The 47,575-nt window shown below is 65.4% G+C and carries 44 protein-coding genes and 1 pseudogene; 30 read left to right on the top strand and 15 right to left on the bottom strand.

Annotated features, from left to right (window positions below; translation table 11 throughout):
• The first annotated feature begins 222 nt into the window (after positions 1-222).
• From mpl to mtgA, 8 genes are all read left to right on the top strand, one after another.
• Positions 223-1,620: a UDP-N-acetylmuramate:L-alanyl-gamma-D-glutamyl-meso-diaminopimelate ligase gene (gene mpl / locus AC1RWI_RS12580; protein WP_043349602.1), complete on the top strand. Its 1,398-nt coding sequence runs from the start codon at positions 223-225 to the stop codon at positions 1,618-1,620.
• A gap of 12 nt (positions 1,621-1,632) precedes the next feature.
• A complete protein-coding gene (locus tag AC1RWI_RS12575) occupies positions 1,633-2,271 on the top strand; it encodes a YqiA/YcfP family alpha/beta fold hydrolase (protein ID WP_492866701.1) in 639 nt (212 codons plus the stop codon).
• A 7-nt stretch (positions 2,272-2,278) separates the two neighbouring features.
• Positions 2,279-2,920, top strand: a complete 642-nt coding sequence (locus AC1RWI_RS12570; protein ID WP_043349599.1) for a chorismate--pyruvate lyase family protein — start codon at positions 2,279-2,281, stop codon at positions 2,918-2,920.
• A 28-nt stretch (positions 2,921-2,948) separates the two neighbouring features.
• Positions 2,949-3,689, top strand: a complete 741-nt coding sequence (gene fabG / locus AC1RWI_RS12565) for a 3-oxoacyl-ACP reductase FabG (RefSeq protein ID WP_043349597.1) — start codon at positions 2,949-2,951, stop codon at positions 3,687-3,689.
• A gap of 183 nt (positions 3,690-3,872) precedes the next feature.
• A complete protein-coding gene (locus AC1RWI_RS12560; protein WP_043349596.1) occupies positions 3,873-6,029 on the top strand; it encodes a ribonuclease catalytic domain-containing protein in 2,157 nt (718 codons plus the stop codon).
• Between the two features lie 162 nt (positions 6,030-6,191).
• A complete protein-coding gene (locus tag AC1RWI_RS12555) occupies positions 6,192-7,061 on the top strand; it encodes an energy transducer TonB (protein ID WP_052494689.1) in 870 nt (289 codons plus the stop codon).
• Positions 7,062-7,078: 17 nt separating this feature from the next.
• Positions 7,079-7,954, top strand: coding sequence for a shikimate dehydrogenase (aroE, locus tag AC1RWI_RS12550; protein WP_492866698.1), 876 nt, complete (start codon positions 7,079-7,081; stop codon positions 7,952-7,954).
• Between the two features lie 92 nt (positions 7,955-8,046).
• Complete coding sequence (gene mtgA, locus AC1RWI_RS12545; protein WP_043352319.1) at positions 8,047-8,748, top strand: monofunctional biosynthetic peptidoglycan transglycosylase; 702 nt, start codon at positions 8,047-8,049, stop codon at positions 8,746-8,748.
• Positions 8,749-8,771: 23 nt separating this feature from the next.
• On the opposite strand, the gene corA is transcribed toward mtgA, so the two are convergent.
• The gene (gene corA, locus AC1RWI_RS12540) at positions 8,772-9,734 is read right to left on the bottom strand and encodes a magnesium/cobalt transporter CorA (protein WP_043349592.1); all 963 of its coding nucleotides are present in this window, start codon (positions 9,732-9,734) and stop codon (positions 8,772-8,774) included.
• Positions 9,735-10,517: 783 nt separating this feature from the next.
• Between corA and pyrF the strand changes: the two genes are divergently transcribed.
• Complete coding sequence (gene pyrF / locus AC1RWI_RS12535) at positions 10,518-11,336, top strand: orotidine-5'-phosphate decarboxylase (RefSeq protein WP_043349590.1); 819 nt, start codon at positions 10,518-10,520, stop codon at positions 11,334-11,336.
• Between the two features lie 47 nt (positions 11,337-11,383).
• Here the strand turns inward: pyrF and AC1RWI_RS12530 are convergent, their stop codons facing one another.
• The 3 genes from AC1RWI_RS12530 to thiL all read right to left on the bottom strand — a co-directional run bounded on the left by AC1RWI_RS12530 (position 11,384) and on the right by thiL (position 13,572).
• Entirely contained in the window at positions 11,384-11,881 is a 498-nt protein-coding gene (locus AC1RWI_RS12530; RefSeq protein ID WP_043352318.1) for a CinA family protein, read from the bottom strand.
• 38 nt (positions 11,882-11,919) lie between these two features.
• Positions 11,920-12,486, bottom strand: coding sequence for a phosphatidylglycerophosphatase A family protein (locus AC1RWI_RS12525; protein ID WP_492866696.1), 567 nt, complete (start codon positions 12,484-12,486; stop codon positions 11,920-11,922).
• A 105-nt stretch (positions 12,487-12,591) separates the two neighbouring features.
• Positions 12,592-13,572, bottom strand: a complete 981-nt coding sequence (gene thiL, locus AC1RWI_RS12520; protein ID WP_043349586.1) for a thiamine-phosphate kinase — start codon at positions 13,570-13,572, stop codon at positions 12,592-12,594.
• 274 nt (positions 13,573-13,846) lie between these two features.
• Here thiL and AC1RWI_RS12515 point away from each other — a divergent pair, with 274 nt between their 5' ends.
• The 3 genes from AC1RWI_RS12515 to AC1RWI_RS12505 all read left to right on the top strand — a co-directional run bounded on the left by AC1RWI_RS12515 (position 13,847) and on the right by AC1RWI_RS12505 (position 17,532).
• A complete protein-coding gene (locus tag AC1RWI_RS12515) occupies positions 13,847-16,171 on the top strand; it encodes an NADP-dependent malic enzyme (RefSeq protein ID WP_043349583.1) in 2,325 nt (774 codons plus the stop codon).
• Between the two features lie 408 nt (positions 16,172-16,579).
• Positions 16,580-16,936, top strand: coding sequence for a guanyl-specific ribonuclease (locus tag AC1RWI_RS12510; protein WP_318230911.1), 357 nt, complete (start codon positions 16,580-16,582; stop codon positions 16,934-16,936).
• Complete coding sequence (locus tag AC1RWI_RS12505) at positions 16,933-17,532, top strand: barstar family protein (RefSeq protein WP_043349577.1); 600 nt, start codon at positions 16,933-16,935, stop codon at positions 17,530-17,532. The genes AC1RWI_RS12510 and AC1RWI_RS12505 overlap by 4 nt, the downstream gene beginning before the upstream one ends.
• A gap of 83 nt (positions 17,533-17,615) precedes the next feature.
• Here AC1RWI_RS12505 and AC1RWI_RS12500 read toward each other — a convergent pair whose 3' ends face one another.
• The 4 genes from AC1RWI_RS12500 to AC1RWI_RS12485 form a co-directional block, all read right to left on the bottom strand.
• Positions 17,616-18,215, bottom strand: coding sequence for a YidB family protein (locus tag AC1RWI_RS12500; RefSeq protein ID WP_492866693.1), 600 nt, complete (start codon positions 18,213-18,215; stop codon positions 17,616-17,618).
• 54 nt (positions 18,216-18,269) lie between these two features.
• On the bottom strand, positions 18,270-19,028 hold the full coding sequence (locus AC1RWI_RS12495; RefSeq protein ID WP_492866691.1) for a 16S rRNA (uracil(1498)-N(3))-methyltransferase: 759 nt from the start codon (positions 19,026-19,028) through the stop codon (positions 18,270-18,272).
• Positions 19,028-19,468, bottom strand: a complete 441-nt coding sequence (locus tag AC1RWI_RS12490) for a VOC family protein (protein WP_043349570.1) — start codon at positions 19,466-19,468, stop codon at positions 19,028-19,030. The genes AC1RWI_RS12495 and AC1RWI_RS12490 overlap by 1 nt, the downstream gene beginning before the upstream one ends.
• Positions 19,469-19,540: 72 nt before the next feature.
• Positions 19,541-20,377: a spermine/spermidine synthase domain-containing protein gene (locus AC1RWI_RS12485; protein WP_492866689.1), complete on the bottom strand. Its 837-nt coding sequence runs from the start codon at positions 20,375-20,377 to the stop codon at positions 19,541-19,543.
• Positions 20,378-20,507: 130 nt separating this feature from the next.
• Between AC1RWI_RS12485 and tkt the strand changes: the two genes are divergently transcribed.
• From tkt to AC1RWI_RS12470, 3 genes are all read left to right on the top strand, one after another.
• Positions 20,508-22,544 carry a transketolase gene (gene tkt / locus AC1RWI_RS12480; RefSeq protein WP_492866687.1) on the top strand — a complete coding sequence of 679 codons (2,037 nt, stop codon included), beginning with the start codon at positions 20,508-20,510 and terminating at the stop codon, positions 22,542-22,544.
• A 97-nt stretch (positions 22,545-22,641) separates the two neighbouring features.
• On the top strand, positions 22,642-23,640 hold the full coding sequence (gap, locus tag AC1RWI_RS12475) for a type I glyceraldehyde-3-phosphate dehydrogenase (protein WP_043349563.1): 999 nt from the start codon (positions 22,642-22,644) through the stop codon (positions 23,638-23,640).
• Between the two features lie 283 nt (positions 23,641-23,923).
• The gene (locus AC1RWI_RS12470; protein WP_492866685.1) at positions 23,924-24,907 is read left to right on the top strand and encodes a LysR family transcriptional regulator; all 984 of its coding nucleotides are present in this window, start codon (positions 23,924-23,926) and stop codon (positions 24,905-24,907) included.
• 71 nt (positions 24,908-24,978) lie between these two features.
• Here the strand turns inward: AC1RWI_RS12470 and fur are convergent, their stop codons facing one another.
• Positions 24,979-25,410, bottom strand: a complete 432-nt coding sequence (fur, locus tag AC1RWI_RS12465) for a ferric iron uptake transcriptional regulator (RefSeq protein WP_043349559.1) — start codon at positions 25,408-25,410, stop codon at positions 24,979-24,981.
• Positions 25,411-25,609: 199 nt separating this feature from the next.
• On the opposite strand from fur, the gene AC1RWI_RS12460 reads away from it, so the two are divergent.
• The 10 genes from AC1RWI_RS12460 to AC1RWI_RS12415 all read left to right on the top strand — a co-directional run bounded on the left by AC1RWI_RS12460 (position 25,610) and on the right by AC1RWI_RS12415 (position 37,447).
• A complete protein-coding gene (locus AC1RWI_RS12460; RefSeq protein ID WP_043349556.1) occupies positions 25,610-26,173 on the top strand; it encodes an outer membrane protein assembly factor BamE in 564 nt (187 codons plus the stop codon).
• Between the two features lie 63 nt (positions 26,174-26,236).
• Positions 26,237-27,034, top strand: coding sequence for a 4-hydroxy-tetrahydrodipicolinate reductase (gene dapB / locus AC1RWI_RS12455; RefSeq protein ID WP_043349554.1), 798 nt, complete (start codon positions 26,237-26,239; stop codon positions 27,032-27,034).
• Between the two features lie 146 nt (positions 27,035-27,180).
• The gene (leuS, locus tag AC1RWI_RS12450) at positions 27,181-29,817 is read left to right on the top strand and encodes a leucine--tRNA ligase (protein ID WP_043352317.1); all 2,637 of its coding nucleotides are present in this window, start codon (positions 27,181-27,183) and stop codon (positions 29,815-29,817) included.
• Between the two features lie 49 nt (positions 29,818-29,866).
• Entirely contained in the window at positions 29,867-30,388 is a 522-nt protein-coding gene (locus tag AC1RWI_RS12445) for an LPS-assembly lipoprotein LptE (RefSeq protein WP_052494686.1), read from the top strand.
• Between the two features lie 64 nt (positions 30,389-30,452).
• Entirely contained in the window at positions 30,453-31,493 is a 1,041-nt protein-coding gene (gene holA / locus AC1RWI_RS12440; RefSeq protein ID WP_043349552.1) for a DNA polymerase III subunit delta, read from the top strand.
• Between the two features lie 116 nt (positions 31,494-31,609).
• Positions 31,610-32,890, top strand: a complete 1,281-nt coding sequence (locus AC1RWI_RS12435) for a glutamate-5-semialdehyde dehydrogenase (RefSeq protein ID WP_043349549.1) — start codon at positions 31,610-31,612, stop codon at positions 32,888-32,890.
• A gap of 12 nt (positions 32,891-32,902) precedes the next feature.
• Positions 32,903-34,306 (top strand): AAA family ATPase, encoded by a 1,404-nt coding sequence (locus AC1RWI_RS12430; protein WP_492866682.1) that lies wholly within the window; start codon positions 32,903-32,905, stop codon positions 34,304-34,306.
• 614 nt (positions 34,307-34,920) lie between these two features.
• On the top strand, positions 34,921-35,343 hold the full coding sequence (locus tag AC1RWI_RS12425; RefSeq protein WP_043349546.1) for a CopD family protein: 423 nt from the start codon (positions 34,921-34,923) through the stop codon (positions 35,341-35,343).
• A 142-nt stretch (positions 35,344-35,485) separates the two neighbouring features.
• Positions 35,486-36,091 (top strand): 2-hydroxychromene-2-carboxylate isomerase, encoded by a 606-nt coding sequence (locus AC1RWI_RS12420; RefSeq protein WP_043349543.1) that lies wholly within the window; start codon positions 35,486-35,488, stop codon positions 36,089-36,091.
• An 81-nt stretch (positions 36,092-36,172) separates the two neighbouring features.
• Positions 36,173-37,447 carry a THUMP domain-containing class I SAM-dependent RNA methyltransferase gene (locus AC1RWI_RS12415; RefSeq protein WP_043349540.1) on the top strand — a complete coding sequence of 425 codons (1,275 nt, stop codon included), beginning with the start codon at positions 36,173-36,175 and terminating at the stop codon, positions 37,445-37,447.
• A gap of 43 nt (positions 37,448-37,490) precedes the next feature.
• Here the strand turns inward: AC1RWI_RS12415 and AC1RWI_RS12410 are convergent, their stop codons facing one another.
• The 5 genes and pseudogenes from AC1RWI_RS12410 to AC1RWI_RS12390 all read right to left on the bottom strand — a co-directional run bounded on the left by AC1RWI_RS12410 (position 37,491) and on the right by AC1RWI_RS12390 (position 42,160).
• Entirely contained in the window at positions 37,491-38,537 is a 1,047-nt protein-coding gene (locus tag AC1RWI_RS12410) for a response regulator (RefSeq protein ID WP_043349537.1), read from the bottom strand.
• A gap of 294 nt (positions 38,538-38,831) precedes the next feature.
• On the bottom strand, positions 38,832-40,286 hold the full coding sequence (locus AC1RWI_RS12405) for an NAD(P)(+) transhydrogenase (Re/Si-specific) subunit beta (RefSeq protein ID WP_052494685.1): 1,455 nt from the start codon (positions 40,284-40,286) through the stop codon (positions 38,832-38,834).
• 2 nt (positions 40,287-40,288) lie between these two features.
• On the bottom strand, positions 40,289-40,621 hold the full coding sequence (locus AC1RWI_RS12400) for an NAD(P) transhydrogenase subunit alpha part 2 (RefSeq protein ID WP_043349532.1): 333 nt from the start codon (positions 40,619-40,621) through the stop codon (positions 40,289-40,291).
• A gap of 237 nt (positions 40,622-40,858) precedes the next feature.
• Positions 40,859-41,002, bottom strand: a pseudogene (locus AC1RWI_RS12395) (aspartate 1-decarboxylase); the annotation flags it as partial.
• A 36-nt stretch (positions 41,003-41,038) separates the two neighbouring features.
• Positions 41,039-42,160 (bottom strand): Re/Si-specific NAD(P)(+) transhydrogenase subunit alpha, encoded by a 1,122-nt coding sequence (locus AC1RWI_RS12390; RefSeq protein ID WP_043349527.1) that lies wholly within the window; start codon positions 42,158-42,160, stop codon positions 41,039-41,041.
• 534 nt (positions 42,161-42,694) lie between these two features.
• Here AC1RWI_RS12390 and AC1RWI_RS12385 point away from each other — a divergent pair.
• The 5 genes from AC1RWI_RS12385 (at position 42,695) to mnmA (ending at position 46,654) form a co-directional block, all read left to right on the top strand.
• Positions 42,695-43,507, top strand: a complete 813-nt coding sequence (locus AC1RWI_RS12385) for a TorF family putative porin (RefSeq protein WP_043349524.1) — start codon at positions 42,695-42,697, stop codon at positions 43,505-43,507.
• Between the two features lie 126 nt (positions 43,508-43,633).
• The gene (locus AC1RWI_RS12380; protein ID WP_492866678.1) at positions 43,634-44,032 is read left to right on the top strand and encodes a hypothetical protein; all 399 of its coding nucleotides are present in this window, start codon (positions 43,634-43,636) and stop codon (positions 44,030-44,032) included.
• Entirely contained in the window at positions 44,019-44,948 is a 930-nt protein-coding gene (dapA, locus tag AC1RWI_RS12375) for a 4-hydroxy-tetrahydrodipicolinate synthase (protein ID WP_492866676.1), read from the top strand. The genes AC1RWI_RS12380 and dapA overlap by 14 nt, the downstream gene beginning before the upstream one ends.
• A 105-nt stretch (positions 44,949-45,053) precedes the next feature.
• The gene (locus AC1RWI_RS12370; protein ID WP_173430690.1) at positions 45,054-45,557 is read left to right on the top strand and encodes an NUDIX hydrolase; all 504 of its coding nucleotides are present in this window, start codon (positions 45,054-45,056) and stop codon (positions 45,555-45,557) included.
• Positions 45,554-46,654, top strand: coding sequence for a tRNA 2-thiouridine(34) synthase MnmA (gene mnmA, locus AC1RWI_RS12365; protein WP_043349515.1), 1,101 nt, complete (start codon positions 45,554-45,556; stop codon positions 46,652-46,654). Before AC1RWI_RS12370 ends, mnmA begins: the two co-directional genes overlap by 4 nt.
• A gap of 86 nt (positions 46,655-46,740) precedes the next feature.
• Here the strand turns inward: mnmA and AC1RWI_RS12360 are convergent, their stop codons facing one another.
• The gene (locus AC1RWI_RS12360) at positions 46,741-47,355 is read right to left on the bottom strand and encodes a glutathione S-transferase family protein (RefSeq protein WP_492866673.1); all 615 of its coding nucleotides are present in this window, start codon (positions 47,353-47,355) and stop codon (positions 46,741-46,743) included.
• Positions 47,356-47,575: the final 220 nt, after the last annotated feature.

The following is a 47,575-nucleotide window of genomic DNA, read 5'->3' as shown; positions in this document are numbered from 1 at the left end:
TGATACCGGAGGGATCGCGGCCTGCGCGCTGGGGTTGGGTTTTGCTTTTTAGAGTGGCCGGTGACGGGGAGATTCCCCGGCGCGAACGCGCCTGCCCGGAAATCCGCCGCGCCCGGCCGCGGGCCTTTCCCACACGGCTTCGCCGTCACCCCCTCAGGTACAATTCTTTCCATCCAGAAGCAACCCGGCCCGGCCGCCCTGGCCCGCCCAATCCTAAATCCCATGCATATTCACATCCTCGGTATCTGCGGCACATTCATGGGCGGCCTGGCCGTGCTTGCCAAGCAGGCTGGCCACCGCGTCACCGGATGCGACGCCAATGTCTACCCGCCGATGAGCACGCAGCTCGAGGCGCAGGGCATTGAGCTGATCGAGGGCTTCGATCCCGGCCAGCTGGCGCTGGAGCCGGACCTGTTCGTCATCGGCAATGTGGTGTCGCGCGGCAATCCGCTGATGGAGGCCATCCTCAACCGCAACCTGCCTTATGTCTCCGGCCCGCAGTGGCTCGGCGAGCATGTGCTGCGCGGCAAATGGACGCTGGCGGTGGCGGGCACCCACGGCAAGACCACCACCACCTCCATGCTGGCCTGGATCCTGGAAGATGCCGGCTACCAGCCGGGCTTCCTGGTGGGCGGCGTGCCGCAGAACTTTGGCGTGTCGGCGCGGGTGACCGAGTCCGACTTCTTCGTGATCGAGGCCGATGAGTACGATACGGCGTTCTTCGACAAGCGCAGCAAGTTTGTCCACTACCGTCCGCGCACCGCCATCCTGAACAACCTGGAATACGATCACGCCGACATCTTCCCTGATCTTGCCGCCATCGAGACCCAGTTCCATCATCTGGTGCGCACCGTGCCGGAGCAAGGCCGGCTGATCGTCAACGGCTTCGAGGAAAGCCTGGCGCGCGTGCTGGAGCGGGGCTGCTGGAGCGAGACCGAGCAATTTGGCATCGGCGACTGGCGTGCGGGCGAGCCCGCCGAAGGCAATGCCATCGGCGACGGCATGACCCAGGACAGTTTCGATGTCTGGTTCGGCGACGTGCTGCAAGGTCGGCTCAGCTGGGCCTTGCAAGGCACGCATAACCGGATGAACGCGCTGGCTGCGATTGCGGCTGCCCGCCATGTGGGCGTGCCAGCGCCGCAGGCCATCGATTCCCTGTCGCGCTTCGCTAATGTGAAGCGCCGCATGGAGGTGCGTGGCGTGGTCAATGGCATCACGGTCTATGACGACTTTGCCCACCATCCCACGGCGATCCAGACCACGCTCGAAGGCCTGCGCAAGCGGGTTGGTGCGGCGCGCATCCTGGCGGTGCTGGAGCCGCGCTCCAACACCATGAAGCTGGGCGTGATGAAGGCGCAGCTCCCGGCCAGCCTCGAGGCGGCAGACCTGGTGTTCGGGTATGGCGCGGCCAGCGGCAAGGATGCCCTGGGCTGGGACCTGGCCGAATCGCTGGCGCCGCTGGGCGAGCGCGCGGCCGCCTTCAGCGACCTTCCCGAGCTGGTGCGCGCGGTGCGAGCCGCCGCGCGTCCGGGCGATCATGTGCTGGTCATGAGCAACGGCGGCTTCGGCGGCGTCCACCAGAAGCTGCTGGACGCCTTTGCCGCAGGTGCTTGCGCCTGAGCGGGGCCCGGCATGCTGCTATACCTGCACGGTTTTCGCTCATCTCCCCAGTCCTTCAAGGCGCGCCTGGTCCAGGAGCGGATGCGTGAATGGGGCGTGGGCCGCTATTACGCTTGCCCGGTGCTGAATGTGTCGCCGGCCCAGGCCATCGCCCAGGCCGAGGCGGCCATCGCGGCCTCGCAAGCCGGTGGCGCGCAGCCGCTCACCATCATTGGCTCCTCGCTGGGTGGCTTCTATGCGCGCTGGCTGGCCGAGCGCCACGGCTGCCGCGCGGTGTTGCTCAACCCGGCGGTGCATCCCTGGACCGACCTGGAGCGTCACCTGGGCGACCAGCCGCTCTGGCACGGCGGCGGCTCGGTGCGGGTGGAGCGCCACCACCTCGATGAACTGCTGGCGCTGCGGGCCGAGCCCATCACCCGGCCGGAGCGCTATTTCCTGATGGCCGCGACCGGCGACGAGGTGCTGGACTACCGCGAGATGCTGGCGGCCTTCCCTGGCGCACACACGCGCGTCATCGAGGGCAGCGACCACGGCATCAGCGAATTTGCCGACTACGTCGACGAAGTGCTCGCTTTCTGCGGCTATGGACCCGATGGCCAGATCAGCCAGATCAGCCAGAGCGGCTCCATCGACCCGGAGCCGCAGGCATGAGCGCGGCATGAACGGGGCGCATCTGCGCCGCAGTGGCTGGCACGCCCATCTACCCGAAGATCCCGCCATCAGCGCCAACCTGCGCCGCTGGGTGACGGGTGATGGCTCGCTCACCGCCCGGCTGGTGGCAGCGTCGGACGCTTTCCGGGTGCGCCGCCTGGCGCAGCGCATGGAAGTCGCCCTTGCCGATGAATGGCAGGCGCTGGGGCTGCCTGCCCGCCGCCGCGCGCTGGCGCGCGAGGTGCTGCTGATCTGTGACGGCGTGCCGGCCATCTTTGCCCATACCGTGGTGAAGCCCGACCATGCCCGGCGCGACTGGCCGTTCCTGCGCGGCCTGGGCGAGCGCCCGCTGGGCGGCGCGCTGTTCGTCGATCCCCGCGTGCAGCGCGAGCCGTTTGCCTTTGCGCGCCTGCCTGCGCATCACCCGCTGCGGCGCCGGCTGGAACTAGCCGTGCCGGCCATGCTGGAGCTCGCTGCGTCGTCGGTGTTGCCCGCGCGGCGCTCGGTCTTCCGGCGTGGCGACGGCATCATGCTGGTGACCGAGGTATTCCTGCCCGACCTGCTGGCGCGGCCGGCGCCGGAACTTAGCGGTTCCAGGCAGAAGCCGCCAGGTAGCCATCCAGAGCAAGAACTTTCCCCAAATCGATAATCGCGACCAAGAAGAAGAGACGACCATCATGAAATTGCAGGGACGTGTTGCCATCATCACCGGCGCTGCCGCCGGGATCGGTTTTGCCACCGCGCAGCGCTTTGCCGCGGAAGGTGCGCTGGTGGTGCTTTGCGACGTGCAGGAGGAGCGCGTGCGCGCCGCTGCCGAGACGCTCGCCGCTTCAGGCGCCACCGTGAGCGCCTACAAGGTCGATGTGACGCGCCGCGACGAGGTCGACGCCATGGTGGCGGCCACGCTGGCCAGGCACGGCCGCGTCGACATCCTCGTCAATAACGCGGGCATCACCAAGGATGCACGCCTGACCAAGATGACCGAAGCCCAGTTCGACGCGGTGATCGACGTCAATCTCAAGGGCGTCTTCAACTGCGCCCAGGCCGTGGCCGACATCATGACCGAGCAGGGCAAAGGTGTGATTCTCAATGCGTCCAGCGTGGTTGGCCTGTACGGCAACTTCGGCCAGACCAACTATGCGGCGAGCAAGTTCGGCGTGATCGGCTTGACCAAGACGTGGGCGCGCGAGCTGGGCCCCAAGGGCGTGCGCGTCAACGCGGTGTGCCCGGGTTTCGTCGCCACCGAGATCCTGCAGACCGTGCCGGAGAAGGTGCTGGACGGCATGAAATCGTCTTGCTGGCTACGCCGTCTGGCGCAGCCGGCCGAAATCGCCAGCATCTACACCTTCCTCGCCAGCGACGATGCCAGCTACGTCAATGGCGTGGCGATCGAGGCCAGCGGCGGCATGTCGCTGTAACAGCCCGCCCTGCGCCGGGCTTGCAGCCGGCGCGGTGCGGTATCATCCCAGGTCCGGTTGCCGCCTTGCCTGAAGGCGGCCTTGCACCATTTCTCTCACCGGGCCGTTCCCGCAGGCGTCACAAAGCGCCAGGGTGCTTGGTTTGCCAAGTGCGGTTCCCGGCATTTCTGAAAGTACCGATCCATGCAGTTGCTGTTCGAAGAAGGCGGCGAGATTCGCGCCGGCACCGTGCTGACCCAGCAGGGCGAGTCGTACCAGGTGGAGCTGCCCGCGGGCAAGCGCACCAAGGTCAAGTCGCGCGACGTATTGCTGCAGTTCGCGCAGCCGTCGGCGATCGAGCTGTTGCGCCAGACCGCCGACCTGGTCGGCGAGGTCGACCTGGAATTCCTGTGGGAATGTGCGTCGGAGGACGAGTTCGGCTTTGTCGACCTGGCGGCCGAGTACTACGGCGCGGGTGCGAGCGTGGTGCAGCAAGCCGCGCTGGCGCAGACGCTGCACGGCAACCCGGTCTATTTCCGCCGCAAGGGCCGCGGGCGCTACCAGCGCGCGCCGGAAGACCAGTTGAAGGCTGCGCTCGCCGCGCTCGAGCGCAAGAAGCAGCAAGCCCTGGTGCAGGCTGAGTACGAAAACCAGCTCAAGGCCCTGACCCTGCCCGACGCGTTCCGCGGCAAGGCACTGCAACTGCTGTTCAAGCCCGACAAGAACAGCCTCGAATACAAGGCGATGGACGCCGCTTGCACCGCGCTAGGCATGTCGCCGATGCGGCTGATGGTGGCGGTGGGCGGCATTGCCAGCCCGCGCGCGCTGCATGAGGCCAAGTTCCTCTCCGAATGCTTCCCCAAGGGCACCGGCTTTCCCGAGGTGGCCGTGCCGGAACCCGCCGGCGAACTGCCGCGCGCGGATGTGGAGGCGTTCTCCATCGATGATGTCACCACCACGGAGATCGACGATGCGCTGTCGGTCACGCCGCTGGATGGCGGCAAGATCCGCGTGGGCATCCATATCGCGGCGCCCGGCCTGGGCATCCGCCGTGGCGAGCCGCTCGACGCCGTGGCGCGCCATCGCCTGTCGACAGTCTATTTCCCCGGCGACAAGATCACCATGCTGCCGGATTCGGTGGTGGAGCGCTACACGTTGCAGGAAGGGCGCGAATGCCCGGCCCTGTCGCTGTATGTGGTCTACGACCCGGCCCTGCAGATGATCGTCAGCAGCGAGACCCGCGCCGAGCTGGTCAAGATCGCGGCCAACCTGCGCCACAACCTGCTCGAGGATGTGGTGACCGAGGCCGCGCTGGCCGCCGGCACCGGCGACTACCCGTTCCGCGACGCGCTGACCCAGTTGTTCCATTTCTCCGGCTGGCTGCACGACGAACGCCAGAAGGCGCGTCTGGCCAGCGGGCTGCGTCCCGAGTCGCACAACCGCGCCGACTACAGCTTCTACATCGACCTGCTGGAAGATGGCGGCGAACGCGTGCGCATCGAGCAGCGCCGCCGCGGCTCCCCGCTCGACAAGATCGTTGCCGAGCTGATGATCCTGGCCAACAGCACCTGGGGCAAGCTGCTTGCCGACAATGGTGTGCCGGGCATCTACCGCACGCAGAAGGCCTGGGGCATGAACCGCACGCGCATGCAGACCTACCCAGCGCCCCACGAGGGGCTGGGCGTGGCGCAATATGCGTGGAGCACCTCGCCGCTGCGCCGCTATGTCGACCTGGTCAACCAATGGCAGATCCTGGCAGTCGCCCAGCATGGCATCACGGCAAAGCTGGTGGCGCCGTTCAAGCCCAAGGATTCGGACCTGCTGGCCGCGGTGGCGGATTTCGAAGGCACCTACGCCGCCTATGCCGACCACCAGTCGACCATGGAGCGCTACTGGTGCCTGCGCTGGCTGCAGCAGGAAAAGCGCGAGCGCCTGATGGGCTCGGTGCTCAAGGAAGGCGCGGTGCGCTTTGCCGAGATCCCGCTGGTCACGCGCGTGCCGGAGTTGATGCAGGCGTCGCGCGGCACACAGGTGCTGCTGGAGATCGGCGCGATCGACGAGATCTCGCTGGAAGTGTCATGCCGGGTCCTGGAGGTGTTTGCCGGCGAAGGCGAGCTGCCGCAGGAGGAGATGGAGCGGGACGACGAAGCTGGCGAAGTGTCGGCGCAAGCCGCCGCTGAAGCCGCGGCCGAGGAAGCTGCCGAAGCCGCCGCCGAGGGTGTGACCGAAGGGGCAACCGAAGGTGAGGTTGACGCTGCGGCTGGGGAAGCCGGCGATGACGAAGCCGCGAGTGCCGCGGATGCCACAAGCGAAGGCGCCGCGTCGGACACACGCGACACCGGTACCGGCGGCGCGGGCTGAGTTCCTCGGAAAAAACGAGGCGCTCCCTTACAATCGCAGTCTGACCCCGGGGTCCCACGGACCCCGGCCCCAGTCGCTCCCGATCGACGCTTCCCAGCCAACGTCCCGCCCATCGTGAAAGCCACTTTTTCTCCCCGCCAGTGGTGGAACGCCAGCAGCACGATGGCCAAGGCGCTGGTCGTCTCGTTGCTGGCCCATGCCCTGCTGCTGACCGTGCGCGTCGTGGCGCCGCAGGCGTTCGAGATCAAGCGCACCGATGCCGCGCTCGATGTGGTGCTGGTCAATTCCAAATCGGCGCAGCGCCCGCAGAACCCCACCGTGCTGGCCCAGGCCAACCTCGACGGCGGTGGCGAGCACGACCAGCAGCGCGCCACCACGCCGCTGCCGGCACAGACCGTCATCAAGGACGGCGACCTGGTGCGCCAGATGCAGCGCCGCGTGGAGCAGATGGAGCAGGAGCAGCAGCGCCTGATGACGCAGTCGCGCGAAGCCGCGCCGTCCGTGCACAGCCAGCCGCTCAAGCCCGGCCAGCAGCGCGTGGAAAACCCGCTGCGCGGCCAGGACGAACGCACCTCGCTGGACGAGATGGCCAAGCTCGAAGCCGAGATCGGCCGCAACCTCGAGCAATACGCCAAACGGCCCAAGCGCTACCAGCTCACCGCCACCAGCGCGCAGGAAGTGGAGTACGCGCAGTACTACGACCGCCTGCGCCAGAAGATCGAAGCGCGCGGCACCAGCGATTTCCCCCAGCGCAATGGCAAGCCGATCTACGGGCAACTGATCCTGGTGATCAACGTCAACCGGCAGGGCCGGCTTGGCTATAACCGCGATGGCTACAACATCGACGCCATTGACGTGGTCAAGAGCTCGGGCGATCCCGTGCTGGACCGCCAGGCGGTTGCCATTGTGCGGGCGGCGGCGCCGTTCGGCGGTTTTACGGCGCAGATGCAGGCGCGCCAGGATATTCTCGAAGTGATCTCCACATTCAAGTTTTCGCGCAGTGGGCTGGAAACTCGCCTGCAGTCCCGATGACGCCATCACCTGACACTATGCAATCCCAGACTCCCGCCGACCGCTACGTCGTGATCGGCAACCCCATCGCGCACAGCCGCTCTCCTGCCATCCACGCCGCATTTGCGCAGCAGACTGGCGAGGCCGTCGAGTACGAGCGCCTGCTGGCGCCGCTCGATGGGTTCGTTGCCACCGTGCGCGCCTTCTTCGACGGCGGCGGCCACGGGCTGAACGTGACCGTGCCGTTCAAGCTTGAAGCCTACGACCTCGCCGAGCGCCTGACGCCACGCGCCGAGAGCGCGGGCGCGGTCAACACCATGTGGATCGAGGACGGCGTGATCCACGGCGACAATACCGATGGCGTCGGCCTCACGCGCGATATCGAGGTCAACCTCGATACCTTGCTCGAAGGCAAGCGCATCCTGTTGCTGGGCGCGGGCGGTGCCGCCATGGGCGCCATGCTGCCGCTGATCGCCTGCCGGCCGGAGCGCATCGTGGTGGCTAACCGCACGCCCCAGCGCGCCAGCGATATCCTGGAAAACGTGGCCCAGCAAGCGGACGAGTACGGCGTGGAGCTGTGGGGCGGTGGCTTTGACGCTCTGGCGGGTTTGACCGATGAAGACGCCTGCGACGTGGTCATCAACGCCACCAGCAGCAGCCTGCAGGGCGAGTTGCCGCCGGTGCCGGCGGAACTGCTGGGTAAGGACGTGCTCGCCTACGACATGATGTACGGCGCGGAGCCCACCGTATTCCTGAAGTTCGCCGCCCAATGTGGCGCGCGCACCAGTGACGGGCTCGGCATGCTGGTCGAGCAGGCCGCCGAGGCCTTCTACAACTGGCGGGGTGTGCGGCCCGCCACCGCGCCCGTGCTGGCAACGTTGCGCGCGGCGCTGCAGGCTGAAGCTGCGCGCTAAAGCGCAGGCCGGCTGGCTCGAACATGGCTGAGCGCAAGCACACCGCCCGTCCCGGGGCGGCTCAAGGCGGCAGGGGCGGCGGCCTCAACCCGCTGCGCTGGCTCGCCTACCTGCTTGGCACGCTGATCGCCGGCGTGCTGGCCATGCAGGTGTATTTCTTCCTGCAGATCGCTGCCTGGCAAACCGTGAACCCGTCATCCACGGCGTTCATGCGGGCCGAGCAGTGGCGTCTGTGCGGCTTCAAGTTCTGGAGCTGCCAGGTGGACCGCCGCTGGGTCGGCTATGACGATATCTCCCGCAACCTCAAGCGCGCGGTGATCGCCAGCGAGGATGCCGACTTCGTCAACCATCCCGGCTACGAGCTCGATTCCATGCTCGATGCCTGGGAGCGCAACAAGAAGCGCGGGCATATCGTGCGTGGCGGCTCCACCATCACGCAGCAACTGGCCAAGAACCTCTTCCTTTCGTCCGAGCAGCACTACCTGCGCAAAGGCCAGGAGCTGGCCATCACCTGGATGCTCGAGTTCTGGCTCGACAAGCAGCGTATCTACGAGATCTATCTGAATTCGGTGGAGTGGGGCGAGGGCGTGTTCGGCGCGGAGGCCGCGGCCCAGCATTATTTCAAGACCAGCGCCGCCAAGCTGAGCGTGGGCCAGGCAGCACGCCTGGCCGCGGCGCTGCCGGCGCCGAAGTGCTTCGACAAGAAGGAGTACTGCGCCAATGTGCGCGTGAACTTCAAGGTCAAGGCCAACATCATCGCGCGCCGCATGGGCGCGGCCACGCTGCCCGACTGAGACCGGGGCAGCGCAGTTCACGTTCAGCTTAGCCAGCCCTTGCGCTTGAAGTACACCAGCGGGATCGCAGCCGACACGGCCATCAGCCCGATGGCCCAGGGATACCCCGCGGCCCAGTCGAGCTCCGGCATGAACTTGAAGTTCATGCCGTAGATGCTGGCGATCAGCGTGGGTGGCATCAGCGCCACCGAGACCACCGAAAACAGCTTGATGATCTTGTTCTGGTTGATGTTGATGAAACCGACCGTGGCGTCCATCAGGAAGTTGATCTTGTCGAACAGGAACGCGGTGTGGTTCTCGATGGAGTCGATGTCGCGCAGGATCTGGCGGGCTTCGTCCTGCTGCTCGGCCGACAGCAGCTGGCTGCGCATCAGGAAGGAGACCGCGCGGCGTGTGTCCATCACGTTGCGGCGGATGCGGCCGTTCAAGTCTTCTTCGCGGGCGATGGTTTCCAGCACGTCGGCCGCTGCGGCATCGGTCACGTTCTCCGCCAGCACGCGCTTGCTGGCTTCCTCCAGCCGCTCGTAGACCTCCTCGATGGAGTCCGCCGAATATTCCGCATCGGTGGCGTACAGGTCCATCAGCACGTCCTTGGCGTTGCGCACCGAGCCCGGGCGCATGCGGGCGCGCAACCGCACCAGCCGGAACACCGGCAGGTCTTCGTCGTGAATGGAGAACAGCACGTCGCGCGTGAGCACGAACGCCACGCGCACGTTGCGCGAGATGTCTTCCTCGTCCAGCAGGAAGTCGGTGCGGATATGGATGTTCTCGTCCTCGCCCTCGAAGTAGCGGGCCGAGGCTTCCAGGTCGCCCAGGTCTTCCAGCTCCGGCAAGGCTACGCCGTAGGCTTCCTTGATCCAGGCGAGTTCCTCGTCATCGGGGCTGATGACATCGATCCAGATCGGCTTGTGCTGCAGAAGTTCATTGCGATCGTCGACCTGCTCCTGTGCGAGCCGGCCTTTCTGCAGGACGAACAGGTTGATCATCCCAGGGCTTCCTTGTTGCGTTTGGCGAAGAAACGCGCAGGCATGGGCTCGCCGGCCATGGGACGAGCCCATGCTTCGCGCGAAAACGGCGAAGCTCGGGGCCGCTGGCAAGCGTGATCGCGCTGTGCGCTTGATGGGCGCGCAAGGCGATGGCGTTTGCCGTTCATGGCTGGCAAGCCGGGGGAGGAACTAGTCCGGGACTAAGCGGCGCGCGCGGCGGCGGCCGTCAGGGACACGGAAGAACACTCACCCGCAGTATGTGCTGCGGGCGAGTCCGACGAGGCGGTGGAGCGGGATAAAGCCGGCTCCGGCGGTCGTCGTTACGCAGCCCGCAGTGACATGGCATTCGGTGCGATCGCAATCTGGCTGCGGCAACACGAACACCCGATGCTACTGCCCACGTAGTTTCTCCGGGATTATGATGGCCGCGAGTGTAGCCCAACGAGGGGGGCTTGTTAAGTGAAATGTGGGTGACGGGGAGGCGCTGGCGCGCAGTGTGTTGTCATGCCGCCCGCGCGCTTTGGCGCCGGCGCCGCAATAGCGGATCGAGCAGCACCGGGGCCATGGCGGCGAACATCCATCTGGCCGCATTTCATCATTTGCGTACCCAGGCCCCAGCCGGCCGCTGTGTACGGCGCCGCTCCTTGTATCGAGGAAGAACGGCAGAAGAGAGCACACAGCGGGTAAAATCGCGGGAACGACTGTTGCCGCGGGGGAGCGCCGACCCGGCTTGACAAGCCCGGCGCGCAGCCGACGCGGCCGACCCAGATTAGCGAGCATCCCATGACCTTCACCGAGCAGCTGGCTGCAGCCTGGCAGCGCAACGATTCCCTCCTCTGCGTCGGGCTAGACCCCGACCCGGGCAAGCTGCCCCTGTCCATGACGGGCACGGGCGGCGCGATCTTCTCCTTTTGCCGCGAGATCGTCGACGCCACCGCCGACCTGGTCTGCGCCTTCAAGCCGCAGATCGCCTATTTCGCGGCGCAGCGCGCCGAAGACCAGCTCGAGCAGCTGATCGCCTATATCCATGACGCCCACCCCGGGATTCCCGTGATCCTGGACGCCAAGCGTGGCGACATCGGCTCGACCGCGCAGCAGTACGCCATCGAAGCCTTCGAGCGTTACCGGGCGGACGCGGTCACGGTCAATCCCTATATGGGCCTGGATTCGCTGGAGCCGTACCTGGCCTATCCGGATCGCGGCGTGATCGTGCTGTGCCGCACTTCCAACCCCGGCGGCTCCGACGTGCAGTTCCTGTCGGTGGATGGCAAGCCGGTGTACCAGGTGGTGGCCGAGGCGGCCGCCACGCGCTGGAATACCAATGGACAGATGGCGCTGGTGGTGGGGGCGACTTTCCCCGCGGAGATTGCCAAGGTGCGCGAGATCGTGGGCGACATGCCGCTGCTGATCCCCGGCATCGGCGCCCAGGGCGGCGACGTCGAGGCCACCGTCCGGGCCGGGCGCACCGGCGCTGGCACCGGCATGATGATCAATTCGTCGCGCGCCATTCTCTATGCCAGCCGCGAGAAGGATTTCGCTGCCGCGGCGCGCAACGTTGCGCTGCAGACGCGCGAAACCATCAACCGCTTCCGCCAGGGCTGAACCGCCGCGTCGCCGGCGGCTTGCTGGCGACGCGCGTACCCGAGGCCTCAGGCCTCGTTGCGGACCAGTTCGAGCAGGCCGCGAATCGCGTATTCCGCAGCCTGGCGGCGGATCTGCTGCCGGTCGCCGCGAAAGCGCTGCGTTTCCACCTTGGTGGTGACGCGGTTGCTCCAGCCGAAGCACACCATGCCCACGGGCTTTTCCGGCGTGCCGCCGGTCGGCCCGGCCACGCCGGTGATCGACAACGCCACCTGGGCGCGGCTGTTGAGCAGGGCGCCTTCGGCCATGGCGCGCGCCACTTCCTCGCTGACCGCGCCATGATCTCGAATCAGCTTGGCCGGCACGCCCAGCATGGTCGACTTGGCCTCGTTCGAGTACGTGACGAAGCCCCGCTCGAACCACCCTGACGAACCCGATACATCCGTAATGGCGGCGGCCACCAGGCCGCCGGTGCAGGATTCCGCGGTGGCGAGCAACAGCGACTTCTCGTTCAGGGAGATTCCGACCTGGACGGCGAGTTGGTCGAGCAAGCGGCTGACGGGCATGATGGCGGATTCAGTAGATGGGTTGGGGAAATGGTCGATCACAGTGAACGCCAGAGGGCGAACACCAGCAGCGTGTAGAAGGCGGCCATGATGTCGTCGAACATCACGCCGAAGCCGCCGCGCAGGCCCGGCCCCTTGAGCGTACGGTCGAGATGCCCGATGGGCGCCGGCTTGACGATATCGAACAGGCGGAACCACAGGAACGCCGCAAGCTGGCCCCAGAAACCGGTCGGCATGACGAAGGCCATGACCAGCCAGAACGCCACGATCTCGTCCCAGACCATGCTGCCGTGGTCAAACACGCCCATGTCGCGCGCGGTACGCGCGCAGGCCCAGAGGCCCAGCACGAAGCCGCCTACGATCAGCCACAGCCAGGTTTCCGGCCGCACCCACATCGAGATCACCAGGTAGGACAGCCACGCGTACAGCGTGCCGACCGTGCCCGGCCCGACCGGCGATAGTCCCGAGCCGAAGCCCAGCGCGATCAGGTGAGCAGGGTGTGAGAGCATGAAACGCGCCGTGGGGCGCGTGACCTTGGCGGCCTGGCCAGCTTCCAGGGTCAGGGCGGAATCGTGCGCGGTAGGCCCGGGCGGGTAGGCGGACATCAGGGATTGGCTCGTCTGGTTCGGATGGGATTGTTCCGGACAGCGTGTCCGGGCAGGGTCTGGCGCCCCGCATGGCTGCATGATGACACGGCGCACGCAGGCTTGTCAGGGGGAGGCGAAGTGGTCGAAGCTGGTGCCGTTGTAAGCGCTCGGATTACCGTCGCGGTCAACCAGGCGCAGGCCGGCCTCGGGCGTGATGACCCCGACGCGCGTCAGGGCCAGCCCGAGCCGCGCGCCGATGGCGGCAATGTGGTCGCGCTCACCCACGGGAGCGGTAAAGCAGAGTTCGTAGTCGTCGCCGCCGGCCAGGGTGCATTCCAGCTGGCGCGGCTCCGGCTGACTGGCCAGCACCGTCGAGCGGGGCAGGGCGTCCACATCGAGCAGGGCGCCGACCTGGGAGCGCTCCAGGATATGGCCGAGGTCGCCGACCAGGCCGTCGGAAATATCGAGTGCCGCATGGGCCACGCCGCGAAGCGCCATGCCCAGTCCGATGCGCGGCGTTGGTGTGTCCATGCGCGGGCGCACCTGGCTGAAGTCCGGCTCGGGTAGCAGCCATTCGCCACGGAAGTCTCCCAGCGCCAGGCGGGCATCGCCAAGCGTGCCGGAGACCCAGATGTCGTCGCCGGGGCGTGCGGCATCGCGTCGCAGTGCCTTATGCACAGGTACGTCGCCGAACACCGTCAGGCTCAGCGTCAGCGGGCCGCGCGTGGTGTCGCCGCCGATCAGTTCGCAGCCGTGGGCGTCTGCCAGTTCCAGCATGCCGGCGGCCAGTTCGGACAGCCATGCGGCTTGTGCATCGGGCAGCGCCAGCGCTAGTGTGAAGGCGCGGGGCTCGGCGCCCATGGCCGCCAGGTCCGACAGGTTGACCGCCAGCGCCTTGTGGCCAAGTGAGCGCGGCGCCACGTCCGGAAAGAAGTGCCGTCCGCTGACCAGCATGTCGGTGCTGATGGCAAGGTGGTGGCCGGGGCGCCCTTCAATCAGCGCGCAATCGTCGCCCACGCCCAGTACCGCCTTGTGTGCGGGCCGGGTAAAGAAGCGGCGGATCAGGTCGAACTCGGAGAGCTGGGCGCTGGAGGAATCGGGCATGAAGGGGATCGGGGCGGCGGAGATTCTGCGAAGGGCCAGGGAAACCGCGCCGGGTCGCGGCCGCTGCGGGTTTCGCCCTGCTGTTCAGCGCTGGCGGCATGCGGCATATTGTACCGAAACGCAAAGGTGCCTCGCGCAAAATGCTTATTGTGAAATAATATTTCACAATATAAAATGCCAGGTTCAAAAGGAAGAGACTGCGGGTACGTGGAGCCGACCCGCCATTTCGTGTCCCATACGTGATTAACGGCTCCACCGACCGGAAGATGCGCCGATGACCAGTCCCCAGCAGCCCACGCCCCAAGACGACCTGAAGCAGCAGCAGCGTGAGGCGCTGCGCAAAGCTGCCCTGGAGTATCACGAGTTTCCGATCCCGGGCAAGATCTCCGTTACGCCGACCAAGCCGCTGTCCAACCAGCGTGACCTGGCACTGGCGTACTCGCCGGGCGTGGCCTACGCGTGCGAGGAAATCGTCGCCGATCCGCTCAATGCATTCCGCTACACCGCGCGCGGCAACCTGGTCGGCGTGATCACCAACGGCACCGCGGTGCTGGGCCTGGGTGATATCGGCCCGGCGGCTTCCAAGCCGGTGATGGAAGGCAAGGCGGGCCTGTTCAAGAAGTTCGCCGGCATCGACGTGTTCGACATCGAACTCGATGAGAAGGACCCCGAGAAGCTGGTGCAGATCATCGCCGCGCTCGAGCCCACCTTCGGCGGCATCAACCTGGAAGACATCAAGGCACCCGAGTGCTTCTACGTCGAGCGCAAGCTGCGCGAGCGCATGAAGATTCCCGTCTTCCACGATGACCAGCATGGCACCGCCATCGTGGTTGGCGCGGCCGTGGTCAATGGCCTGACCGTGGTCGGCAAGGATATCGGCAAGGTCAAGCTGGTGGCTTCCGGCGCGGGCGCTGCGGCGCTGGCCTGCCTGGACCTGCTGCTCGACCTCGGCATGAAGCTCGAGAATATCTGGGTGACCGACCTGGCTGGCGTGGTCTACGAAGGCCGTGCCGAGCTGATGGACCCGGAAAAGGCCCGCTTCGCCCAAAAGACCGACAAGCGCAAGCTGGCTGAAGTGATCGATGGCGCCGATATTTTCCTGGGCCTGTCCGCCGCCGGCGTGCTCAAGCAGGACATGGTCCAGCGCATGGCCGACAAGCCGCTGGTGCTGGCCCTGGCCAACCCCAACCCGGAAATCCTGCCGGAGCTGGTCAAGGAAGTCCGTCCGGACGCGGTGATCGCCACCGGCCGTACCGACTACCCGAACCAGGTCAACAACGTCCTGTGCTTCCCCTTCATCTTCCGTGGCGCGCTTGACTGTGGCGCCACCACCATCACGCGTGAGATGGAAGTCGCCGCGGCGCATGCGATTGCGGAACTGGCCCGCCAGGAGCAGAGCGACATCGTCGCCACCGCCTATGGCATCCAGGACCTGTCCTTTGGCCCCGAGTACCTGATTCCGAAGCCGTTCGATCCGCGCCTGATCGTCAAGATCGCGCCGGCGGTGGCCGAGGCCGCCATGAAGTCCGGCGTGGCCGCGCGCCCCATCAAGGACATGGACGCGTACCGCCTGCAGCTGCAGCAGTTCGTGTACCACTCCGGCACCCTGATGAAGCCGATCTACGCAGCTGCCCGCCAGGTCGACATGGAGAAGAAGCGCATCGTCTTCGCCGAGGGCGAGGAAGAGCGTGTGCTGCGCGCGGTGCAGGTGATCGTCGATGAAAAGCTGGCCAACCCGATCCTGGTCGGCCGCCCTGCCGTCATTGCCCACCGCATCGAGCGCTTTGGCCTGCGCCTGCGCGGCGGCATCGACTTCACCGTGGTCAACCCGGAACACGACGCACGTTTCCGCGACTACTCCGAGGCGTACTTCAAGATGATGGCCCGCCAGGGCATCACCCAGCAGTACGCCAAGCTGGAAATGCGCCGCCGCACCACCTTGATCGGCGCCATGCTGGTCAAGCAGGGCGAAGCCGACGGCATGATCTGCGGTACGGTCAGCACCACCGCCGCGCACCTGCGCTACATCGATCAGGTGCTGGGTGGCAGCAGCGAGGTGTACGCCGCGATGAACGGGCTGGTCCTGCCGGGCCGGCAGATCTTCCTGGTCGACACCCACGTCAACATCGACCCGACCGCTGGCCAGCTGGCAGAGATCACCCTGATGGCCGCCGAAGAGCTCAAGCGCTTCGGCATCGTCCCCAAGGTGGCGCTGATGTCGCACTCCAACTTCGGCACATCCGAAGCGCCTTCGGCGCAGAAGATGCGCGAAACCCTGGCGATCCTGCGCGAGCGCGCCCCGGATCTCGAGGTGGATGGTGAGATGCATGGCGATTGCGCGCTGGACCCGAAGCTGCGTGACACGCTGGTGCCGGACGGCACCCTCAAGGGTGAGGCCAACCTGCTGGTGTGCCCGAACATCGACGCCGCCAACATCGCGTACAACCTGCTCAAGGTCGCAGCGGGCAACAATGTGGCGATCGGGCCGATCCTGCTCGGCGTCAAGGCGCCTGTCCATATCCTGACGCCTTCGGCCACGGTGCGGCGTATCGTCAACATGACGTCTCTGGTGGTGGTGGATGCGGCGGCTAAGCGCTAAACCGCTGTCAGTCTTGAAGAAGCCGGGCTTGCCCGGCTTTTTTATTGCCTTTTTACTACCACCAGCACCCCGTCAGTGTGTGCACACATTTTCTTAACATGTTGAAACAATTGAGGTTTTCCACTCTGCCCGGGGGCGGGGATTGATTATTTATTAGCATGGGCGTAACCTTATGCCTTTGAAGTACGCGCTCGTTACACGCGCGATGAAGCTGTCGATTTATGCGCAGGCCGTCCGGGGCGCAGGCAAAATGGGCAGTTTGGGTGGCGCGGCAACCGCGCAGCGGCGCCGGGATCGTTTGGTTGGTGTCCTCAAATCAAGACAAGCAACGTGGGTTCCCAGATTCCTTTGACGCAGCGCGCATCACAATGGATTTCAGTCGCCGGTCTGGCGCGAGTGGCAAGCCGGGTGCTGGCAGGCGTGGCGTTGTCGTGCGCGCTGGCGCAGCCGGTGCTGGCACGCCAGGCAGCCGATGACGGCACGGGAACCATCGCAGTACAACAGTTGCCCAACGAGGCACAGTCCACGTTGGAGCGGATCGAAGCGGGCGGCCCGTTTCCCTATGCCAAGGATGGCTCGAGGTTCGGCAACTACGAGCGCGCCCTGCCGCAAAGGTCGCGCAATTACTACCGCGAATACACGGTGAAGACAAACAGCCGAAATCGAGGAGCACGACGGATCGTATGTGGCGGTGATCAACGCGCCACCAACGACTGTTACTACACGGACGACCACTACAACAGTTTCAAACGGATAGCCAAATGATGACTGACATTTTCGGACTGGGCGACGCCCTTGCCGCCCGCGAAGAGCGCGGCGCCGGAGATGGCTGGCAGCGGGCCCAGACCCAGGCCCGGAATCTTTACGACAACGTGTTGACGATGCCCCGCAACGAGCTCTCGCAACAACCGCCGCTCGCACCCGTTCCCGCAGCCGGCACTGACGGCAGCCAAGAGGGAGCCATGACCCTGTTCAAGACGGTGCGTCCAAACATCGTCCAGTCGATCCGCGCGTTTCGCGTGCCCGAACTCGCCCAGGCCGCGGCGGAGCTGGGCCAGCATTTCCTGTATGCGAACTGCGCGCACTGCCAGAGCAAGGCGGAAGTGCTGGAAACCATCGCCACCAACTTCCTCTTTCCCAAGCATTTCGGCAAGAATTTCGATGCGCTGGCCGATTGCCTGACCGACCTGATTTACAAGGCGGGCCCGCAGCCCGGTTTCGTGATCGTGCTCGAAGGGCTGCCGATTGCGCAGAAGTTCGACAAGGAAGGGCGCGAGGTTTTGCTGGATGTGTTTCGTGATGCGGCCGATTTCTGGGCCGAGCGCAAGGTGCAGTTCCGCGTGTTCTACTCCTTCGCCTGAGCGCCAGCCGGCAGTCGCGAAGACAGCAAGATAAAAAAGGCCCGCTGCCAGCGGGCCTTTTGCTTTTCCGGCAGGGCGCGGGGTTACGCCGCCGGCGGTACCTGGCCTTGCGGCGTCAGCTTGTCGATCAGCTCCGGCAATCCTTCGCTGAGATGGGCTGCGACATCGTCCTGGGACAGGCCCGTTTTTTCGGCCAGGCTCTCCAGTGCGCCGGTACCACCCAGTGCGCTGGCCAGCGCGGACGGCGAGACCGCCTGGTTGGCGCCGGTGCCGATCCACGAGTTGACCTGTTCGCCCAGGCCGGCCTGGGCCAGGACCTGCTGCAAGGCACCGATGCCGCCGGCCGCCGCGCCCAGCGCGGGGGCGCCGCCGGCCTGGCCGCCCAGCAGCCCGCCGAGCAATCCGCCCAGATCCAGGCCGCCTGGTGCGCCACCGGCCGCGCCGCCGCCCATCAGCCCGCCGAGCAGTCCGCCAAGGCCGCCAAGGCCGCCAAGGCCTCCCGCGCCTGCCGAGGCCGGATCCTGCGCGGCGCCGCCGCTGCTGTCCCCGTCCTTATGGCGCATGGCCAGCATGGCCAGCAGCCCCAGCGCCATCATCATCTTCGGGTTCAGGCCGCCAGCGCCCGCTTCGCCGCTGCCGCGCTGCCCGAGCACTCCGCCCAGCACGCTATCGAGTAGTCCCATGATCGACTCCTTCCGGTGATTGTGGCACCGGGCCGGGATGGCCCGCGGGTGCCGTCAAAATCCGCCCAGTACCGCGTTGAGCGTGGCCAGGCAAGCAAGCCCGGCCGTTTCCGTACGCAAGATGCGCGGCCCGAGTGACACGCCCGTGAAACCGGCGCGCAGCGCCGCCGCCTCCTCGTCCGGCGCCAGCCCGCCTTCGGGGCCGATCAGCAGCGTCACGCCGCGGTCCAGCAGCGCATTGCGCTGCTCGGTGGCAAGCGATACCAGCGACTGCGAGGCCCGCGGTGATACCAGCAGCCGTGCCCCTTCTTGGGCCGCTGCAGGCTTCGCCTGCAGGCCTAGCCAGGATTCCACGTTCGCGACCGGCGCGACCTCCGGCAAGCGATTGCGTCCACATTGCTCGCATGCGGCCTCGACCAGCGCCTGCCAGTGCGCGTGGCGCTTCTGTGCCCGCTCCGCCGAGAGCCGGACCACGGAGCGAGCCGCCTGCAGCGGCTGGATGGCGGCAACGCCAAGTTCGACGGATTTCTCGATCAGCCAGTCCATCTTGTCGCCGCCCGCCAGCCCCTGCGCCAGCGTGACGCGGAACGGCGGCTCGGCCTCGAACGGATCGTGGCTGCCGATCCGCGCCAGCGCATGGCGCTTGCCGATTTCGACCAGGGTAGCCGCATGGCTGCCGCCGCGCCCGTCGAACAGGGTGATGTCGTCGCCGGGGTTGAGCCGCAGCACCTGAACATGGCGCACCACGGCTTCGGGCAACGGCATGTCGGTCTCGGCGGCCAGCGCGGCATCAATGAAAAAGCGAGGCGGCATCAGGCGGATCCATCCTCGTTCTTGCCGGCGGTTTTGTCCACCGGCTTGCCGAAGCCCCAGCGGTAGCCATCGGGATCCTCGACCATGCAGTAGCGGTCGCCCCAGAACTGGTCGGCGGGCGCCATCAGGCTGACCGCGCCGGCGGCGACGGCACGCGCGTGCATGGCATCGACATCGTCGCAGTAGACGTAGAACGTCTGCGGGCATTCGACGCCGAGCGAGCGGGGCGCGCGCGCGGTGCTGCCCCAGGCGCCTTCGGGCGCGAACATCACGACGAGCTCGCCCTGGTAGTGCATCTCGGCGTGGGTCGGCACACCGTTTTCGTCGACCACGTTCCCCGCGCTGAAACCGAAGGCGCGGTGGTAGAAGTCGAGCGCGCTGCGCCCGTTGCCCACCGTCAGGTAGGGGGTGAGCCAGGGGGTGTTGGCCGGTCTTGTCATGATCGTCTCCTGGTTACGGGAAGCCGCGCGGGGCTTGCCTGGGCGGCAAGACTCGCGGTGCGAACGAGCATCTTACGCGGGTGCGCAGGCGCTGTCGAAAAGCGCCTGCAAGTGCAGGGGCAGGGCGAACAAGGCCGAATGGAGCGCGGCGTGGTAGCAGCGCAGCTTGCGGTCAAGCTTCCAGGCGCGCAGCCGCTCGTCGAGCTGCGCGGCATCGGCGCCGCGCACGTCGAGGGTGTCGCTGGCCAGCGCGATGGCCCATTGCGCGCCGTAGACGGGGATGAAGGTGGTGATGGGCCGGACTTGCGCAAAGCACTGCCGCAAGCGCGCGGCGAGCACGCTAACCGAATCGGGGCGGTGTTCCGGCGGGCCAAGGTGCAAGGACAGCACGCCGCCGGGCGCCAGGCAGCGCCGGGCGGCGTGCAGGCCATGGCTGGAGAAGAGCGCCGCCGCCGGGCTGCCGTCGTCGGCCTCGGTCAAATCGAATACGATCAGGTCGAACTGCCGCCCCGCGCGGCCAAAGGCTTCCATCAAGCCCAGCGCGTCGCCAATGGCGAGGTGCATGCGTGGATCCTCGAAGGCGCCCTGGTGGATGCCGTCCAGCCAGGCCCGGGCCAGCGTCACGACATCGGGGTCGAGTTCGGCCACTACCACCTCGCGCATGAAGGGCAGGCGCAGCAATTCATGTGCCGAGCCGCCGTCGCCGCCACCCACCACCAGCGCGGAGCGCGCCGCGCCATGGGCCACGGCCATGGGGTGCACCATCAGCTCATGCTGTATGAAGGCGTCCGCTTCCGCGCTCATGATGCGGCCGTCGAGGCGGAAGATCCGGCCAAAGCGGGGATGCTCGCCAATCTCGATTTGCTGGTACGGCGAGCGCATTGCCGCGAGCAGCCGAATCTGGCCCAAGGTGGTGCCGACGCCCGGGGAAAGCCATTCGGTCCATTGCAGATGGCCGCCAGGCGGGGTCGCCGGGTGGCCTAACTCCCCCCTTTGATCTGGTAAAATTGCGCTTTTCCCGCCGCCAGGTTCCCGCCGCATGTCTCACCTCGCTCATCCCGCCGCTAGTCCGCACGCTTCGCAGCCCGTCCAACTCATGGCCAACGCCATCCGCGTCCTGGCCATGGACGCCGTCCAGCAGGCCAATTCAGGCCACCCCGGCATGCCGATGGGCATGGCGGATATCGCGGTTGCGCTGTGGGGCCGTCATCTGAAGCATAACCCGAGCAACCCCAAGTGGGCTGACCGCGACCGCTTCGTGCTGTCCAACGGCCACGGCTCGATGCTGCTTTACGCGCTGCTGCACCTGACCGGCTACGACCTGCCCCTGGCCGAACTGAAGAACTTCCGCCAGATGCACAGCAAGACGGCAGGCCACCCGGAATATGGCATCACCCCGGGCGTGGAAACCACCACCGGCCCGCTGGGCCAAGGCCTGACCAACGCGGTCGGCATGGCGCTGGCTGAACGCCTGCTGGGCGAGGAATTCAACCGCCCGGGCTTTGACATCGTCAACCACCACACCTATGTATTCCTGGGCGACGGCTGCCTGATGGAAGGCATCAGCCACGAGGCCTGCTCGCTGGCCGGCACGCTCAAGCTGAACAAGCTGGTCGCGCTCTGGGACGACAACGGCATCTCGATCGACGGCGACGTGGTGCACTGGTTCGCCGACGACACGCCGAAGCGTTTCGAAGCCTACGGCTGGAATGTGATCCGCGCGGTGGACGGCCATGACGCCGCCGCCGTCGATGCCGCCATCGCCGAGGCCAAGCACAGCGACCGTCCGACCCTGATCTGCTGCCGCACCCTGATCGGCAAGGGCGCGCCCAACAAGGAAGGCGGCCACGATGTGCATGGCGCGCCGCTTGGCGGCGCCGAAATCCTGGCCACGCGCGAGGCGCTGGGCTGGGCACACGCTCCGTTCGAACTCCCGTCCGAAGTCTATACGGCATGGGATGCAAAGGCCCGCGGCGGTTCGCTGGAAAAGGCCTGGAACGCGCTGTTCGAGGCTTACGCTGAGCGCTTCCCATACGAAGCCGGCGAATTCCAGCGCCGCATGCGCGGCGAGCTGCCAGGCGCGTTTGACGCTGCCGTGGACGCTTTCCTGGCCAAGTGCGAGGAAAAGGCGGAAACCATCGCTACCCGCAAGGCCAGCCAGAACACCATCGAGGCGCTTGCGCCGGTGCTGCCGGAATTCCTGGGTGGCTCGGCCGACCTGACCGGCTCCAACCTGACCAACTGGTCCGGCAGCAAGGCCGTGCGCGGCGATGCCTGGGGCAACCACATCAACTACGGCGTGCGCGAGTTCGGCATGAGCGCCATCATGAACGGCATCACGCTGCATGGTGGCTACATCCCCTACGGCGGCACCTTCCTGACCTTCTCCGACTACAGCCGCAATGCCCTGCGCATGGCGGCGCTGATGAAGATCCGCACGCTGTTCGTGTTTACCCACGACTCCATTGGCCTGGGCGAGGACGGCCCGACCCACCAGTCGATCGAACACGTCGCCAGCCTGCGCCTGATCCCCAACATGGACGTGTGGCGTACCGCCGACACGACCGAAACCGCAGTGGCCTGGGCCCAGGCCGTGCGCCGCGAGAACGGCCCGAGCTGCCTGATTTTCAGCCGCCAGAACCTGCCGTTCCAGAAGCGTGACGACACCACCCGCGCCGATATCGCGCGGGGCGGCTATGTGCTGCGCGCCGGCAACAATCCCAAGACCGGCCGTCCGGATGCCGTGATCATCGCCACCGGCTCGGAAGTCGGCCTGGCCGTGGGTGCCGCAGACCAACTGGCCACCGATGGCGTGCACGTGCGCGTGGTCTCGGTGCCGGCAACCACGGTGTTCGACAAGCAGGACGCCGCCTACAAGGCATCGGTGCTGCCGGCCGGCGTGCCGCGCGTGGCGGTCGAGGCAGGCGTGACGGACTTCTGGTGGAAGTACCAGGTCCAGGCCGTGGTGGGCATTGACACCTTCGGCGAATCGGCTCCCGCTGGCGTATTGTTCAAGCACTTCGGCTTCACGGTCGAGAACGTCGTGCGCACCGTGCGCGACACGCTCGGTCAGTAACAGGTATTCCCGGGCCCGCGCAGCGGTCGACTCGGCCGCGCGGGCCGGCAGACGCTTTCCCGCATCCATCGATCGTTAGCCTACTCAGGAGATCAACATGACCATCAAGATCGGCATCAACGGCTTCGGCCGCATCGGGCGCATGGTGTTCCGCGCAGCCGCAGCCAACTTCAAGGAAATCGAAGTCGTCGGCATCAACGACCTGCTCGAACCCGACTACCTGGCTTACATGCTGAAGTACGACTCGGTGCACGGCCGCTTTGACGGCGAAGTGTCGGTCGACGGCAACACCCTGATCGTCAATGGCAAGAAAATCCGCCTGACCGCTGTCAAGGATCCGTCCGAGCTGAAGTGGGGCGAGATCGGCGCCGACGTGGTGATCGAATCCACCGGCATCTTCCTGACCAAGGAAGGCGCGCAGAAGCACATCGACGCGGGCGCCAAGAAGGTGATCATGTCGGCACCGTCCAAGGATGACACCCCGATGTTCGTGTACGGCGTGAACCACGGCACGTACAAGGGCGAGGCGATCATCTCCAACGCCAGCTGCACCACCAACTGCCTGGCGCCGGTCGCCAAGGTGCTGAACGACAAATGGGGCATCAAGCGCGGCCTGATGACCACCGTGCACGCCACCACCGCCACGCAAAAGACCGTCGATGGCCCGTCCAACAAGGACTGGCGCGGTGGCCGCGGCATCCTGGAAAACATCATCCCGTCGAGCACTGGCGCCGCCAAGGCCGTGGGCGTGGTGATTCCCGAGCTGAACAAGAAGCTGACCGGCATGTCGTTCCGCGTGCCGACCTCCGACGTATCGGTGGTCGACCTGACCGTCGAGCTGGAAAAGGGTGCTACCTACGCCGAGATCTGCGCCGAAATGAAGGCACAGAGCCAGGGCGCGCTCAAGGGCGTGCTGGGCTATACGGAAGACAAGGTCGTTGCCACGGATTTCCGCGGCGACGCACGCACCTCGATCTTCGATGCGGAAGCCGGCATCGCGCTGGACTCGACCTTCGTCAAGATCGTGAGCTGGTACGACAACGAATGGGGCTATTCCAACAAGGTGCTGGAAATGGCTCGCGTGGTCGCCAAGTAAGTTTGCCGGGATAGGTTGGTTTGCGCACGGAACAAGGCGGCATTCCCCGGGATGCCGCTTTGCCGTCGGCTTGCAACTCCAGCTATCGGAAGCCCGGGCGGGTCCTTTTGCCAGGATCCTGGCAAAAGGATGACGACCGGCACGGTGCAAGGGGCTGGCGCGGAATTCCTGTTCCACTCCCCGCTTTGCTCTTACACTGTGAAAGTGCTGAAAACACCGATGTGCAGCCAATGCAAGTGACGATACGGTCATTCCCAATTCCCAATCCAACCTGGGTGAGATCATGGTGAATGTGGATACCAAGCTGCTCGTGATTTTTACCGAGCTGCTCAGCAAGCGAAACGCGACCTACGTCGCGGAAAAAATGCATATGACCGCGCCTGCGGTTTCGCATTCGCTGGGCCGCCTTCGCGAGATTTTCGACGATCCCCTCTTCATCCGCGTGCCGCACGGCCTGACGCCGCGAGCCTTGGAACTGGGGCCGAAGATTCGCGACATGCTGGACCTGTGGTCCTCGATCAACGAGGGCGACGCCGATAATTTCGACCCCGCCACCGCCACCGGCACCCTCAACATCGGCTTTGCCGCCGAGCTGGGCGATACGGTCTTTAACCGCTTTATCCTGCGCATCAAGCAACTGGCGCCGGAGTTGCATATCAAGCTGGTCGAATCCCATTCCTGGGAGTCGGACGTGGCCGCCATGCGCGGCAACGAGCTGGATCTGGCGTTCTCGCCATTCCCGACCCGGCATCCCGAAATCGTGGAAGAGATGGTGACTTCGCTCAACCTCTGGGTTTGCGCGCGTAAAAACCATCCGGTGCTCAAGGGCACCTGCACGCTCGAGCAGTATCTCGACTGCGGTCACATCTTCATGGCGCATTCCGGCGGCAATGGCCGTCCGGCACCGTCGCTGATCCCGCTGGACTACGCGTTGCAGCAGCGCGGGCTAAAGCGCAATGCCACGCTGACGGTGCATTCCTGGCGCGCGCAGTCGGAACTCGCCGCGCAGACCGACATGATCTTCACGGTCAATGCGCTAACCAAGGACATGGCTTGCGAGACCTATGGCCTCAAGGCCTTCCCCTTGCCGGCGGAACTCAACACCACGCTGGGCCTGAACATGTTCTGGCACCGCAGCCGCAACACCCACCCGATGCTGGTGTGGGCACGCGGGCTGTTCCGCCAGGTCGTGGGCGAATTCGTCGGCGTGCCGACGGTTGCGCGCGGCCTGCATATCGTTGCCGAGCAGGATCATACGGAGTCGTGAAGCAGGCTTGAAATAAAAAAACCGGCGCTGGCGCCGGTTTTTTTATGTTCGCGCGGCGGGCCGCGGCAGGCTTAGCGCTTGGGCCGGTGGGGGCACTCGTGCTTGGTGCAGCTGCCATAGAGCGACAATGCGTGTTCTTGCAGCGCGAAGCCGCGCTCGGTTGCGATGCTTTGCTGGCGACGCTCGATCTCGGAGTCGTAGAATTCCTCCACGCGGCCGCAATCGATGCAGACCAGGTGGTCGTGATGCTTGCCTTCATTCAGCTCGAAAATGGCTTTGCCGGATTCGAAGTTGTTGCGCGACAGCAGTCCAGCCTGCTCGAACTGGGTCAGCACGCGATAGACGGTTGCAAGGCCGATATCCATTTGTTCGTTGAGCAGGATGCGGTAAACATCTTCCGCGCTGAGGTGGCGCTGCTCGCTGGTCTGGAAGATCTCGAGGATCTTCAGGCGCGGTACGGTCGCTTTAAGACCGATATTTTTGAGGTCCGCCGGACTCGGCATGGGCGTGACTCCCTAGAGTACAATGTCTGGATAGTTGAATCATAAGGGTTTTGGCGGCAAAAGTCGCCCCGGCGGTTGCCCGGGGCTCGGTCACCAGCCCTAGGCTGCGCTCGCGATGATCCATCGCCGCTGCCGCCTCATGGTAAGCGCCGTGAGGGCCTGAATCGGCACTTTTCTCTCCCTTCTAGAAGCGAGATACATGCGTTCATTTCGTTCGTCCGCCATGCGTCCGACGCTGGTTACTACTGTGCTGGCTGCAGCTACTCTGCTAACGGCTGCGTGCTCCACCTATGACAATACGTCGCGCAAGGTCGCCAACGCGATCACGCCGTACCGTATCAATATCGTGCAAGGCAACTTTGTCTCGCGTGAAGCCGCCGCCCAGTTGCGTGAAGGCATGACGCGCGAGCAGGTCAAGTTCCTGCTCGGCACGCCGCTGCTGGCCGATGTGTTCCACGGCAATCGCTGGGACTATGTGTTCTCGTTCCGCCGCGGCAATACGCCGGTGGTGCAGCAGCGCCGCTATACCGTGTTCTTCGATGGCGACAAGCTGGTCAAGTTCGGTGGTGACGAACTGCCGTCCGAATATGAACTGATTGCCGAAATCGACGGCATGAAGGCCATGCAGGCGGGCAAGATACCGACGCCCAAGGCACCGGCTGAAACCGGTGCCGCGGCGTCGGAAGCGGCTGCGGCGCCTGCAGCGCCGGCTGCCGCCGCCTCGTCCGCCGCAGCCGGTGGCCCCGCCAGCCCGACCAACTGAGCCTTCAGGCCCGAATGCCGGCCGCATCACGCGGCCGGCTTGTATTTTGACTGCTGACACGCCATGAATATCGCCATCGCAGGTGCCTCCGGCCGCATGGGCCGTATGCTGATCGAACACGTACTCGCCACCGAAGGCGTCACCCTGTCGGGCGCGCTGGATGTGCCGGGGGCCCCGGCGCTGGGCCAGGATGCCGGGCTGCTGCTGGGCCGCGCCACGGGCGTGGTGATCACCTCGGATATCGAAGCTGCCCTCGCTGGCGCCGACTGCCTGATCGACTTCACCCGTCCCGAGGGCACGCTCGTGCACCTGGCAGCGGCAAGGCGCCTGGGTGTCAAGGTGGTCACCGGCACCACCGGGTTTGACGACGCCGGCCGTGCCGCCATCGCCGAAGCTGCCAAGCACATTGGCGTGGTGTTCTCCGCCAATATGAGCGTGGGCGTCAATGCCACGTTCAAGCTGCTGGAAGTCGCCGCCAAGCTGCTGTCGTCCGGCTACGACATCGAAGTCATCGAGGCGCACCACCGCCATAAAGTGGATGCCCCGTCGGGCACCGCGCTGGCGATGGGCGAGGTGGTGGCCAAGGCATTGGGCCGCGATCTGAAGACCTGCGGCGTGTTTGCCCGCGAAGGCCACACCGGCCCGCGCGACCCCAATTCCATTGGCTTTGCCACCGTGCGCGGCGGTGATATCGTGGGCGACCACACCGTGATGTTCGCCGGCACCGGCGAGCGCATCGAGATCACGCACAAGTCGTCGAGCCGCCAGTCGTATGCCGAGGGCGCGCTACGCGCGGCGCGCTTCCTCGCCGACAAGCCCACCGGGCTGTTCGACATGCAGGACGTGCTTGGCCTGAAGTAAGGCCCCGGCAGGCCCTGCGCCGAAAGTGCCGACGGTTATAATCGGCACTTTCGCCGTTCCAGCGCAGGCGGGCGCCGCAAGGCTTGCCCGCCGCTTATCTTTTCCACGCTTTTCGCACGCCGACGCACCGCGCCGTTGTCCTGAACATGCAAGACAAATATCTTCCCTCAGCCGTTGAACAAGCCGCCCAGCAACACTGGCAAGCCATCGATGCCTACCGCGTATCGGAAGAGGCGAAGCTGGCCGACGGCAGCGAGAAGCCGAAGTTCTATGCCTGCTCGATGCTGCCTTACCCGTCGGGCAAGCTGCATATGGGCCACGTGCGCAACTACACCATCAACGACATGATGGCGCGCCATCTGCGCATGAATGGGCACAACGTGCTGATGCCGATGGGCTGGGATGCGTTCGGCATGCCGGCGGAAAACGCCGCGCTCAACAATGGCGTGGCGCCCGCAGCCTGGACTTACAACAACATCGCTGAAATGAAGCGGCAGATGCAGTCGATGGGCCTGGCCATCGACTGGTCGCGCGAAGTCGCCACCTGCAGCCCGGACTACTACCGCTGGAACCAGTGGCTGTTCCTCAAGATGCTGGAAAAGGGCATCGCCTACCGCAAGACTGGCACGGTGAACTGGGATCCGGTCGACCAGACCGTGCTGGCCAATGAGCAGGTCATCGACGGGCGCGGGTGGCGCTCGGGCGCGCTGGTTGAAAAGCGCGAGATCCCGATGTACTACCTGCGCATCACCGATTACGCCGAGGAACTGCTCGGCGATCTGGACGACCTGGGCTGGCCCGAGCGCGTCAAGATCATGCAGCAGAACTGGATCGGCAAGAGCGTGGGCGTGCGCTTCGGGTTTACGCATGCCATCGCCGGTGACGACGGCAAGCTGATCGGCGACGGCAAGCTCTATGTGTTCACCACGCGCGCCGACACCATCATGGGCGTGACTTTCTGCGCGGTCGCCGCCGAGCACCCGCTGGCCACCCATGCCGCCGCGACCAATCCTGAGTTGGCCGCCTTCATCAACGAGTGCAAGCACGGCTCGGTGATGGAAGCCGATATGGCGACCATGGAAAAGAAGGGCATGCCCACCGGCCTGAAGGTTGTGCACCCCCTGACCGGCGAGCAGGTCGAGGTGTGGGTTGGCAACTACGTGCTGATGAGCTACGGCGACGGCGCTGTGATGGGCGTGCCCGCGCACGACGAGCGCGACTTCGCCTTTGCCAACAAGTACGGCTTGCCGATCAAGCAAGTGGTCGACATGGTTGACGCCAAAAAGGGCCAGCCGTTCTCCACCGAAGCCTGGCAGGAGTGGTATGGCGACAAGGAGCACGGCACCTGCATCCATAGCGGCAAATACGACGGCCTGGACTACAAGGCTGCGGTAGAAGCCATCGCAGCCGATCTCGGTGCCAAGGGCCTGGGCGAGAAGAAGATCACCTGGCGTCTGCGCGACTGGGGCATCTCGCGCCAGCGCTACTGGGGCACGCCGATCCCGCTGATCCATTGCGACGGCTGCGGCGTGGTGCCGGTGCCGGAGCAGGACCTGCCGGTGGTGCTGCCGGAAGACCTGGTGCCGGACGGCACCGGCAACCCGCTGGCCAAGGACCCGCGTTTCCTCGCGTGCACCTGCCCGTCGTGCGGCAAGCCGGCGCGCCGCGAGACCGACACCATGGATACCTTCATCGATTCGTGCTGGTATTACATGCGCTATACCTGCCCGGACGCGGCCACCATGGTCGACGCGCGCAACGACTACTGGATGCCCATGGACCAGTACATCGGCGGCATCGAGCACGCGATCCTTCACCTGCTGTACGCCCGTTTCTGGACCAAGGTCATGCGCGACATGGGCCTGGTCACGTTCAACGAGCCGTTCTCCAACTTGCTCACGCAGGGCATGGTGCTCAACGATACCTACTACCGCGAGGACGCGGCGGGCAAGAAGACCTGGTACAACCCGGCCGAAGTCGACGTCAGCACCGATGAGCGCGGCCGCCCGCTGGGCGCCGTGCTCAAGGCGGATGGCCAGCCGGTGGTGATCGGCGGCGTGGAGAAGATGTCGAAGTCCAAGAACAACGGCATCGACCCGCAGGCCCTGATCGACCAGTACGGCGCCGACACCGCGCGCCTGTTCGTCATGTTCGCCGCGCCGCCCGAGCAGCAGCTCGAGTGGAGCGGCTCGGGCGTGGAGGGCGCTTCGCGCTTCCTGCGCCGGGTGTGGAACTATGGCTATGCCAACGCCGAGGCGATTGCAGCGGCGGGCAATGCCGTGCCGTCCGGCGACGCCGACGCAGCGCTGCGTCGCGAGATCCACGGCGTGCTCAAGCAGGCCAACTACGACTATCAGCGCATCCAGTACAACACCGTGGTGTCCGCCACCATGAAGATGCTCAACGCGCTGGAAGACGCCAAGCAGGCCACGCCCGCCGCGCGCCGCGAGGGCCTGGGCATCCTGCTGCGCGTGCTGTACCCGGTGGTGCCGCACATCACCCACGGGCTGTGGCAAGAGCTCGGCTACGCCACGCAGTACGGCGACTTGCTCGACGCAGCGTGGCCGCAGGTGGACGAATCCGCGCTGGTGCAAAGCGAGCTGGACCTCGTGCTGCAGATCAACGGCAAGGTGCGCGGCAGCCTGAAGGTGCCGGCCGTTGCCGATCGCGCCGCCATCGAGGCCATGGCCGCCGCCAGCGAGATTGTTGCCAGGTTCGCTGAAGGCGCCGCGCCGAAGAAGATCGTGGTGGTCCCGGGCCGCCTCGTTAACGTGGTTCTTTAATGTGGCGCTGTAACTAGCGCTGAGAGAAGCCAACAAGGGAGCTGCCCACATGGATGGACAGAAGCTGGATCGACCGCTGCAGGGCCGCCGCAAGGTCCTGGCCACGCTGCTGCTGGCCGGCCTGCTGGGCGGCTGCGGGTTTCACATGCGCGGCAACGCGGACTTCGCATTCAAGCGGCTGTATGTGAGCATTCCGCCCAATACGCTGATGGGCTCCGATTTGCGCCGCGCCATCCGCAACGGGTCGGACACGCAGATCGTGACCGACCCGAAAGAGGCGGATGCCCTGCTCGATGTGCTGCAGGACACGCGTACCAAGACAGTGCTGTCGATCACCACCACCGGCGTGGTGCGCGAGTATCGCCTGACGCAGCGCTTCACCTTCCGCCTGCGTGACGCCGGCGGCCAGGAGCTGATCGCGCCGTCGCAACTGGTGCTCACGCGCGACCTGACCTACAACGAAGCCAACACGCTGGCCAAGGATTACGAAGAGCAGCAGCTCTATCGCGACATGCAGCGTGACATCGTGCAGCAGCTGATTCGCCGGCTGAGCGCGGTCAAGGCCATCTGAGCGGCGCGATAAACGCCGGCCAGACAAGCCCAACAGGCAAGGACAGAGGAAAGAAGCGCACGGCATGCAGCTCAAGCTCGATGGACTCGAAGCGCACCTGCGCCAGGCCAAGGGACGCGGCCTGGCTCCGCTCTACGTGGTGCATGGCGATGAGCACCTGCTGGTGCTGGAGGCGGTCGACCGCCTGCGCCAGGCTGCGCGCGAGGCCGGCTTCACGGAGCGCGAGGTGCTGTCTTCCGAGCGCGGCTTCAACTGGGGCCACGTGGTCCAGGCGCAGCAATCGATGTCGCTGTTCGGCGACCGCAAGATCGTCGAGCTGCGGATTCCCTCCGGCAAGCCCGGCAAGGACGGCGGCGAGGCGCTGCGCGCGGTGGCTGCCCAGCCTTCGCCGGACGTGGTCATGTTCATCACGCTGCCGCGGCTGGACTTTGCCACGGCCAAGTCGGCCTGGTTCCAGGCGCTGGACGCCGCCGGCGTGTCGATCAAGGTTGATTCCGTCGACCGCACCCGGCTGCCGGCCTGGGTCGGCGAGCGGCTGGCGCTGCAGCAGCAACGGGTCGAGCCCGGCGAACCGGGGCGGCGCGCGCTGCAGTTCATCGCCGACAAGGTCGAAGGCAACCTGCTGGCCGCTCACCAGGAAATCCAGAAGCTCGGCCTGCTGTATCCCGCTGGTCCGCTGACCTTCGAGCAGGTGCACGATGCGGTGCTCAACGTGGCCCGCTACGACGTCTTCAAGCTCTCCGAAGCCATGCTCAGCGGCGACGTGCCGCGCCTGGTGCGCATGCTCGAAGGGCTACGCGGGGAGGGCGAGGCCACGGTGCTGGTGCTGTGGGCGCTGACCGAGGAAATTCGCGTATTATCCAAGGTCCGGCAAGGGCTGGCGGCAGGCAAGCAGATCGGTGTCCTGACGCGTGAACTGCGTATATGGGGCCCGCGCGAAAAGCTGGTGCCGCAGGCCGCGCAGCGCCTCTCGCTGGCGCAGCTGGAAGCGGCGCTGGGCATGGCCGCCAAGCTGGACCGGCAGGTCAAGGGCCTGCGCGCCGAAGGCATGCCGGCCGAGCCCTGGGATGGCCTGCTGCAGCTGGCGCTGACCATCGCCCGGTAAGCCCGCAGGCCGGTAGCCGGTAGCGCGGTCGTTGGAGATCACTGCCAGTGACCCGCATAGCCAGCCGTAGCCGACAAAAAACCAAGCATTGAGGGCCGGGTCCCCTGGCCAGGAATATGAACGAGCTCGATCTCAAGCAATACATGGACCGCGTCGGCCAGCAGGCCCGCGCCGCCTCCCGCGCCATGGCGCGCGCCTCCACCGCGGACAAGAACCGCGCGCTGCTGACCATTGCCGCCGCCATCCGCCGCGACGCCGCGCACCTCAAGGCCGTGAACGCCGGCGACGTGGAGCGTGCCCGCGCCAACGGTCAGGATGCCGCTTTCATCGACCGCCTGACGCTCTCGGACAAGGCGATCGACACCATGGCCGCCGGCCTGGAACAGATCGCCGCGCTGGCGGACCCGATCGGCGAGATCAGCAACATGAAATTCCGTCCCACCGGCATCCAGGTGGGCCAGATGCGGGTACCGCTGGGCGTCATCGGCATCATCTACGAATCGCGCCCCAACGTGACCATCGACGCAGCCGCGCTGTGCCTGAAGTCGGGCAACGCCACCATCCTGCGCGGCGGCTCCGAGGCGATCGATTCCAATACCGCGCTGGCCGCCCTGGTGGCCGAGGGCCTGGCCGCCGCCGGCCTGCCGCCCGAAGCGGTGCAGGTGATCTCGACCACCGACCGCGCCGCGGTTGGCCGCCTCGTCACCATGACCGAATACGTCGACGTGATCGTGCCGCGCGGCGGCAAGAGCCTGATCGCGCGCCTGATGGCAGAAGCGCGGGTGCCCATGATCAAGCACCTGGATGGTATCTGCCACGTCTATATCGATGTGGACGCGGATCTGGACAAGGCCGTGCGCGTTGCCGACAACGCCAAGACCCAGCGCTACGCACCCTGCAACACGATGGAAACGCTGCTGGTCGCGCGCGCTGTCGCCGCCGCGGCGCTGCCGCCGCTGTGCCGCATCTACCAGGAAAAGGGCGTGGAGCTGCGCGTGTGCGCCGCTACCCGCGCCACGCTGGAAGCGGCCGGTTTCACCGGCCTGGTCGACGCCACCGAAGAAGACTGGCGGCTCGAGTACCTGGCGCCGGTGCTGGCGATCCGCACCGTGGCCGGGCTGGACGAGGCCATCGAGCACATCAATACCTACGGCTCGGCGCATACCGATTCCATCATCACCGAGAACTACACCACCGGCATGCGTTTCCTGCGCGAGGTGGACTCGGCCAGCGTGATGATCAATGCGTCGACGCGCTTTGCCGATGGCTTCGAGTACGGCCTGGGCGCCGAGATCGGCATCTCCAACGACAAGCTGCACGCACGCGGCCCGGTCGGCCTGGAAGGCCTGACCTCGCTGAAGTACGTGGTGTTCGGCCACGGCGAGATCCGCACCTGATTGAGGAGGCATATGCTCACAAAGCTTAGTGTTAAGGGCTTTAAGAGTCTTGATGACGTCACGGTACATTTTGGACCATTCACGTGCATTGCTGGCGCAAATGGTGCTGGAAAATCAAATCTGTTCGATGTCATCCTTTTTCTGAGCGATCTGACGCGGTTGTCAATCATGGATGCTGCCCGCAGAGTCCGAGATCGAGGCGAAAAGCCAAGTGGCGCAATTGCTTCAATTTTCACCCGGACGCGTAGTTCCATGCGGGACACTATTGAGATAGCTGCCGAGTTTATTGTGCCAAATAGTGTTGTTGATGATTTCGATCAGCAAGCAGAGCCGCGGGTGACCCTGTTGCGCTACGAATTGGTGCTTCAATATGTTCCTGCAGATGAGATTGAATCCGAGCGTATCCTGCTAAAAAAAGAAGCGTTGCGGTTCGTTCCTAAGAGCGAGTTTCGTCGTACGCTGTTTCCAGCGTCAGATGCATTCTGGGAGTCGATTAAAGGCGGTACAAAAACATCTCCATTTATTTCGACAGAGGGAGATAGCGTATTTGTTCACCAAGATGAAAGCGGTAGTCGAGGACGGCCGGAACGCTTTTCGGCATTGGGAGCTCGCCGAACGGTACTAAGCACTATCTCGTCTGTTGATCGTCCGACCGCATTTGCGGCAAGAAGAGAGATGGAGTCTTGGATTTTGCTGCAATTGGAACCCAGCGCGCTCAGGAAAGAGGATGAATTCTCAACGCCAAGTGATGTAGGGGTGTCGCCGACTGGCGCGCATATGCCTGCGACGCTTAAGCGACTTGGAACTGATGGACTGATTGCAGCTCGGCTGTCAGAGCTTCTGCCTGACGTTTCCGAGCTATCTGTCGATGTTGATGAAAGGCGGCAGACGAAAACACTGGTAATGACAAATAAGGATGGGATTAGTTTTCCCGCGAAGGCTCTATCTGATGGGACCTTGAGATTTCTTGCGCTTGCGATCATGCATGCCGATCGCGATGCTGGAGGTGTTATCTGTCTAGAAGAGCCAGAGAATGGAATTCATCCATCTCGCGTGGGTGCTATGACGAAATTGCTTCGCGATATGGCCGTGGATCCGCTTGAAGAGGCCTGCGATGACAATCCGTTGCGTCAAGTCATTATTAATACTCACTCGCCTCTCGTCGTTCAAAGCCTACGCACGGCTGACTTAGTTGTTTGCGGTAGCTATCGACAAGACGGCGCCACGTATACGGACTTCAGTTTTGTCGCTGAAACGTGGCGTGCAGCGTTGATGCCGGAACACCATCCCACGTCCCTGGGCACACTTGTAGCTTATCTGAACAAGCCGGAAGATACTGAGTCGGCCCAAAATGAAACAGTTCGTGAGCGTCTGGAAACTCAACTGACACTACCTCTGCCGGAGATCGCCCATTGACTCAGGTACGGTATACGCTTTTGGCCGATGGATCTTCAGATGGCGCGCTCATGACCCCGCTACAGTGGCTTATCGAGAGCCACTTCCCTGCGCTGAGGACAGTGCCTCAATTTGCGCAGCATGATTTGCCTGCAGGTCATGGACTAAGGGCTCGTGTTGAGGAAGTCCTGCGCGCCTACCCTTGCGAGGTGCTATTCATCCATCGCGATGCGGAGCGCGATCCCTATCGAGATCGCCTCGAAGAGATAGATCAAGCAATGAATGGGAATGATCAAGATTGGATTCCCATTGTGCCCGTGCGCATGACCGAGGCGTGGCTGTTGGGGAGTGAACAAGCCATCCGAACTGCTGCGGGAAATCCGAACGGGCGTGATCCGTTGAGGCTTCCGGAGGCGGGTGAGTGGGAGCGGCTTCCAGACCCAAAGGAAACGCTATTTGAGGCGATACGTGCTGCTAGCGGTCTTCGTGGACGGAGACTCGCGGGTCTCCCCGTTAGGCGCATACGCGCGCGGGTAGCGGAGAAGACAGAGGACTTTCACCATCTGAGAGCTCTGGGATCCTTTCAGGAATTGGAGCGTCGCCTCCTTACTATTTTCGCTCGTTTTAGGTAATAGATGCTCTGGGTTAAAGCGCTGCACATCGTTTTCGTTGTCTCCTGGTTCGCTGGCCTGTTCTACCTGCCGCGCATCTTCGTCAACCTCGCCATGGAGCGTGAGCCGGCCAGCGTGCAGCGCCTGCTGCTGATGGCGCGCAAGCTCTACCGCTTCATGTCCATGCTGGCGGTGCCGGCGCTGGTGTTCGGGCTGTGGCTGTATATCGGCTACGGGATCGGGCGCGGTCCGGGGCAGGGGTGGATGCATGCCAAGCTGGCGCTGGTGCTGGTGTTGATCGGCTATCACCATGGCTGCGGCGTGCTGCTCAAGAAGTTCGAGGGTGGGCGCAATACGCGGTCGCACACCTTCTATCGCTGGTTCAACGAGTTGCCGGTGCTGGTGCTGCTGGCGGTGGTGATCCTGGTGGTGGTCAAGCCGTTCTGACGCGCGTTGGCCTGCAGCCGCGCGCATCGCCTGCGCGGGCCGCTGGGTCTGGGTTTTCTCTCGTATCGTATTTCGTTCGTTTCACGCAGCATTGCCGCATTCACCGCGCGGTTGTCTCGCCCCACTCCGTCCAGAGGACATGATGAGCAAGCAGGTCGACTACTATCTCACCCCGCAATCGCCTTTCGTCTACCTTGGCCACGAACGCTTCACCGCGATTGCGGCCAAGCATGGCGTGCAAGTCAATCTCAAGCCCTGCGACCTGGGCCGCGTGTTCTCTGTTTCGGGTGGCTTGCCGCTGGCGCAGCGTCCGCCGCAGCGCCAGGCCTACCGCCTGGTCGAACTGGCCCGCTGGAGCGAGTTTCTCGGCCTGCCGCTGAACCCGCAGCCGACCTTTTTTCCGGTCTCCGGCGACGCCGCCAGCAAGCTGGTCATCGCTGTCCAACTGGCCCATGGCACCGCCCGCGCGATGGAGCTGATCGGCGCCATTGGCCGCGCCCTGTGGGCCGAGCAACGCAATATCGCCGACGCCGCCACGCTGGCGCAGCTGGCCGACAGCATCGGCCTGGAAGGCGCGGCGCTGCTCAAGGCGAGTGACGCGCAGGCTGTCCAGGCCGCCTATACGCAGCATACCCAGGACGCGGTTTCCGTCGGCGCGTTCGGCGCGCCGTGGTACGTCTATGACGGCCAGCCTTTCTGGGGCCAGGACCGCCTGGACTTCCTCGATCGCGCCCTCGCGGCGGGCTGAAGCCCCGGAGCGCGGTACACTGCGCGCTATCCGACCCCGTCCGCTACGGCGGACGTTTTTGTTTGCAGGAATTCCCAAGCCATGTCCCAAGCCTTTTTTGCCTCCTGCCCGCGCGGCCTCGAGAGCGCACTTGCCGAAGAGTTGCACGAGATCGCAGCCCGGCCCGGCCTGGCCAGGCTCGCCCCCATCCAGGTCCATCGCGAAATGCCCGGTGGCGTCACTTTCTCGGGCGAGATGGCCGCGGCCTATGCAGTCAACCTGCACTCGCGCATTGCCAGCCGGGTGCTGATGCGGGTTGCCAACCGCGGCTACCGGCGCGAAGACGACATCTATGACCTGGTCCGCGCCCAGCGCTGGGATCATTGGTTCACGCCGGATGAGACGCTGCGGGTGGACGTCACGTCGCATCGCTCGCCGCTGCAGAGCCTGAATTTCATTGCCCTGCGTATCAAGGACGGGGTTTGCGACGCCATGCGCGAGCGCTCGGGCGAGCGGCCCAGCGTCGATACCGTGAATCCGGATGTGCGGATTTATGCTCACCTGACCGAGCACGATTGCACGCTCTACCTCGACACCTCGGGCGATCCGCTGTTCAAGCGGGGCTGGCGCCTGGAGAAGGGAGAGGCGCCGCTAAAGGAAAACCTGGCCGCCGGCATCCTGCGCCTGGCCGGATGGGTGCCAGGCCAGACCGAACGCCCGTTCTACGATCCGATGTGCGGCAGCGGCACCTTCCTGGTGGAAGCTGCCCAGGTGGCCCTTGGCTTGGCTCCTGGCGCGAATCGCAGCTTTGGCTTCGAGCGCCTGAAAGGCGCCGACAACAAGACGTGGAATGCGCTGAAGGCGGCTGCGCGCGATGATGAGGAGGCCGCGCGCAAGCGCGTCGCGTCCGAGCCCCTGGAACTCGCTGGCAGCGATATTTCCACCGACATGCTGTCGATGTCGCAAGCCAACTGGGAACGCGCGGGCTTGCCCGGCGAAGTGCGGTTGAAGCAGGTGGATGCGCGCTTTGCGCAGCCGCCGTTCGCGGCCCCCGGCCTGATGTTGATGAACCCGCCGTATGGTGAGCGGATTGCCGTGCGGGGAGAACGCCGGCGGCCGATGGACGAAGCACCGGTCGACGAGATCGATGACGAGGCCGCCAATCAGTTCGCCAGCGCCTTTGCCACCACGCTCAAGCAGCATTTCGCGGGCTGGCAGGCATGGGTGTTCACTGGCGACCTGACGCTGCCGCGCCGCCTGCGGCTCAAGGAGTCGCGCCGCACGCCGCTGTACAACGGCAATATCGAGTGCCGGCTGTTTCGTTTCGACATGGTGCGAGGCGGCAACCGCAACGCCCCCGCGCAGCCTTCGGCCTGATGCGGCGCGCGCAGGTGAGGCTTGCTCTCCTGCGCGGTGTGGCTTAGCGCGCTGCGCGCCCGGTGACCCTCTCGGGGTGACGGGCAAAATCGTCCAGGAAACCCTGGAAGCTGACCACCGGCTCCTGCAGTAGATGGCGCGGCAGGTCGAACAGCGCGTAGAAATAATCCTCGCGCCCTTCGCAGCGCTCGGCCGGCAGGCAATATTGCTCCCAGTCGATGCAGGCCGGCGTGTACATGCCGTTGCCTGGCCAGAAGAAAGGCACGATGCGGCCCTCGCGCAGTCCCTCGATCAGGGCCGCCGGCGCATCGTAAGCTTCCGCAGATTCCACCTGGTTGATCAGGCCGGCGCGTGTCTCGATCACCATCAGCGTGGCCTGGCCCTGCGCCGTCAGCATCAGGATGCCGGCCGGGTTGGGGTAGAGGTAGTACTCGACAAAGCCGTAACGCGCGGTGACCTGGCGCACCCGCTCGCAGATCGCCGGGTCCGACAGGAAGGAAAACGAGTGGCGCGTCAGCAGATCGCGCAGCGTGCGCGACAGGGTGGCGAAATACTGCTGCTGGAGTGCGTCGATCTCCTGGTCCAGCCGCTCGACCATATTGCTGTCGTGCTTCTTCACGTAGCGGTCGATCAGCCCGTGGTTGAAGCCCTGCACGGCAATGCCTTCGTCGGCGGTGCCGGTCAGCAGGATGGTTTTGCACGGCAGGTCCTGCAGGGCCTGGCAGAACTCCAGTCCGTTCATCTGCGGCATCGAATAATCGACCACGATCACGCCCGGCTGCACAAAGCGGTTGTAGTCGTGGATTTGCCGGTAGATGCGGTCGATATCGAGCTGCACGGTGCGCCGCTCGGTCAGGAAGGTCAGGTCGTCGTGCGTGACCCGCACGGGCAGGAAGCCGGTCGAGCGTGTGGTGTAGGTCTCGCGGATCCATTGCAGGGCTTCGCGGGGGTCGGTGAAGGTCACCACCGGGCGCGACGGATCCATCTGGAACGCCAGGCTGTCGATGAACGATTTACTGTCGTCGACGAGCACCGTGAGGATCGGGTGATGGAAGACCGACAGATTCCTGTCCTGGGGGTTGAATGTCATGTTGCGTTCGGCTCCGGTGTCGGCAGACACTTCGGGCGGGTGGTTTGGCGCGGCTGGAGATCCGGTGCGGCAAGGCCAGCGGACGGATCGGTTCGGAGCGGCCCACCGCGCTGGACTACACCTGGCCCTTTCTGGATGACCGGCGCGTGCCATGGCCGGTGACCGGAAACCAGTATAGCGCGCTCGCGCTCGCGCGCAACCGGACCTCGGCGAGATGGAAAAAAGCGCGACAGTGTCGCGCTCTTCGTGGCGGCGGATACGGGCCGATGCCCGTATCCGGTGCTTCCGGCGTGCTTACTCGACCGCCTTGCCCATGTCTTCCACCACCTTCTTGGCGTCGCCGAACACCATCATGGTCTTGTCCATGTAGAACAGCTCGTTGTCCAGGCCCGCGTAGCCAGCGGCCATCGAGCGCTTGTTCACGATGATGGTCTTGGCCTTGTAGGCTTCCAGGATCGGCATGCCGGCAATCGGCGAGTTGGGATCGGTCTTGGCGGCCGGGTTGACCACGTCGTTCGCGCCCAGCACCAGCACCACATCCGCCTGGCCGAACTCGCTGTTGATGTCCTCCATCTCGAAGACCTGGTCGTAGGGCACCTCGGCCTCGGCCAGCAGCACGTTCATGTGGCCAGGCATGCGGCCCGCCACCGGGTGGATGGCGTACTTCACCGTCACGCCCCGCTCGACCAGCTTCTCGGTGAGTTCTTTCAGCGCGTGCTGCGCGCGCGCCACCGCCAGGCCGTAGCCCGGCACGATGATCACGGTCTCGGCATTGCCCATCAGGAAGGCCGCGTCGTCGGCCGAGCCGGACTTCACGTTGCGCTGCGCCTGGCCGCCGGCAGCGGCCGCCGCGGGCGCGCCGCCGAAGCCGCCCAGCAGCACGTTGAAGAACGACCGGTTCATTGCCTTGCACATGATGTACGAGAGGATGGCACCGCTCGATCCCACCAGCGAGCCGGCAATGATCAGCATCGGGTTGTTCAGCGAGAAGCCGATGCCCGCCGCGGCCCAGCCCGAGTACGAATTGAGCATCGACACCACCACCGGCATGTCGGCGCCGCCGATCGGGATGATGATCAGCACGCCCAGCACGAAGGCGATCGCCAGCATCAGCAGGAACGGCAGCCAGTCCTGCGACAGGCAGAAGATGATGCCGAAGCCGATCATGGCCACCGCCAGCAGCAGGTTCAGCAGATGCTGCCCGGCGAAGGACACCGGCGCGCCCTGGAACAGGCGGAACTTGTACTTGCCCGACAGCTTGCCGAAGGCGATCACCGAACCGGAGAAGGTGATGGCACCGACGAAGCAGCCGATGAACAGCTCGATGCGATTGCCAAACGGGATATCGTGCGAGCCCGGCGGCGTGATGCTGAACGCCGACGGCTCGGCCACCACGGCCACCGCGATGCAGACCGCGGCCATACCGATCAGCGAGTGCATGGCGGCCACCAGCTCGGGCATCTTGGTCATCTCGACCTTTCTTGCCACGTAGGCGCCGATGCCGCCGCCAACCACCAGCGCACCGAAGATCAGCGCCATGCCTTCGGCGACCGAGGACTGGCCCGCGCCGATGGCCAGGAACTCGCTCTTGAGCTTGGCGATCAGCACCAGCGTGGTCACCGCGGCGATGGCCATGCCGATCATGCCGAAGGCATTGCCGCGCCGCGCGGAGCTGGGATGCGAGAGGCCCTTGAGCGCCTGGATGAAACACACCGAGGCGAGCAGGTAGAGCAGGGTGACGAGGTTCATGCTCACTTGGCGCCCTCCTCATGACCCTTGCCAGACTTGGCCTTGGGTTCCTTCTTCTTGAACATCTCCAGCATGCGCTGCGTCACCAGGAAGCCACCGAACACGTTGACCGCGGCGAGCGCGACCGCCAGCGTGCCCATGGTGCGGCCCACGGGGCCCTCGGTCAGGCCGGCAGCCAGCATGGCGCCGACGATGATGATGGCCGAGATCGCATTGGTCACGGCCATCAGCGGGGTGTGCAGGGCGGGCGTCACCGTCCAGACCACGTGGTAGCCCACGTAGATCGCCAGCACGAAGATGATCAGGTTGATCACCGTGTGGTTCACCATTTCCATCGACTTCTCCTCCGTTGCTTGAATGCCTTCGCTGCGCGGTTGTCCCGTGTTCTTTTGCCTGGCCAGGCGCCTGTGAGCGCCTGCTGCATCGATGCCCCGCCTGGTGCCGCGTCGTCGTCTGTCACGTAGGTACCCTCACCCCGGGGGTGAGGGTACGGCTAAATCCGAAAATCGCATGCCGGATGCGGGCATCGCACCGACGTTGGCTCCCGGCGCGATGTCCTCATCCGCTTGCACCTTCTTGATTTCCTTGATGGCGTTGTTGTCGTCCAACAGGATGATCTTCGGCTTGTAGGTGGCGATCTCCTCATCGCTCATCGGCGCGTAGGAGCAGATGATGAGATGGTCGCCCAGGTGCGCGCGCCGGGCGGCCGCACCGTTCTAAAAAAACCGGGCCGCGGCGGGCCCGCTGCCGCTTCAGGAAGCGCCGCGGACCACCTGGCCGTCCTTGCACATCAGGCAGGCGGCGACGATATCGTCCTCCAGGTTCAGCGTGAACTGGCCTTCCTTGTCGATGACGAGCTTGAGGAAGTCGAGCACGTTGCGCGCATATAGCGCCGACGCGTCGGCCGCCACCATGCTGGCCAGGTTGGTGTGCCCGATCAGCGTGACCCCGTGGCGTTCCACCACTTCGTCAGCGACCGTCAGCGGGCAGTTGCCGCCCTGCGCCGCGGCCAGGTCGACCACCACCGAGCCCGGCTTCATCGCCTGCACCGTTTCTTCCTTGAGCAGCACCGGCGCCTGGCGGCCCGGGATCAGCGCGGTAGTGATGACGATGTCGGCGGCCTTGGCGCGCTCGTGCACCAGTTCGGCCTGGCGTCGCATCCAGTCGGGTGGCATGGGGCGGGCATAGCCGCCCACGCCCTGTGCGATCTCGCGCTCTTCGTCGGTGACGAAGGGCACATCGAGGAATTTGGCGCCCAGCGATTCGATCTGTTCCTTGACGGCGGGACGCACGTCGGAGGCTTCGATGACCGCGCCCAGCCGCTTGGCGGTGGCGATGGCCTGCAGGCCCGCCACGCCGGCGCCGAGGATCAGCACGCGGGCCGCCTTGACGGTGCCGGCGGCGGTCATCAGCATGGGCATGAAACGCTGGTAATGATGCGCGGCGACCAGTACGGCCTTGTAGCCGGCGATATTGGCCTGGGAAGAGAGCACATCCATGCTCTGCGCGCGCGTGGTGCGCGGCGCGGCTTCCAGCGCGAAGGCGGTCAGCGTGGCGCTCGCCATGCGCGCGTTGTTCTCTGCGTCGAAGGGATTGAGCATGCCGACCAGCACGGCGCCCGGCTTCATCAGCGCGAGCTCGGCATCGACGGGGGCGCGGACCTTGAGCACCAACTGCGTGCCGAAGGCTTGCGCCGCGGTGCCAATGGTGGCACCGACGGCCTCATACGCCGAGTCCGGCACGCTGGCGCGTACGCCGGCTCCCGACTGGACGATGACCTGATGGCCCTGGGTCACGTACTTCTTGACCGTCTCCGGGGTGGCGGCGACACGAGTCTCACCTGCCCGCGTCTCCTGCGGGATGCCGATGTGCATCGTCAATTTCTCCTTTTTGCTGGCGTCTTTGAGGCGCTGTCAAAATGATTCTGGCGTTGGCGCGCGAGCTGGTCGTACGACTGCTACGACATGGCAACGCGCCTGACCAGAACCGCTTCGGCTCATTCTGACAATGCCACTGATCTGCTAGGCGGGCGGACGTCTTTGGCCCTTTTGTGTCTGCCCTTTGTGTCTGCCATGCGCCCGGCCAGGCCGAACGCAGCGCACAATTTTTTCGCAGCTTACAGGAATCTGAAGATATGTGGTGACCGGCTGGTCGGCTTTTGCGCAACCGCATCACCGCCTCTCGGACCCTGTTGGTTCATCCCGGGGCATGCCGGGACGTTCCTCCCTTTACGATTTTTACGCCATCCCTTGGCGGGCCGGTATTTTCTTGACACCGATTTTAGGCGCGTGCCCGTACTGTTCCGGTCGCGCCGCGGCCACTCTCATCCTGACGCTTGCCGTGGCTTCGGCCATCGCCTCATGCGTGGCTGTCCACCGATCGAAGTTCTTCCAATTGCCAAGTTATCCATGACTGCTCTTCGCTTCAACGTTTCGCACGCCTGTCTCGCCACCCTGTCTTGCGCCACGCTTCTCGCCACGCCGGCCGCCTTCGCGCAGGGCACACCCGATGCAGCCGCCGCCGCCGCATCAGCCGACGCGTCGCCGCACACTTTCACGGCCAACGTCACGCTGGCCAGCGAATATCGCTACCGGGGCTTGATGCAGTCCAACCGCCGCCCGGCGATCCAGGGCGGGTTCGACTACACGCATTCGAGCGGCCTTTACGTGGGTAACTGGAACTCCAGCATCAGCTGGCTTGGCGACAGCAACGCCAAGGTGTCGGCGCCGATCGAGATGGACTTCTACGGCGGCTTCAAGAACACCATCATGCTGGGCGGGCTCGAATGGAACTACGACGTGGGCGTGCTGGAGTACTACTATCCCGGCGACTATCCGGCCGGCTACACACGCCCGTACACGACGGAGCTGTACGGCGGCATCGGCTACGGCCCGGTGTTCCTGAAATACTCGCACGCGGTGACCAACCTGTTCGGCTTCAACGACAGCAAGAACAGCTACTACGTAGACCTGTCGGCCAATGTGCCGCTGAACGTCTGGGACCTGACACTCAATGCGCACGTCGGCTACCAGAAGGTGAGGAATGTCACGGACGCCTCGTACACGGACTGGAAGCTGGGGTTGACCAAGGACCTGGGCAAGGGTTTTGCGCTGGCGATCGCTTATATCGACACCAATGCCAACAAGTCGGTCTACACCAATGTGCCCGGCCGCTATATCGGCAAGGCAGCCGCCTTCGCGTCGCTCACCAAGACGTTCTGAGCATGCCGCGCCATCTTGATGACATTTTGATGGCGGCGGCGGCGATTACTGCATCAACTTGAGGCGGCCATGCATAGCATGGTTGCATCTCCAACAGACGACCCGCCCAGCGCGGGTCCCGCTCAAATGCGACAGTCGAGCCTTGCCGTGGCCTTTGCTTGCGTGCCACGCCGTCGTCTTACCCGCACCGGATCCCGCACCGCGCGCCTTGACGCATCCGGCATCCAAGCCGCGCAGGCCGTCGCGCCCGCGCTTGGCGTGGACACCGCGCGCAGCTGGATCCGCCTGCGCCTGGCGGTGGCGTCGAGCCAGGTCTTCGCGCTGCGCCAGTCGCTGCATCGCGCGATCGGGCAACTGGCGCGCATCTACGTGGTCGAGGTGGACCACCGCCATGGCGAGACCACGCTGCATGTGGACGTCGAGCGCGGCGGCCGCGACGCTGCCATGCACGCCATCATGATGGCCCTGCCGGCCGCCGAGTTCGGCGCCACCACGGTGCTAGGACAAGACCATGCCGCGCACTGAGATGATGGCGGGCTTGCGCGAAGACAGCCGCGCGACGTTGTGGCTGCCGCTGGTGACACCGATGCAGGGCGGCGAGCCGGACCTGGCCTGCGCGCAGCGGCTGGCCGCGCACTATGTGGCCAGCGGCGTGGATGGGCTGGTCATCCTGGGCACGACCGGGGAGGGCGGCTTGCTCACGCGGGATGAGCGGCTGATGTTTACCGCCGCGGTGCTGGAGGCGGTGGACGGTGCGCTGCCAGTGCTGGCTGGCGTTGGCGGCGTGGATACCCGCGTGGTTTGCGAGCAGGTGCGCCAGCTCGACCGCTTCGACCTGGCGGGCTACCTGGTGCCGCCGCCGTACTACCTGCGGCCCGGCGATGAGGGCATTGCCTGGCACGTCGAGCGCGTGGCGGATGCCACCTGGCGCCCGCTGATGCTCTACAACGTGCCCAAGCGCACCGGCTGCAATATGTCACCGGCATTGGTGCAGCGGCTGGCCGCGCATCCGCGCGTCGTCGCGGTCAAGGAATGTGACGCGGCGGGGCTTCGCGCCCTGGCCGGCAACGATCGGCTCGCGGTCTTCTGCGGCGAGGATGCGGCCATGCTGGACCACCTGCTAGCGGGTGGCGGCGGCGTGGTGCCGGCTTGCGCGCACATCCGCCCGGATCTGTTCGTGCGGCTGTTGCAACTGGTGGCGCAGGGCCGTGTTGCCGCAGCGCGTGCGCTGTTCGCGAGCCTGGCGCCGTTGATCTCGCTGCTGTTCTCCGAGCCCAATCCCGCACCGGTCAAGTCCGCGCTGGCATTGTGCGGGCTGGCAAGTTCCGAGGTCAGGCGGCCACTGGTGCCGGCCAGCCGCGCGCTGCGCGAACGGCTGGACCAGATGATCGCTTCGCTGCCGGCGGTGGAGGACGTGGAGCGCACTTTGCTGCCGGCCTAGCGTTGGCGCGGGCGTGGCGCCGGATGCGCCGGATGCGCCGGATGCGCCGGATGCGCGAAAGGGCGGCAACCGGTAGAATGCCGGATTGCCTAAAATTTGTGCATCATGTCACACGACTGGAAGGCCAGCGTCACGGTTGCCGCGGTAATTGAACGCGGCGGCCGCTTCCTGCTGGTGGAAGAAGAAACGCCCGACGGCCTGCGGCTGAACCAGCCTGCCGGCCATCTCGACCCGGGCGAGAGCCTGATTCACGCCGTCATCCGCGAAACGCTGGAAGAAACCGCGCACACGTTCGAGCCGCGCGCGCTGCTGGGCTGCTACATGGCCCGCCCGCACTCGGCCGGCACGGCCGCGCGCCCGGGCGGCGACATTACCTATGTGCGCTTCGCCTTTACCGGCGAGCTGGGCGCGCTCGATGCCGGGCGCCAGCTCGACGTGGGCATCGTGCGCACCGTGTGGATGAGCGCCGACGAAATCCGTGCCTGCCCCGAGCGCCATCGCACGCCGCTGCTGCTGGCCTGCATCGAGGACTATCTGGCGGGCAAGCGCTTCGCGCTCGACGCGCTCTACACCCATCCTTCCGTGGTGGGCGGCGGAGTGCTGTCATGAGCCAGGGCAAGCGCGTGGTGGTGGGCATGTCGGGTGGCGTGGATTCGTCGGTGACAGCGTGGCTGCTCAAGCAGCAAGGCTACGAGGTGATCGGCCTGTTCATGAAGAACTGGGAAGACGACGACGACAGCGAGTACTGCTCGACCCGGCAGGACTGGCTGGATGTGGTCTCGGTGGCCGACCTCATCGGCGTCGACGTGGAAGCGGTGAATTTCGCTGCCGAGTACAAGGACCGTGTCTTTGCAGACTTCCTGCGCGAATACTCGGCCGGCCGCACGCCCAACCCCGACGTGCTGTGCAATGCCGAGATCAAGTTCAAGGCCTTCCTGGACCACGCCATGTCGCTGGGCGCGGACACCATCGCCACCGGCCACTACGCGCGCGTGCGCGAAGCGGGGGCGGATGTGGGTGCCGGCACTGGCCGCTTCGAGCTGCTCAAGGCCTTTGACCACACCAAGGACCAGAGCTACTTTCTGCACCGGCTGAACCAGGCGCAGCTGTCGCGCACGCTGTTTCCGCTGGGCGAGATGCCCAAGACGCGCGTGCGCGAGATCGCTGCCGAGATCGGCCTGCCCAATGCCAGGAAAAAGGATTCCACCGGCATCTGCTTTATCGGCGAGCGGCCGTTCCGCGATTTTCTCAACCGCTACCTGCCGACCAAGCCGGGACCGATGAGGACGCCGGACGGCAAGGAAGTCGGCCAGCACATCGGTCTGGCGTTCTACACGCTGGGGCAACGCAAGGGCATCGGCCTGGGCGGCAGCCGCGCGGGCAATGGCGACGCCTGGTACGTGGCGCGCAAGGACATGGCCAGCAACACGCTGTATGTGGTGCAGGGCCATGAGCATCCGTGGCTGCTGACACCCACGCTCGACGCTGCCGACCTGTCGTGGGTGGCGGGCACCGGCCCGGCGGCAGGCGCCACGCTGTCGGCCAAGACGCGGTATCGGCAGAGCGATGCGCCCTGCACGGTGACGGGGGCGGGAGACGATGCCCTGCAACTGACGTTCACGCAGGCGCAGTGGGCGGTTACGCCTGGCCAGTCCGCGGTGCTGTACGACGGCGACGTCTGCCTGGGTGGCGGCATTATCCGGTGAGGCGCGCGGAGTGCGATGAGATGAAAAAAACCGGCTCGATGGCCGGTTTTTTTTCATCTTCGCGCGGCAGCAGGCGCACGCAAGGCTCAGGCGCGCGGCGGTTCCGTGTCGATGAACGACTGGCGCTTGGAAAGCTTGTCCTGGTACACGGCGAGGCGCGGGTGGCGCTCACGCCAGGCGATGTCCGGGAAGCGGAAGTCGAGGTACGACAACGCGCAGCCCACGGCCACGTCGGCCAGCGAGTAATGGTTGCCCGAGCACCAGGGCCGGTCGGCCAGGCCGTCGGCGATGGCGGCCACCGCCGCGTCGATCTTGCCGAGCTGGCGCTGGACCCAGCGCTCGCTGCGCTGCTCGGGCTCGCGCTGCGTGTGTTCCAGGCGCGCCAGCAGGGCGGCATCGAGCAGGCCGTCGGCCAGTGCTTCCCAGCAGCGTACCTCGACGCGTTCGCGGGCGCCTTGCGGGATCATGCGGCTGACGGGCGTCAGGGTGTCGACGTATTCGACGATCACGCGCGAGTCGAAAATCGCGCCGCCGTCTTCCATGACCAGGCACGGTATCTTGCCCAGCGGATTGAACTGGGAGATGGTGGTGTCCGGCGACCACACGTCAACCTCGACCATCTGGTAATCGATCTTCTTTTCCGCCATCACGACGCGCACCTTGCGCGCGTAAGGGCTGGTTTGCGATGCATACAGCTTCATGGACTCCCCTCGAGCTTGTTATGAAGTGCATCGGCCGCGCCTTGCGCGGCCGGCATGCCCGATGCACTTCATAACAGGCTAGCGGATCGGCGAGCGCGAGTATACCCGTGCCCCGTCCGGGATGCGCCGGGCGAGCGCGGCGCCTGCCCGCCGTGTCGTCATGCCGAGACGCGCGAGCTGCGCGGCCCCGCGAACGCGTCCACAGAAGGCGGGCCACGAT

The sequence above is a fragment of the Cupriavidus sp. MPR-AND1C genome (assembly GCF_058809705.1).
Note: the sequence above shows the minus strand (reverse complement) of the source record. Positions and strands in the feature narration are given on the sequence as shown.

Bases quoted from the DNA above. Each gene is read 5' to 3' on its own strand.
- AC1RWI_RS12570 (WP_043349599.1), top strand. From the start codon at position 2,279: ATGAACGGGGCGCATCTGCGCCGCAGTGGCTGGCACGCCCATCTACCC.
- leuS (WP_043352317.1), top strand. From the start codon at position 27,181: ATGCAAGACAAATATCTTCCCTCAGCCGTTGAACAAGCCGCCCAGCAA.
- AC1RWI_RS12460 (WP_043349556.1), top strand. From the start codon at position 25,610: ATGCGTTCATTTCGTTCGTCCGCCATGCGTCCGACGCTGGTTACTACT.
- dapB (WP_043349554.1), top strand. From the start codon at position 26,237: ATGAATATCGCCATCGCAGGTGCCTCCGGCCGCATGGGCCGTATGCTG.
- AC1RWI_RS12380 (WP_492866678.1), top strand. From the start codon at position 43,634: ATGCGACAGTCGAGCCTTGCCGTGGCCTTTGCTTGCGTGCCACGCCGT.
- aroE (WP_492866698.1), top strand. From the start codon at position 7,079: ATGCAATCCCAGACTCCCGCCGACCGCTACGTCGTGATCGGCAACCCC.
- AC1RWI_RS12400 (WP_043349532.1), bottom strand. From the start codon at position 40,621: ATGGAAATGGTGAACCACACGGTGATCAACCTGATCATCTTCGTGCTG.
- AC1RWI_RS12405 (WP_052494685.1), bottom strand. From the start codon at position 40,286: ATGAACCTCGTCACCCTGCTCTACCTGCTCGCCTCGGTGTGTTTCATC.
- AC1RWI_RS12445 (WP_052494686.1), top strand. From the start codon at position 29,867: ATGGATGGACAGAAGCTGGATCGACCGCTGCAGGGCCGCCGCAAGGTC.
- fabG (WP_043349597.1), top strand. From the start codon at position 2,949: ATGAAATTGCAGGGACGTGTTGCCATCATCACCGGCGCTGCCGCCGGG.
- tkt (WP_492866687.1), top strand. From the start codon at position 20,508: ATGTCTCACCTCGCTCATCCCGCCGCTAGTCCGCACGCTTCGCAGCCC.
- AC1RWI_RS12435 (WP_043349549.1), top strand. From the start codon at position 31,610: ATGAACGAGCTCGATCTCAAGCAATACATGGACCGCGTCGGCCAGCAG.
- mpl (WP_043349602.1), top strand. From the start codon at position 223: ATGCATATTCACATCCTCGGTATCTGCGGCACATTCATGGGCGGCCTG.
- AC1RWI_RS12390 (WP_043349527.1), bottom strand. From the start codon at position 42,160: ATGCACATCGGCATCCCGCAGGAGACGCGGGCAGGTGAGACTCGTGTC.
- AC1RWI_RS12420 (WP_043349543.1), top strand. From the start codon at position 35,486: ATGAGCAAGCAGGTCGACTACTATCTCACCCCGCAATCGCCTTTCGTC.
- AC1RWI_RS12360 (WP_492866673.1), bottom strand. From the start codon at position 47,355: ATGAAGCTGTATGCATCGCAAACCAGCCCTTACGCGCGCAAGGTGCGC.
- gap (WP_043349563.1), top strand. From the start codon at position 22,642: ATGACCATCAAGATCGGCATCAACGGCTTCGGCCGCATCGGGCGCATG.
- AC1RWI_RS12410 (WP_043349537.1), bottom strand. From the start codon at position 38,537: ATGACATTCAACCCCCAGGACAGGAATCTGTCGGTCTTCCATCACCCG.
- AC1RWI_RS12505 (WP_043349577.1), top strand. From the start codon at position 16,933: ATGATGACTGACATTTTCGGACTGGGCGACGCCCTTGCCGCCCGCGAA.
- holA (WP_043349552.1), top strand. From the start codon at position 30,453: ATGCAGCTCAAGCTCGATGGACTCGAAGCGCACCTGCGCCAGGCCAAG.
- AC1RWI_RS12490 (WP_043349570.1), bottom strand. From the start codon at position 19,468: ATGACAAGACCGGCCAACACCCCCTGGCTCACCCCCTACCTGACGGTG.
- AC1RWI_RS12530 (WP_043352318.1), bottom strand. From the start codon at position 11,881: ATGCCCGTCAGCCGCTTGCTCGACCAACTCGCCGTCCAGGTCGGAATC.
- AC1RWI_RS12425 (WP_043349546.1), top strand. From the start codon at position 34,921: ATGCTCTGGGTTAAAGCGCTGCACATCGTTTTCGTTGTCTCCTGGTTC.
- AC1RWI_RS12470 (WP_492866685.1), top strand. From the start codon at position 23,924: ATGGTGAATGTGGATACCAAGCTGCTCGTGATTTTTACCGAGCTGCTC.
- AC1RWI_RS12515 (WP_043349583.1), top strand. From the start codon at position 13,847: ATGACCAGTCCCCAGCAGCCCACGCCCCAAGACGACCTGAAGCAGCAG.
- AC1RWI_RS12525 (WP_492866696.1), bottom strand. From the start codon at position 12,486: ATGTCCGCCTACCCGCCCGGGCCTACCGCGCACGATTCCGCCCTGACC.
- AC1RWI_RS12575 (WP_492866701.1), top strand. From the start codon at position 1,633: ATGCTGCTATACCTGCACGGTTTTCGCTCATCTCCCCAGTCCTTCAAG.
- dapA (WP_492866676.1), top strand. From the start codon at position 44,019: ATGCCGCGCACTGAGATGATGGCGGGCTTGCGCGAAGACAGCCGCGCG.
- thiL (WP_043349586.1), bottom strand. From the start codon at position 13,572: ATGCCCGATTCCTCCAGCGCCCAGCTCTCCGAGTTCGACCTGATCCGC.
- AC1RWI_RS12430 (WP_492866682.1), top strand. From the start codon at position 32,903: ATGCTCACAAAGCTTAGTGTTAAGGGCTTTAAGAGTCTTGATGACGTC.
- pyrF (WP_043349590.1), top strand. From the start codon at position 10,518: ATGACCTTCACCGAGCAGCTGGCTGCAGCCTGGCAGCGCAACGATTCC.
- AC1RWI_RS12415 (WP_043349540.1), top strand. From the start codon at position 36,173: ATGTCCCAAGCCTTTTTTGCCTCCTGCCCGCGCGGCCTCGAGAGCGCA.
- AC1RWI_RS12385 (WP_043349524.1), top strand. From the start codon at position 42,695: ATGACTGCTCTTCGCTTCAACGTTTCGCACGCCTGTCTCGCCACCCTG.
- AC1RWI_RS12370 (WP_173430690.1), top strand. From the start codon at position 45,054: ATGTCACACGACTGGAAGGCCAGCGTCACGGTTGCCGCGGTAATTGAA.
- AC1RWI_RS12555 (WP_052494689.1), top strand. From the start codon at position 6,192: ATGGCCAAGGCGCTGGTCGTCTCGTTGCTGGCCCATGCCCTGCTGCTG.
- mnmA (WP_043349515.1), top strand. From the start codon at position 45,554: ATGAGCCAGGGCAAGCGCGTGGTGGTGGGCATGTCGGGTGGCGTGGAT.
- AC1RWI_RS12500 (WP_492866693.1), bottom strand. From the start codon at position 18,215: ATGGGACTACTCGATAGCGTGCTGGGCGGAGTGCTCGGGCAGCGCGGC.
- AC1RWI_RS12495 (WP_492866691.1), bottom strand. From the start codon at position 19,028: ATGCCGCCTCGCTTTTTCATTGATGCCGCGCTGGCCGCCGAGACCGAC.
- corA (WP_043349592.1), bottom strand. From the start codon at position 9,734: ATGATCAACCTGTTCGTCCTGCAGAAAGGCCGGCTCGCACAGGAGCAG.
- AC1RWI_RS12560 (WP_043349596.1), top strand. From the start codon at position 3,873: ATGCAGTTGCTGTTCGAAGAAGGCGGCGAGATTCGCGCCGGCACCGTG.
- fur (WP_043349559.1), bottom strand. From the start codon at position 25,410: ATGCCGAGTCCGGCGGACCTCAAAAATATCGGTCTTAAAGCGACCGTA.